The organism is Candidatus Methylacidiphilales bacterium, assembly GCA_028713655.1.
Classification (GTDB): domain Bacteria; phylum Verrucomicrobiota; class Verrucomicrobiia; order Methylacidiphilales; family JAAUTS01; genus JAQTNW01.
Genome location: JAQTNW010000001.1, coordinates 114,858 through 162,366 on the forward strand (window position 1 = coordinate 114,858; position 47,509 = coordinate 162,366).

At 54.7% G+C, this 47,509-nt stretch carries 36 protein-coding genes and 2 tRNA genes (1 of these 38 running past the window's edge); 25 read left to right on the forward strand and 13 right to left on the reverse strand.

Features of this window, described 5'->3' with window-relative positions; translation table 11 throughout:
* The 3 genes from PHD76_00565 to glf all read right to left on the reverse strand — a co-directional run.
* Positions 1-161 carry the 5' portion of a hypothetical protein gene (locus tag PHD76_00565; protein MDD5260318.1) on the reverse strand. 43 nt of this gene lie to the left of the window's left edge, so the window shows 161 of its 204 coding nt (coding positions 1-161); it begins with the start codon at positions 159-161; its stop codon lies off the left edge, out of view.
* Between the two features lie 1,113 nt (positions 162-1,274).
* Positions 1,275-1,351 (reverse strand) — tRNA-Met (locus PHD76_00570).
* Positions 1,352-1,435: 84 nt separating this feature from the next.
* Positions 1,436-2,560, reverse strand: coding sequence for a UDP-galactopyranose mutase (gene glf / locus PHD76_00575; GenBank protein ID MDD5260319.1), 1,125 nt, complete (start codon positions 2,558-2,560; stop codon positions 1,436-1,438).
* Between the two features lie 302 nt (positions 2,561-2,862).
* Here glf and PHD76_00580 point away from each other — a divergent pair, with 302 nt between their 5' ends.
* From PHD76_00580 to PHD76_00595, 4 genes are all read left to right on the forward strand, one after another.
* Entirely contained in the window at positions 2,863-4,761 is a 1,899-nt protein-coding gene (locus PHD76_00580; protein ID MDD5260320.1) for an O-antigen ligase family protein, read from the forward strand.
* Positions 4,762-4,877: 116 nt separating this feature from the next.
* The gene (locus tag PHD76_00585; GenBank protein MDD5260321.1) at positions 4,878-6,044 is read left to right on the forward strand and encodes a sulfite reductase subunit alpha; all 1,167 of its coding nucleotides are present in this window, start codon (positions 4,878-4,880) and stop codon (positions 6,042-6,044) included.
* 106 nt (positions 6,045-6,150) lie between these two features.
* Positions 6,151-6,408, forward strand: a complete 258-nt coding sequence (locus PHD76_00590; protein MDD5260322.1) for a hypothetical protein — start codon at positions 6,151-6,153, stop codon at positions 6,406-6,408.
* A 44-nt stretch (positions 6,409-6,452) separates the two neighbouring features.
* Positions 6,453-7,616 (forward strand): L,D-transpeptidase, encoded by a 1,164-nt coding sequence (locus tag PHD76_00595; protein MDD5260323.1) that lies wholly within the window; start codon positions 6,453-6,455, stop codon positions 7,614-7,616.
* A gap of 264 nt (positions 7,617-7,880) precedes the next feature.
* Here the strand turns inward: PHD76_00595 and PHD76_00600 are convergent, their stop codons facing one another.
* Complete coding sequence (locus PHD76_00600; GenBank protein MDD5260324.1) at positions 7,881-9,698, reverse strand: phosphoenolpyruvate carboxykinase (GTP); 1,818 nt, start codon at positions 9,696-9,698, stop codon at positions 7,881-7,883.
* A gap of 293 nt (positions 9,699-9,991) precedes the next feature.
* Here PHD76_00600 and PHD76_00605 point away from each other — a divergent pair, with 293 nt between their 5' ends.
* The 5 genes from PHD76_00605 (at position 9,992) to PHD76_00625 (ending at position 15,516) form a co-directional block, all read left to right on the forward strand.
* Positions 9,992-10,879: an ABC transporter ATP-binding protein gene (locus tag PHD76_00605; protein ID MDD5260325.1), complete on the forward strand. Its 888-nt coding sequence runs from the start codon at positions 9,992-9,994 to the stop codon at positions 10,877-10,879.
* Positions 10,876-11,694: a hypothetical protein gene (locus PHD76_00610; GenBank protein ID MDD5260326.1), complete on the forward strand. Its 819-nt coding sequence runs from the start codon at positions 10,876-10,878 to the stop codon at positions 11,692-11,694. The genes PHD76_00605 and PHD76_00610 overlap by 4 nt, the downstream gene beginning before the upstream one ends.
* Positions 11,695-12,044: 350 nt before the next feature.
* Positions 12,045-12,362: a hypothetical protein gene (locus PHD76_00615; protein MDD5260327.1), complete on the forward strand. Its 318-nt coding sequence runs from the start codon at positions 12,045-12,047 to the stop codon at positions 12,360-12,362.
* 109 nt (positions 12,363-12,471) lie between these two features.
* Positions 12,472-14,490, forward strand: coding sequence for an ATP-binding protein (locus PHD76_00620; GenBank protein ID MDD5260328.1), 2,019 nt, complete (start codon positions 12,472-12,474; stop codon positions 14,488-14,490).
* 132 nt (positions 14,491-14,622) lie between these two features.
* On the forward strand, positions 14,623-15,516 hold the full coding sequence (locus PHD76_00625) for a DUF2167 domain-containing protein (GenBank protein ID MDD5260329.1): 894 nt from the start codon (positions 14,623-14,625) through the stop codon (positions 15,514-15,516).
* A 64-nt stretch (positions 15,517-15,580) separates the two neighbouring features.
* Here the strand turns inward: PHD76_00625 and PHD76_00630 are convergent, their stop codons facing one another.
* The gene (locus PHD76_00630) at positions 15,581-15,964 is read right to left on the reverse strand and encodes an Hpt domain-containing protein (protein ID MDD5260330.1); all 384 of its coding nucleotides are present in this window, start codon (positions 15,962-15,964) and stop codon (positions 15,581-15,583) included.
* 601 nt (positions 15,965-16,565) lie between these two features.
* Between PHD76_00630 and PHD76_00635 the strand changes: the two genes are divergently transcribed.
* A complete protein-coding gene (locus PHD76_00635; protein MDD5260331.1) occupies positions 16,566-23,012 on the forward strand; it encodes a S8 family serine peptidase in 6,447 nt (2,148 codons plus the stop codon).
* A 96-nt stretch (positions 23,013-23,108) separates the two neighbouring features.
* Positions 23,109-23,196 (forward strand) — tRNA-Leu (locus tag PHD76_00640).
* A 289-nt stretch (positions 23,197-23,485) separates the two neighbouring features.
* Here PHD76_00640 and PHD76_00645 read toward each other — a convergent pair.
* The 5 genes from PHD76_00645 to PHD76_00665 form a co-directional block, all read right to left on the reverse strand.
* Entirely contained in the window at positions 23,486-24,499 is a 1,014-nt protein-coding gene (locus PHD76_00645) for a hypothetical protein (protein ID MDD5260332.1), read from the reverse strand.
* Between the two features lie 166 nt (positions 24,500-24,665).
* The gene (locus PHD76_00650; GenBank protein MDD5260333.1) at positions 24,666-25,112 is read right to left on the reverse strand and encodes a biopolymer transporter ExbD; all 447 of its coding nucleotides are present in this window, start codon (positions 25,110-25,112) and stop codon (positions 24,666-24,668) included.
* Between the two features lie 15 nt (positions 25,113-25,127).
* Entirely contained in the window at positions 25,128-25,550 is a 423-nt protein-coding gene (locus tag PHD76_00655; GenBank protein ID MDD5260334.1) for a biopolymer transporter ExbD, read from the reverse strand.
* 3 nt (positions 25,551-25,553) lie between these two features.
* Positions 25,554-26,369, reverse strand: coding sequence for a MotA/TolQ/ExbB proton channel family protein (locus PHD76_00660; GenBank protein ID MDD5260335.1), 816 nt, complete (start codon positions 26,367-26,369; stop codon positions 25,554-25,556).
* Between the two features lie 294 nt (positions 26,370-26,663).
* Positions 26,664-27,233 (reverse strand): ORF6N domain-containing protein, encoded by a 570-nt coding sequence (locus tag PHD76_00665; protein ID MDD5260336.1) that lies wholly within the window; start codon positions 27,231-27,233, stop codon positions 26,664-26,666.
* Between the two features lie 280 nt (positions 27,234-27,513).
* Here PHD76_00665 and PHD76_00670 point away from each other — a divergent pair, with 280 nt between their 5' ends.
* Positions 27,514-27,870 carry a hypothetical protein gene (locus tag PHD76_00670; protein ID MDD5260337.1) on the forward strand — a complete coding sequence of 119 codons (357 nt, stop codon included), beginning with the start codon at positions 27,514-27,516 and terminating at the stop codon, positions 27,868-27,870.
* A gap of 176 nt (positions 27,871-28,046) precedes the next feature.
* Entirely contained in the window at positions 28,047-28,364 is a 318-nt protein-coding gene (locus tag PHD76_00675) for a hypothetical protein (protein ID MDD5260338.1), read from the forward strand.
* A 216-nt stretch (positions 28,365-28,580) separates the two neighbouring features.
* Here PHD76_00675 and PHD76_00680 read toward each other — a convergent pair whose 3' ends face one another.
* Both PHD76_00680 and PHD76_00685 read right to left on the reverse strand, forming a co-directional pair.
* Positions 28,581-31,823, reverse strand: a complete 3,243-nt coding sequence (locus PHD76_00680) for an autotransporter domain-containing protein (GenBank protein ID MDD5260339.1) — start codon at positions 31,821-31,823, stop codon at positions 28,581-28,583.
* A gap of 194 nt (positions 31,824-32,017) precedes the next feature.
* A complete protein-coding gene (locus tag PHD76_00685; protein ID MDD5260340.1) occupies positions 32,018-32,806 on the reverse strand; it encodes an SDR family oxidoreductase in 789 nt (262 codons plus the stop codon).
* A gap of 956 nt (positions 32,807-33,762) precedes the next feature.
* Between PHD76_00685 and ispF the strand changes: the two genes are divergently transcribed.
* The 10 genes from ispF (at position 33,763) to PHD76_00735 (ending at position 43,209) form a co-directional block, all read left to right on the forward strand.
* The gene (gene ispF / locus PHD76_00690; protein MDD5260341.1) at positions 33,763-34,239 is read left to right on the forward strand and encodes a 2-C-methyl-D-erythritol 2,4-cyclodiphosphate synthase; all 477 of its coding nucleotides are present in this window, start codon (positions 33,763-33,765) and stop codon (positions 34,237-34,239) included.
* A gap of 4 nt (positions 34,240-34,243) precedes the next feature.
* Complete coding sequence (gene tmk / locus PHD76_00695) at positions 34,244-34,894, forward strand: dTMP kinase (protein MDD5260342.1); 651 nt, start codon at positions 34,244-34,246, stop codon at positions 34,892-34,894.
* Positions 34,869-35,723, forward strand: a complete 855-nt coding sequence (locus PHD76_00700) for a hypothetical protein (protein ID MDD5260343.1) — start codon at positions 34,869-34,871, stop codon at positions 35,721-35,723. Before tmk ends, PHD76_00700 begins: the two co-directional genes overlap by 26 nt.
* 76 nt (positions 35,724-35,799) lie before the next feature.
* A complete protein-coding gene (gene accB, locus PHD76_00705; protein ID MDD5260344.1) occupies positions 35,800-36,255 on the forward strand; it encodes an acetyl-CoA carboxylase biotin carboxyl carrier protein in 456 nt (151 codons plus the stop codon).
* 38 nt (positions 36,256-36,293) lie between these two features.
* The gene (accC, locus tag PHD76_00710) at positions 36,294-37,670 is read left to right on the forward strand and encodes an acetyl-CoA carboxylase biotin carboxylase subunit (protein ID MDD5260345.1); all 1,377 of its coding nucleotides are present in this window, start codon (positions 36,294-36,296) and stop codon (positions 37,668-37,670) included.
* Positions 37,657-38,298: a thiamine phosphate synthase gene (gene thiE / locus PHD76_00715; GenBank protein ID MDD5260346.1), complete on the forward strand. Its 642-nt coding sequence runs from the start codon at positions 37,657-37,659 to the stop codon at positions 38,296-38,298. The genes accC and thiE overlap by 14 nt, the downstream gene beginning before the upstream one ends.
* Positions 38,299-39,135: 837 nt before the next feature.
* Positions 39,136-40,515 carry an oxygen-independent coproporphyrinogen III oxidase gene (gene hemN, locus PHD76_00720; GenBank protein MDD5260347.1) on the forward strand — a complete coding sequence of 460 codons (1,380 nt, stop codon included), beginning with the start codon at positions 39,136-39,138 and terminating at the stop codon, positions 40,513-40,515.
* A gap of 215 nt (positions 40,516-40,730) precedes the next feature.
* Positions 40,731-41,930: a glycosyltransferase gene (locus PHD76_00725; GenBank protein ID MDD5260348.1), complete on the forward strand. Its 1,200-nt coding sequence runs from the start codon at positions 40,731-40,733 to the stop codon at positions 41,928-41,930.
* Positions 41,930-42,616 (forward strand): GNAT family acetyltransferase, encoded by a 687-nt coding sequence (locus PHD76_00730; GenBank protein MDD5260349.1) that lies wholly within the window; start codon positions 41,930-41,932, stop codon positions 42,614-42,616. Before PHD76_00725 ends, PHD76_00730 begins: the two co-directional genes overlap by 1 nt.
* A gap of 419 nt (positions 42,617-43,035) precedes the next feature.
* Positions 43,036-43,209 (forward strand): hypothetical protein, encoded by a 174-nt coding sequence (locus PHD76_00735; protein MDD5260350.1) that lies wholly within the window; start codon positions 43,036-43,038, stop codon positions 43,207-43,209.
* Between the two features lie 52 nt (positions 43,210-43,261).
* On the opposite strand, the gene PHD76_00740 is transcribed toward PHD76_00735, so the two are convergent.
* Positions 43,262-43,558 carry a hypothetical protein gene (locus PHD76_00740; protein MDD5260351.1) on the reverse strand — a complete coding sequence of 99 codons (297 nt, stop codon included), beginning with the start codon at positions 43,556-43,558 and terminating at the stop codon, positions 43,262-43,264.
* A gap of 296 nt (positions 43,559-43,854) precedes the next feature.
* Between PHD76_00740 and PHD76_00745 the strand changes: the two genes are divergently transcribed.
* Both PHD76_00745 and PHD76_00750 read left to right on the forward strand, forming a co-directional pair.
* A complete protein-coding gene (locus tag PHD76_00745; GenBank protein ID MDD5260352.1) occupies positions 43,855-44,580 on the forward strand; it encodes a polysaccharide deacetylase family protein in 726 nt (241 codons plus the stop codon).
* Complete coding sequence (locus PHD76_00750) at positions 44,567-47,020, forward strand: glycosyltransferase (GenBank protein MDD5260353.1); 2,454 nt, start codon at positions 44,567-44,569, stop codon at positions 47,018-47,020. The genes PHD76_00745 and PHD76_00750 overlap by 14 nt, the downstream gene beginning before the upstream one ends.
* The last annotated feature ends 489 nt before the right edge of the window (positions 47,021-47,509 follow it).

The following is a 47,509-nucleotide window of genomic DNA, read 5'->3' on the forward strand; positions in this document are numbered from 1 at the left end:
TTTCCGTCCAGTGCTTCCACAAAGGACATTAACTCTGTCTTGTCTTCATCCAGAACTTTTGTGGCTCTGGTTCGTGCCAATTCCAAGGCCTTCGGGGGTGGGTTAGTGATCCCGATAGCCTTGAAACGCTCCTCAAGATCAATTATATAGTTTGGGTTCATTGTGTTGTCCTTTTTGGTTTATTTATGGAAAAAATGGGTTTGCGCACCATGCGGCATACGCTTTCCTGTTATCATCATCCCAGTGGCAAACGGCATAAGTGCTATCGAATGGCCACTTCCGAAGGCACCAAACATGAAGCAAGAACTGCCCAACAAGCTGTTCGCCGCTACTCCAGTTGGGCATTCTGGAATTGATGTCGCTAGGGCTGAAGCGCTGTTTAGAAAAAACCAGATGCAACTTCGACCGGAAACAAGGGAATGTACACGCGAGGCGGTACAAATTCGCTGTCGGCGGGTCAAAGTTAACAGGTGGATGAGTTGGAGATACGGTAGATTTATAGTTCATGGGTTCTTTTTAGTTGGATTTCCGCCTCCCGCACTTCCGCTGGGAAGGCGTCTTTTTTTAAGATGCGAAATTTCAGACGGTAGGGGCGGAGGTAGTTCGCCTCTGACAAAGATCCTCTGTAATGCCCGTTCAGCAGAATCGGTCCAAATAAGCGTTTCCCGTCCGGGGCCACCAATGCGGTAAAATTCAAGCCAGCCAGTCTCAGTTTTAGAAACTCTTAGCAGCCGGTCTATTAATTTTGATTGCCCACCTGAAGCAAGTTTTAATGTGCGAACTGTGGTCACGAAGGGGCGCACTCCCTCAACAAGTAAACTTGGGAGACTGGCCCGGCTACTTATTTTACCACATGGCCGTGAAGTATAATTGTGGATCGAGTCAGGACTGACTTCGTCACAAATACCTGAGGTCCCAACCGTCACAGACGACTGAGTTGCACTGCCTAAAGTGGGTGCTTTTAGTGGCGTCTGCATGACCGCTTCAGCCCTTGCTGAAGCGGAGTGGACTGGTTACCACTCGTGCTTCCATCCGGTTCCTGCGCGGACCATAGCAGGCAATTAATGTCCTTTAGTAACCCCAACAACAGCATCTTACGCTACAATGAAATCAAAGTCAAATCGTCCAAGGTGGTAAACAATGCAAAATCTGGACAATTTTCTGGACAAAAATAACAGCTTTGCCAAACGTTGCTTAACTTTGCCAATGAAAATCTGTCAGGCAGAGAAATACCCCTAAGAATCTCAAAACAAGATACTTAGGGGTATTTAAAGTGGTTGCGGGGGCAGGATTTGAACCTGCGGCCTTCAGGTTATGAGCCTGACGAGCTACCTGGCTGCTCCACCCCGCGATTGAGGAAATGTAAGGATAGTGATTCGGCCGGTGTTGTCAACCTCTTGCTCGAAGCGAAGCACGGCTTTCGCCGGGGAGGGGCTTATTTCAGGCGGCCTCGCCCTCCCGATTTCAACTTCTCGAACTCCTCAAGCGCCATGCCCACCACCTGGTCCATATTGTAATAGCGGTACGTCGCAAGCCGGCCGACAAAACTGACCTTTTTCTCCGCCTCGGTTTGTAGCCGGTATTTTTCATACAGCGCCCGGGCATCGGGCGCAGGTACGGGGTAATACGGCTCCATGCCGGGCCCGAAATCTTCAGGATATTCCCGCACAATCGTCGTCACCGGCAGTTTCTGGCCGGTCGCGTGTTTCATTTCCACGATCCGTGTGAAATCGTAGTCGTTCGGATAATTCACCTGCAGCGCAGGTTGGTAATATTCCTGGGGCAGGGTTTCGGGTTCGAAACGCAGGGAGCGGTACGGCAAGACGCCGTGGCAGCAGTCGTAAAAGGCATCCACCGGCCCTGTATAAATCATGTGCCCGTATTCCACCTGCGGCAGGATTTCGCGATAATCCGTGTTGAGGAGAATCCGGATCTTCGGATGCGCCGTCATGCGCTCAAACATCCGGGTGTATCCTTCCTTGGGCAGCGCCTGGAATTTTTCAGATAAATAACGGTCATCCCGGTTGGTGCGGATCGGAATGCGCCCGCAGACGCCGGCATCGAGCTCCCTGGGGTCGCGGCGCCATTGTTTGCGGGTGTAATTTTTGAAAAACATCTCATACAACTTCCATCCCACCTGGGAAACAATGACCTCTTCCGAATTCGCCGGACTTGATATCGGCACGCGCCACTGCGCCAGGGTTTTTTCCATTTCCTCCGTCGTGGAAGGTTTTCCCAGCAACTGCTCGAATGTGTTCAGGTTGATAGGGAACTGCCAGTAACGGCCCTGGGTCCACGACAGGATTTTGTATTCGACCGGGTGCCAGTCCGTAAACTGGCTGAGGTATTTGACGATACGGTCCGAGTTGCTGCGGAAATAATGCGGGCCGTAGGCATGGAGCAAAACGCCTGCGCTGTCCGTGTGATCATACGCATTTCCCCCGATGTGGTTGCGCTTTTCAACGATCAGGCAGGATTTGCCTGACTGGGAAGCCAGCCGCTCGGCCAGGACAGATCCGGCAAAGCCGGCGCCCACGATCAGATAATCAAATTTATTCACGTATTCCTCAAACCGCGTTTATACCTGCCTGCCGGTTGATTCCAAGCTCCGCCTGAATGAGAATTATTTTGAATTGGAACTGCCTTATCTTGAGTCGGTTTTGCAAGAGCCTGCTTATCCCCGGCGTTTTACTTCCCGCCAACGGGTGAAAATATCTGAGGGGAAATTTTCGTGACGCGCGTGAGATAGGCAGGCTGGGGTCTTAAATTCAGTTTCACATTTGTAATCGGGCCGGTTACGCTTTCGCAACAGTTATGGAGGACGATGCTCTTATTCAGGACTCTGCCCACAAAACGTCGCTTTTGACGCGTTTTTTGTCGATTGCGACTATCATCCTGGCCGGAATCCTGGCCTCAGCCACGACACTGGTATGGGGAGGCATGTCTCATGATTTTGCCGTCTGGCTTTTTCCATTGGGCGCGCTGCTCTGGCTGCTGATTGTGGTGGCCGTTATCCGCAATATCAGGCGCAAGGCCCTAACGGGAAGCTGGCTTGAAATCGTAGTGATGGCTTGGCTGGCCTATGCCGTTTTTTCGCATTACCGGACCCCGGCGGAGTATCCGGCCCGTTTTGAACTGCTCTGGATTTTCACATATGCGGCGGTTTTTATCGCCGTGCGCAATGTGGTCCACAACCAGAAATGGTATATTGGATTGCTGGCTCTGTTGATTGTGGCGGCAACAGTATCCTGCATTTACGGCCTCGGTAACAAAGGCGATGCCCAATATCTCATCTGGGACCAACCCCGTCCGGACTATGGGCAGAGAATTTCAGGAACGTTCGGCTGTCCGAATCATTTCGGCAATCTCATGGCCATGACGGGATTTGCCATACTGGGGCTTTGTTTCTACAGCCGGGTCAACTGGCCTGCCCGCATTTTCTTTCTTTATCTTTTTGCGATGCTTACGGCAGGAATTTATTTCTCCTATTCACGCGGTTCCTATATCGGCTGGACAACCGGGCTCTTCGTGACGTTTCTGCTCGCGTCCAAGGATCCGCAAAAGCCTTTGCGATTGAAACTGGCGGCCTTTGCCGTTCTGATCCTTGTATTGGGGGGCTGCGTTTTCGCCGTGATAAAAAATGATTTTGCGCTTTCCCGCATCCATCAAACATTGAGCGGGGATGTCCGGGTGCTGCTTGCCCAGGATGCCATCCGGATATGGCTTAACAACAAACTGCTCGGCAGCGGCATGGCCACCTTTGACTTTGTCCATCAACGCATCCACCCGGTCAATTTCAGCGGGCGCGCGGTTTACACGCACGATGATTATCTCAACCTGCTGGCGGATTACGGCCTTGTGGGATTTGTCCTGGTTTTTGCCTTCATGGCCCTGCTGGCCTGGCGTCTCTGGCATAAACAAGCACAGTCCGACGGCACGGAACTCGAGCAGGTACTGGCACGCATCGGCTGCACGGTGCTGGCCATCATGGCCGTTCATTCTTTCGTTGATTTCAACTTTCACGTCCCGGCCTGCGCGCTGGCTTTTTTTATTTTGACAGCCTGCGGCGGCTTCCAGTTGCGGCGTAAAAGCATCCGTTCTTTTGCCGGCCAGATCCCCAACTTCGCCCTACTGGGCGCCGGCGCGGCTTCCGCAGCCCTCATGCTCTATCTGACGCTTAAAACCTCCAATGGAATGGGTTTTTTCAACCAGTCCGACAGCAGCATCATGGATATGAGCGTGGAAGATATCACAACCGCAGCCGATCAGCTTTATGATGCGGATCCCAATGCCACGGAATTGCTGGAAAAAGCGGGCGATGCTTTCAGGGTCAAAGCGGCAAATTTCAACCCCAGCATCAGCCAGGCCCGACAAGAGGGGGACAAGCCGGGCATCGAATCCTTCATCCGCGAGCGTGAACGGATTGGGTTGTTGGCGTTGAAATATTATGCCTTGGCAGGCGATTCCAATCCCCTCTATGACAACCTGCTCATCAAGCAGGGCATGACGCTGGATGTTTTGCAGCGCTACGATGAAGCCTATCTTTTTTACGCCAAGGCCATCCAAAACCAGCCTTATAATGTCTTTTTCAAATATCACTACGGCTTCCATCTGGTGGCGGCGCAAGAATATGACCTCGCGCGACAGCAATTTGAAGCCGCCCTTCAAGTCAGCGTTCTAAAAGATACCGACAAGCAAATCCGCGCTCTGGCCCGACAGGCCCTGCAATCTTTGCCCAAGCCGGGCGCGCCCGCGCCGTAAGCGGCTTTGTTGTTCAATCCCCCGAGCCGATCAAAAGGATTGCCAGACGGGCCGGTACCGTCATTTAATGAACCTTTGACAACAGCAAATAAAACGGCAAAACACACACCCAAAGTATGAGCGAAACAAAAGCTGCGGCCCCCGCCTATAATAAAAACAATCCATTTCTGGCAAAGATCACGGACAACTTCCTGCTAACCAAGGACGGCTCTGAAAAAGAGACCCGGCATCTTGTTGTCAATATCTCCGGCAGCAATCTCCAATATCAGCCGGGATATTCCCTCGGGGTTTTTCCGAAAAATCCTCCCAGCCTGGCTGCCGAAATTCTGGAAAGGCTCCACCTGGATCCCTCCCATCCCGTGCCGCAAAAGGACGGCAGCACGAAACCCCTCCTGCAAACTCTGATGGAAGACCACACCCTGAACCGTGCCGGCAAGAAATTTGTGCGGGCCGTGGCGGAAAAAATCCAGGCGGGAGCGGCAAAGGACGGGCTTTCGGCTCTTGTGGCCAATGAGGAGGAGCTTGAAACCTATGTCCACACGCGGGATTACATCGACATCCTGAATGAATTTCCTGAAGTGCGTTTCACCGCGGAAGAACTGCTTGAAAACATCGGGCGCCTGGTGCCGCGCCTGTATTCCATCGCCTCCAGCCAGGCCAAACATCCCGATGAAATCCATCTCACGGTCGCGATTGTCCGCTACACCACGCATCACCGGGAAAAGAAGGGCCTCTGTTCCGGTTTTCTGGCCGATCATACCGAACTCAACCTGGGCAACCTGCCGGTCTTTCTTGCCCCTAACAAGCATTTCAAGCTGCCGGACGACAAACAAACCCCGATCATCATGGTCGGACCCGGCACCGGCATCGCCCCCTTCCGGGCCTTCCTCGAGCAGCGCGAGGCCGAGGGCGCAACCGGCCGGAATTGGCTGTTTTTCGGGGACCAGCGCAAGGCCTCAGACTTTCTGTACGAGGACGAATTTAATAACTGGCTCAGGAAGGGGCTGCTCACGCGGTTTGACACCGCCTTTTCACGCGACCAGGCCCACAAGGTTTATGTCCAGGATCGCATGCGCGAAAACGGCGCCGAGCTGTGGAAATGGCTGCAGGAAGGCGCGTATCTTTATGTTTGCGGCGACGCCAAACGCATGGCCAAGGACGTGCACGAAACCCTCATTCAAATCGCATCACAGCACGGCGAACTCGCCTACGAAAAGGCGGAGGAATATATAGGCAAGACGCTGATGAAGGACGAAAAGCGTTACCTGCGGGACGTTTATTAAAAAGGTGATTGTACCCTCAAGCGCATCGCAAAAAAATCATGAGATAATCATGCAAGTTCACGGTTTGACTCGTCGGCCATTCGTGCCTTAAACTATCGCGCATTCCATGGCCCGACGTCGATTCACAAGCAGAGCATCCTCAGGCAGCCGCCCCCGCGGCAGGCAGCCGGCATTTTGGATCTTCATGACGGTGGTTTCCCTGCTCTTCGCGGGAGGCTGTTTGTATATGCTGTTCCAGGAAACAAACAAACCGTCCCGATCCACCAGTTTAAAAACCAGGGTGCAGGAACTGGCCCAGAAAAATCCGGAAGCGGAAGCGCTCCAGCCCGACAACGAAACTCCCAAGGTAAAAAAAAAGCCCTGACCCAGGCGCCGAAGCCGCCGAGTCCCAAGCCCTCCCTTCCATCTGTGCCGGATGAAAAAAAATCCGCCACCGTTTCTGCCGCAGTGACGCCGGAAACTCCAGCCGCAGCACCTGCGGTTGCGGCGCCAATCATTCCTTCCGCAGCTCCCGTAACCGCTTCAGCGGCGCCTCCGGTTCTCCCGCTGCCTCCCACTCCACCCGAGGCCCAACCTCAAACTCATGCCCCGGCCCCGGAGCCGCCACCTTCAACTTCCACTCCCGCGCCTCCTGAAAAATTCGGGATTCTGCCTGAAGCGCAGGCGCCGCAACTCTCGAACGAGCCTCCCAAACGCGCCGAACTTGTTGAAGCGCCTGAGCCCAAAACCGAAATGGACTACGCCGGGTGGCAGGTGCAACTCGAACGCAATCATTTTTGTTGCGGTACCATCGACGGCGATTTCGGCATGCGCAGCAAACGGGCTGTCACCCAATTCCAAAAAAACCGGGGCTTGCCGCCGACCGGTATCTTGGATGAGACGACACGCGCCGCGATCGGAATGCCTGGCAATCCGTTTACCACCTATGTGGTGACTGACGCGGATATTGCGATGATCCAGCCCGCCCCGGCGCTTTGGCGGGACAAGGCAAAGGCAACCTATCTCGGCTACAAAGACGCATGGGACATGCTTGCCGAAAAATTCCATTCCAGTCCGCAGTTTATCCAAACATTGAATCCCGGCGTCACGTCGGTGGTTTCCGGCGCCACCCTGACGGTTCCGAATCTGGAGCCCAATGTACCGCTGCCCAAGGCTGGAAAGATCACCATACTCCTCAGCGAAACCACCCTGCTTGTTTATGACAAGACTGGAAAGGTGATCGCCTGTTTTCCGTGCTCAATCGCCGCGGACAAAAACAAGCGGCCCAACGGGCAGCTGACGGTTGTCACCGGCGCCTTGAACCCAAATTATACTTTCAATCCCGATGTGTTGAAAGAGGCTGCCGCGAGGGAGGGGATCACGAACAGGATGATCATCCCGCCCGGTCCGAGAAATCCTGTCGGGCTGGCCTGGATCACGCTTTCGCTGCCGGGCTACGGAATCCACGGTACGCCCGATCCCATGGACATCTCGCGAACCGGCTCACACGGCTGCTTCCGCCTGGCCAACTGGAACGCGCTGAAACTTTTCAAGATCGTCAGCAAGGGCGTGCCGGTGGATGTGGAGGAATAGGCTGGGGCAAACGGCCCAGCACATTTCTCGCGCAAAGTACGCCATGGACGCAAAGGAAGAAAAAACAGGTTAGGGTTAGTTCAAGCCGTGTCTATCCCCCTGAAAAGGGGGAAGACAAGGGGGTTTGGCGGCAAGAGTGGATCGCCACGGCCCAGAAGACCACACACCCCGAAGCGGTCGCCGCGGCGACCTTTCTGCCCCTCTTGATAGAGGGGACTGGGTCTCGCGATGACGAAGCGCGCGGCCGTTCCTGCTCGTTTGGAATCACAGCCGGCTGATCAGCAACTGGCGTTCGAAGACCAGTTCCTTCGGCAGGTGTGTGTCGAGTTTGAGAAACAATTCCTCGTGCTGGAGCGTGAGCAGTTTCCAGCGGGCGCGGTCAATCGTCATGACTTCGTCCCACTTTTCCCGGGAATAATCCAGCCCGGTCCAGTCGATGTCCTCATAGTTCGGAATCCAACCGATGGGGCATTCCTTGGAAACAGCCCGGCCGTGAACGCGGTCCACAATCCATTTGAGGACCCGCATGTTCTCGCCGTAGCCCGGCCAAAGAAACTTGCCGTCCTTGTTTTTCCGAAACCAGTTGACGTGGAAAATTCGCGGCGTTTCGGACAAATATTTGCCCATCGTGATCCAGTGGCGGAAATAATCGCCCATGTGATATCCGCAGAACGGCAGCATCGCAAACGGATCACTGCGCAACTGCCCGATGGCGCCCGCAGCCGCGGCCGTCATTTCCGAACCCATGGTCGCACCGATATAGACGCCGTTGCTCCAATTGTACGCCTGGAAGACCAGCGGCACGTCGGACATGCGGCGGCCGCCGAAAACTATCGCGCTCAGCGGCACACCATTGGGATCTTCCCAAGCGGAGTCGATCGTCGGGCATTGGCTCGCGGGTGCCGTAAACCGCGCATTGGGGTGGGCGGCCTTGCGCCCGCAATCCGGAGTCCAATCCTGGCCGGTCCAGTCCTTGAGTTTCGCCGGCGCCTGTTCCGTCATCTCCTCCCACCAGACATCACCATCCGGGGTCAGGGCGCAATTGGTGAAAATCGTATTCCGGGACGCCGAGAGCATGGCGTTGGGATTTGACTTCATCGAAGTGCCGGGCGCAACTCCGAAATAGCCGTACTCCGGATTGATGGCATGGAGGCGGCCATCGGGTCCGGGTTTGATCCAGGCAATGTCATCCCCCACGGTCCAGACTTTCCAACCCTTGTCCAGAAACGGTTTCGGCGGGATGATCATGGCAAAATTGGTCTTGCCGCAGGCGGAGGGGAATGCGGCGGCCACATAGGTCTTTTCCCCCTTGGGATCTTCCACGCCGAGGATGAGCATGTGCTCGGCCATCCAGCCTTCATCCCTCGCCATGTTGGAGGCGATGCGAAGCGCAAAACATTTCTTGCCTAACAAAGCGTTACCGCCGTATCCGCTGCCGTACGACCAGATCTCGCGGGTCTCGGGAAAGTGGACGATGTATTTCGTTTCCTTGTTGCAGGGCCAGGATACGTCTTTCCGGCCTTTTTCCAGCGGCATGCCCACGGAATGCAGGCAGGGCACGATGAATTTTTCCGTCGTGTCCATGAAATCGAACACGCTCTGGCCCATGCGGGTCATGATGCGCATGTTCACCACGACATAGGGCGAGTCGCTCAGTTCCACGCCCACATGGCTGATTGGAGAGCCCAGCGGGCCCATGCTGAAGGGAATGACATACATCGTGCGCCCGTGCATGCAGCCTTTGAACACGCCCTTCAACAGGGTTCGCATTTCATGCGGCTCCATCCAGTTGTTGGTCGGCCCGGCGTCTTCCTTGCTCCTGCTGCAGATAAAGGTGCGGTCTTCCACTCGGGCGACATCGCTTGGGTCTGAAAAAGCGGCAAAACTGTTCGGGCGTTTCTCTGCGTTCAATTTGGTAAAGGTCCCGCTTTTGACCATCATCGCGCAAAGCTGATCGTATTCCGCCTGCGAGCCGTCGCAGAAATGAACCTGTTCCGGTTCGCATAATTCCGCCATTTTGCCGATCCATTTGAGGAGGATTTCGTTCCTGGTTTTTCCGTTGCCGACTGCTTTATAGTTCATGGGATATCTCGTTGGAGCTTGAAGCGTGTTTTATCAATAATTGTCTTGTGCCGGATGCTGCGTCCCGGTTGATTCCGAAACAGAAGCCCTCGGCGGACGAAGATTAAATATGAAGGCAGCCCGGCGATCAACTCTTTTATTAGTTTTTTTAATAATTAACTTTGATATTGGGTCTCATATTTATAAACTCATGTCTTACAGTGTATTAACCCATCAGAGATGATCTCGGTTATCCATGCCAAATTCCTGCGCAAAAGGCTTGATCGTTTTGCATCCTTCCACACTGTTTCCTGATGCCCGTTCTCTCTGTAACAAACCTGGCCAAGAACTATGGCTCGTTGGCAGCGCTCGATGGCTTGGATCTTAGCGTTGAAGCCGGACAGGTGTTCGGCTTGCTGGGCCCCAATGGCAGCGGCAAAACCACCCTGTTGGCCATCCTCCTCGATGTCATTCATTCCTCCCGCGGCAGCTTTGCGTGGTTTGACGGCCAGGAAGGACAAAATGCCCGAAAGCGCATCGGGGGACTGTTGGAAACACCGAACTTTTACCCCTACCTCAATGCCGACCAGAACCTTTCCATTGTTGCTTCGATCAAACGAGCGCCGAATCCTCAGATCGATTCGTTGCTGGAGCTGGTGCAGTTGAAGGAGCGCCGCGGTTCCGCCTACAAAACCTATTCTCTTGGAATGAAACAGCGCCTGGCGCTGGCGGCCTGTTTGGTCGGCGACCCGGATGTGTTGATACTCGACGAACCCACCAACGGCCTGGACCCCGAAGGCATGATCGAAGTGCGGCACATCATCCAAAAAATAGCCGCGCAGGGCAAAACCATCATCCTCGCCAGCCATATCCTGGATGAAGTCGAAAAAATCTGTTCCCATGTGGCCATCATCAAAAAAGGGAAACTTCTGGCGTCGGGCGCCGTCGGCTCGATCCTCAGCGACCAACCCACGGTCGAGGCCGGCGCGTCAGACATTGAAAAACTTTTCCAGCTCCTTTCCAAGACCCCCTTTGTCAAAAAAATCACCCGCAAGGACCAGCGCCTGTATCTGGAGTTGGAACCGGGGCGGCAGCCCGGCGAATTGAACCGGCTGGCCTTTGAACAGGGCATTGTCCTCGACCACCTGGTCTCGAAGCGCCAAAGCCTGGAAGTTGAATTTCTGGAGATCACACGAAAATGAACCCGCTGCACTTGTTAGAGCTCGAGTGGAAAAAATATTTTCCAAACGGAACGTTCCGCGTCATCGCCGCCCTCTATGCCGGTTCTTTTGTCCTGGTCTTGTGTTTGGCGCGTCTCATTGGCCGCAGCATGACGTTCACTTCAAACGGCGCCAGCTATAATCCCACCGCCGATCTTTTTGTTTATCCGCACAATTGGGAACTGGTGGCATGGATCGGGAGTTGGATGAATGTCTTTCTGCTCGGATTTCTGGGGGTTTTCATGATTACCCTGGAGTTCGGCAACCGGACCCTGCGGCAGAGCGTTATTTTCGGCATGACCCGGCTGGAAGTGGCCGCGTCGAAACTGGTCTGGGCCGTTGCGCTGGCTTTGGCGGCGACCGGATTCTATGTCCTCCTGGTTTTTGCCGGGGAAGTTCTGGACGGTGGGGGACTGGGTCTGCCGCAGGCGGGCTGTGTCCTGCGTTATTTCCTGCAGGCGCTGGGCTATCTTTTCCTGGGAACTTTGCTGGGTTTTTTAATCCGTCAGACGGCCCTGGCCGCATTGGCTTATCTGGCCTATGTGCTCGTTTTGGAATCGGCCTGCCGTTGGATCTTTTATTTTGCCGTGGCCAAGACCCGGCTGCTTTTGCTGCTTCCCGGCCAGGTGCTGGGCGCTTTGGCGCCGCTGCCCGTTCCGGAGTCGGTCAATCACATGGTCAACTCGAATGCAGCAACCCAGCCGCTTTCCTCCGCTGCAGTTGTGCTGGCCGCATTGCTTTACCTCGGCCTGTTTGCGGCAGTGTTTTGCCGGAGAATCGTCAAATCCGACCTCTGACCCGGATGCGTCACACGGTTCTGAAAACCCCTGCAAAGTGTCCTGCTCCAAAGTGTGGCAGGAGCAGGGGTGCGGCAACATCCGGGTTATAAGCAAAACCGCCTGAATGGGATTTTTTTGAAATGGAGCCGCCTTATTTTGAGGAGGTTCTGCAGCAGTCTTCCTGCCGGGTTTGCGCCTACGGCTTTACTTCAAGCCCGGTGCGCCGTGCAAATTTCGATTGCTGGCTGTCAAAAGTCAAAAACACGTGGATACCCAAAATCTGGACGCTTGCCACATGAAGCAAAACATCAGCGCTCGTTTTCCCGTTGTTTCAAAATAGATGCGACTGGGTTGAAAACCTTTTTGCCATGCGCTGCCTGGAGGCGCTTTTTGATGTCTGGCCAGCGGGCGCGCCTTTTGTGCGCATTGCCAGGGATCAGGATTTTTTACCGCCGGGGACAGGCTTGGGCTTGTCTTGTTTTGGTTTTTTGACTTCTTTTCGACGACTGTTGTTGCCTTTGCCCATAAACACTCCTATTTTTTCTTTTCCGCGTTCTGTCTGCTGGCAATCGCGTTTTGCTTTTGCTGGTTTGCGCCGGCCTTTTTGGCTGCCTGCTGGGATTTCTGCTTCTGATTCGATTTCGGGGATCTGTCGCCCATATGGATTTCCTTTCCTTCGGATTTAAGTTGACCCGCGGAAAAATGAAAATTCCGAAGGAAAGGACAATCTGCGCTTCTTTGCGGGGAATAGCAATCGGGATATGCCTGTGCCAGCGAGAATGGCACATTTCATGCGTGCGACTCCGCCGCCAAGTGTTCGGGATGCTCGACAATAACCTGGCGGGCGGTATTCTTAATTACGGGCAAATCATGCAGACTTGGCCTATAGAACAAACCCCGTTTCTCATCTTTGCCGCGATATGCGCCGCCGCTTTGGCGGTCCAGTATGCGTGGCTTCGGAATGTAAAATACGCGCGGTTGCCCTGGCTGGTCTGGGTTTTGGCAATCCTGTTGCTGTGCCTGGGTTGGAATATGTCGGAACAGGCCGGCCAGAGGGAACTCAATCGTATTCAAAGTCTCACGCTGGATTTTGCGCAACTCTACGCCGACGAGATGGAGAAGCGTGGACACTGGAAATTATCAAGCACTGCCGCGGCAAATGATCCGCTTTACCTGAACCTGATTCAAACCGAGATCAACTGGGAAAAATTGAACCCGGATGTCAGCGATATTTATACGCTTCGCAAACTGCCCAATGGGAAAAATGTTTTCATCGTTGATTCTGAAACGGACTACAACCACAACGGCGTGTATGACGGGGAGCGCGAGGAACGCACGCCCATCGGTGAAGTTTACGACAAGGCGGACGAAGGATTGGAACGCGCTTTTCGCGGGGAGGCCAACTTCGCCCTCGTTCCGATTACTGATCGTTGGGGCACCTGGGTCAGCGCGTATGTGCCGCTGCACGATCCTTGGGGACGGGTGGAGGGCGCACTGGGCGTGGATTTTGACGCCCACGAATTCATGAGCGCCATTCTCAACGCGAAATTACGTGTCATCAGTTTGGTGGCGTTGTTACAGCTTGTGCTGCTGGGTGCGAGCACGTTGAATTCGGTGCTGCGGGCGCAGATCGTTGAGCGCAAAAGAAATGAGGCCCAGTTATTGCAATCCCAGAAACTCGAAACCGTCGGCAAACTGGCGGGCGGTGTGGCCCACGAATTTAACAGCATCCTGACCGCCATCATCTGCCGCAGCGAATTGCTGCACGGCGATCTTCCGGCTGGGAGCCCCCTGTCCGAAAGCACGGCCGAAATCAAAAAAGCCGCCGCGCGCGCCGCGACGCTGACCCGGCAACTCCTGGCCTATGGGCGCAGACAATTCCTGCAACCGGAAGCCCTTGATCTGAACGCCGTCCTGGCCGGGATGGAAAACACCCTGCGCCATTTGATGGGCGAGGGCACGGACCTGCGCATTGTTCCGACTGCCGGACTCAAGGCGGTGAATGCGGACCTCGGACAGATAGAAGAGGTCATCATCAACCTCGCAATGAACGCTGCGGATGCCATGCCCAACGGCGGCAAACTCACGCTCGAAACCGCCAACATAACGTTCGGCGAGGAAAGCATGGGCCGTGATGCGGAATTGAAGCCGGGTGGCTATGTGATGCTGGCGATCACCGACACCGGTACAGGCATGAGCGAGGAGCTAAGGTCGCGCGTGTTCGAGCCGTTCTTTACGACCAAGGACATCGGCCAGGGCACGGGTTTGGGATTATCCAGTTGTTATGGCATCATCAAGCAAAGCGGCGGGCATATCAGCGTCTATAGCGAGCCCGGCCGGGGCACGACCTTCAAAATTTATCTACCACAAGTTGAACCGCAGACGAAGACCCCGATCCAAAGTCCCGCTCCGCCTGATTTGCCGGGCGGGACGGAAGCCGTTCTGGTGGTTGAGGACGATTCCGCCCTGCGCGAGATGGCCGCAGTCTTGTTGGCGCGACTGGGTTACACTGTATTTACAGCAGCCGATGGCAATGAAGCCCTAAAGCTGATGCAAAGGCGGGACATTAAGCGCATTGACTTGCTGTTCACCGATGTGGTCATGCCCCACATGACAGGCCAGGAATTGTCCGAACGTGTCGTTGCGTTATATCCTGGAGTGAAGATTCTCTTCACCTCCGCCTACACGGAGAATGCCATTGTGCATCAGGGCGTGCTAGACAAGGGCGCGGTGCTTCTGCAAAAACCGTTCACGCCATCCGATCTGGCCCGCAAACTGAGGGAAGTGCTGGATCAGCCGGGTGCCCCAAGTTGACATGGGCGGGTCCGCATTTTTTCTGGAATCTGGGCTTCAGCAACTTGACATTTAAGGCCGTTTGCAGGCAGAATCCGGCGTGGTGGCGGATCCTGCCGAAGTGATAAATTAACAATTCAAAAAAGAATGCCCATGAACCTCGTCATTAAAAACCTGCTGGCCCTGTCATTCATTGCAACCGCTGGAACCTGTTTCGGCCAGGACAAGCCTGAGAGCCGTGAAGATTTGGAAAAAATAGCGAAGGGCCTGAAATACCAGCAGGGGGAAATTAATCTGCAATCCGGTCTGGCGAAGCTCAACGTCCCGTCCGGGTTTCGTTATTTGGGACCCGAGGACGCGGAGACAGTCCTTGTGAAACTGTGGCGCAATCCTCCCGGCGGGAAGTCCCTGGGCATGCTGCTCCCTGAGAACACAGGACCTCTGCAGGAGGATTGCTGGGCCGTTACCATTTCCTACAACGATGACGGCTACGTCAAGGACAACGATGCCAGCAAGATCAATTACACGGATTTGCTCAAAAAGATGCAGGAAGGCGCCCGTGAAGACAACAAAGAGAGAGTCAAGGCCGGTTATCCGGAAATTGAGCTGATCGGGTGGGCGGCACCACCTCGTTATGATTCGGCCACGCACAAGCTCTACTGGGCCAAGGAAATACAATTCGGTGGGGAAAAGGCCAGGACCCTCAATTACAACATCCGGATCCTGGGCAGGCGCGGTGTGTTGGTATTGAATGTCATATCAGGCATGAACCAGCTCGCCGAGATTGAGGGCAAGACGCCTGAAATCCTGGCCATGGTCGATTTCAACGAGGGCAACCGTTATGCGGATTTCGATCCCAAGGTAGACCGGATTGCCACGTACGGGCTTGCGGCCTTGGTTGCGGGCGGGGTTGCGGCCAAGCTTGGCCTTTTCAAAATGCTTTGGGTTTTTATCCTGGCTGCAAAAAAGTTCATCATTCTGGGCGCCATTGCGGTCGTGGTCTGGGTTAAAAAGCTGTTTGGCAAAGGCACGCAAAACAACGCCTGAAATTGAGCGCCTGAATTGTTGAAATCCGCCAGGCGTTTGTAAATTCAGGCTGCCTCAGGCTGCCTCAGGCTGCAATAGGCAGCCTGATGTTCAGGATTCTGCTCAGATTATTTTCAACCCTGCGGTATTCCTTTGACAGCTCTCCAAGAATCTGGCGGCAGGGGGGTATTTCACCGTCACAGGCGTATTGTTCCATCGCCCAGGCCAGCCACAACAGCCGGGTGGCGCCGATATAAGCGCTGCTGCCCTTGATTTCATGCGCAGTCTCTCGAATCCTTTCATTTTCCTCCAGCACGACACCCGTGGCCAGTTCCTTGAGGAGCGTTGGCATTTGTTCCAGGAAAATACCCAGAAACGACAGCATGGAGTCTTCGTCCAAATCTTCCACAAGCTGGGCCACGTTGACTGTGCCGGGTTCCATTTGTTCAGGTTCAAATAATGGGTTCATATCATGATCCTTCCGTAGAGTTGATTTCCGAATAGGTACTGTTCCTGTGGAAGAGTGGCATGGGCTGTGCCACAAATCCGCCAAAGACGATTTCCCTCTGTAACGGGAAGCAGACAGGCATTTAAAGCGCGCCTGGGGCCTTGAAATCTTGAAAATCTTTTTCCAATCTGAAATTTTGTTTTCAAGTCGCTGGGTGAGAAAAATCAGGAGTAGGGGCAAGTGGCAGGCGGGCTATTTGTTTTTCTAATGACTATATCAGTATATAAATAATGCCCTTAGGGTAAGGATATTCTCTTTACCTGTGTGAACCTATTCCATAATTTGGGTTGTCTCTTGCATTGGGAGAACAGCCATGAAACTCAAATGGGTAGCTGCTGCAGTTGTTTTAGCTTCCATGCTCATTGGCTGGGAAATTTGGCATTTCCCACATACATCTGCCGATAAGGCCGCAGTAGATCCCCGTATTGCGGCTCGCGCCCATTTAAGCCATGCCAGTTTTCCGGGTTTAACCGGAGCGGGCCAGCCGGCTGCAAGCAGCTTGGCTCAAGCGCTAGGGCAGATTAATTCCTTTCGAGTTGTTCCAGCGAAACAGAACCTCAAGATGGCTGACATGGGGAGCCAGGATTTCCTGAAGAACGCGCAAAGACTGGCTTATCGTGATGATCTACCCAACGCAGCGGGCGAATTCCGCCGCGTGAGTTTGTATCGGACCGACATGAAATATCCGCTGGTTCGAGTTGAAGAAACCCGGATTCAAGAGCCCAATGGCAACTCAGTCCTTCTGGCGCAAGATGCTGCCGTTGCGGATCATGTGGTGGTGGAGCTTCAACCCGGGGCCACGGTGGCTGATGTTAGCCAAATTGCGGCACAAAATGGAGCGACAGTACTCAAGCCGATGCATACTCCGGGTTTTTATCTTTTGCAGTTACCCAATCCGAACCTCGACAGTCTTCCGCTTGCGATTCAAACCTTTGGCAAATCGGCGAAGGTGCTGAAGTACGTTGAAGCTGATTCGATCCTGCATGCGACCCTTGTGCCGAATGATCCGAATTTTTCGGGTGAATGGGGTCTGAATAACACAGGCCAAACTTCCGGCAAACCGCATGCGGACATTGATGCGACCGATGCGTGGGGCATCATTAACAGCAGTCCCAATGTAGTCGTGGCCGTACTCGATACGGGCATTGATTTTAATCACCCGGATCTGGCCGCAAATATCTGGACCAATCCTAATCCGGGCAGCGACCCGGGCTACATCAATGACACGCACGGCTGGAATTTTTATGCGGACAATAACAATCCGCAGGACGATCACTTCCACGGCACCCATGTTTCCGGCACGATTGGAGCCCTTGGCAACAACGGCCAGGGTGTCGCAGGCGTCACCTGGCATGTCAAAATCATGCCGCTGAAGTTTCTTTCCTCGAATGGCAGCGGTTATACGAGCGACGCGGTGGACGGCATTAATTACGCAACCTACATGGGTGCGAAGATCATCTCCAACTCATGGGGCGGTGGCGCTTACTCGCAGGCGCTGAAGAATGCCATTGATGCGGCCAATACGGCGGGCGTTTTATTCGTGGTGGCTGCCGGCAATAATGGCGCCAATACAGATCTCACGCCGTCTTATCCCTCCTGTTACGCGAGTCCAAACATTCTTTCGGTTGCGGCTACGGATGCCAACGATCAATTGGCGAGTTTCTCCAATTACGGCACGAAGACAGTCGCCCTGGCCGCGCCGGGTGTGGGGGTTTTGAGCACATTTCCGACAGTTGCAACCGCGGCTATGAGCAGCTACGGATTGCCGACCAGTTATGGCCAGATCAGCGGAACGTCGATGGCCACGCCCCATGTCAGCGGCGCGGCGGCGCTGGCTTTGGCCGAAAACCCCTCTTTAACGGTTGCGCAACTCAAAAGCCTGCTGATTCAGCGGACGGATCAACTTTCGCAGCTTGCGGGATTGATTCAAACCTCGGGCCGTTTGAACCTTTATAACGTGGTTAATCTCAATTGGCAGCCCAAGACCGCCCAGCTTCAGATGAGCAGCATTTCCCTTAACGATAGTGAGGGCAACAATGACGGTTATGCCAATCCAGGCGAGCTTATCCGCCTGATTCCGACACTTTTAAATGTTGGCGGCCAAGCTGCGGGTAACGTCACCGTGCAGATTGTTTCCAATCAGGCGACCGCCACGGTGCTTACAAGCACTGTCACAGTGGGTTCCTTGCAGCCCTATCAACCCTATGTGGTGGGCACCCCATTCCGCATCCAACTAAGTGGAGCCTTGCAGGACAATGCTGTTCTTACGTTCGATGTTGTGATTCGCGCCACAGGCCTTCCGGATGTGCATGCCCCAGCCACTGTAGTTGTGTCGAAACCAAAAGGCTTCGTGGAAGCCACGGTGAATTTCTCATGCGGTGAAATGAAAGCCGATACTGCGCGCAATTTGGTCTATGTAATCGACAGAACCGATCACCGGGTTCTGGAGATTGATACCGCCTTGGGGCAGCTCACCGCTTATGCGTCGCTTGATGATGGCGCGGTGGGAGGAAACTCACCCAGCGTGACCGGCCAGCTTGCTGTTTCACTGGATGGGACTCGCCTTTACGTCGCGCTTACCGCCGCTCAGAAAATCCAGGTGTTTTCGTTGCCAGATTTATCGCCTCTGGTCAGCTTACCTCTGGATTTCTCGCCCTACGGTCTGGCTTGCGGGGTGAATGGCCGTCTTTATGCGTCTTCCACCGATTACTGGGGTAAAATCCGCGAAGTCAACACGTCCAATGGGCTCGACATACAGTCCTTTGACAAAGGCGGTAATCAGCAATTCTACAAGCAAGCGCTTCTCCGTACGAGCCAGTATGGTACAAACCTCTATGTTGGTGAAACCGGACTCTACACGGTGGGCGGCCCAGGTTACATCTATCAGTACAATATTTCAGGCGGAACCGCCTCTCTCCTGCAAACCTTCCCGTTTGTCCAGGTTTATCTGAATGATTTCGCTGTTGATGAACAACAGAATCGCATGTACACGCTCAATGGCGGAATTTACGGCGTCGAAGTCACCGATATGCTCACGGGTGATTACGGCAATGTTTATCCATTTGGCAGTGCTTATGGAGAGGCCGTCGCCTTTCTTCCGAACGACTCTGTTATTTATGGAGCTTCGGGTGATCCTTACAGCGGAAATATCCGGAAATTCAATCGTGCCGATGGAACGACTCTTGGCGACTATGTTGTTGGCACGAATGGCAAGCCTGTTTCACCGCGGGGAATCGCGATTACTCCAAACGGCAATATTCTTTATATCAAGGCGGGGTCTGGCGGTGGATCGATCCTTGGTTTGATCGGTGGAAACTCGCTGGCCATTAATAATCCGCCTCCTCCGCCAACCGGATCGGCCATCAATCTTTCGACAGTGGCTTTTTCCGATGTGGAAGGCAATGGCGATTCTGTTCCGAACAGCGGGGAGATTGTCAGTCTCACGCCAACCTTGCTCAATACGGGCGGCCAGTCTGCGACCAATGTGTCCATCAGCCTTGCTGCTGGCACGGGAGCCTCCCTCCTTTCCCCCTCTTCGCAAACGTTAGGTACTGTGGCGGCGGGAGCCTCTTCGGTTGCCGGCGCTTACCGGATTCAACTGGCATCCGGTTTGGCTGATGGAACGGCCATAACTTTCACCTTCACCGCGAATTGGGATACGGGCCAATCGAAACAGTTTATCTATGCCATCGTGGTCCGTGCCACACCGTCGAGAGGGGAGCTTGCCTCTACTTTGCAGTTCGGGGAAATCCTGGCCGACCAGCAACGCAACATCGTTTATGTCGTTGATAAGCGCTACCTCCGGGTACTTCTTTTCGATACGGATGCCGGGCATATTAATTCCGCAGTGCCCATTGGGGGCTTGGCGACGGTTAACGGTGCTCCGCCTGCGCCCGGGATGATGGCCGAATCGGTCGATGGCTCGCGCCTCTATCTTGCGTTGCCGCAATCACAGATCATCCAGGTTTTTTCACTTCCTGATATGACATCGCTTGCGCAATGGTCTTACAGTTTCCAACCGGAAAGCCTGGCCTGTGATGCATTGGGGAGAATCTATTGTACAACAAACGATGCCACACAAAAGCTGGTTCAAATCAATGCCACAACCGGGGCGGTGCTTAGCCAAACGGGCCCGGGATTTGTTGTGTCCGGTATTCTTCGGCGCAACGCGGCTGGGACTGAACTTTATGGCAGCCTGAGCAACCAGATTTACCGCTTTTCAACTGCAGGAGCAGGTGCGCCCACGCAGCTTTCCATTTTGACAGCCGGTTCTTCCAGTTTATACATACGGGACTTTGCCGTCGATGAACAGGCTGATGTATTTTATGCCATATTGAGCGATGGCAAACTGACTCTTGTGCCGCTTAACGGCGGATCCGTGACGAGTTGGAATCTAAACCAGTCATGGGGCTCGGCGGTTTCTTACGTCCCCGGCCGCAGCGATGTTCTTGGCGCTTCCGATTACTGGTATGGCGGCGGCATCCGGCGTTTTTCCAGAGCAAACGGCAGCACCCTTCAGGATTATGTTATCACCAATAATGCTGATTCCATTACATATCGTGGATTGGCGACAACTCAAAACGGCCGGACAGTCTATGTGAAAGCCCGTTGGGACGGATCCAGCACCGCCAATACAGTTGATGGTTATGATTACTCGCTGGGTATGATTGGGGGCGCGGTCGATCTTGATGTTCCGCCTGGGGTGCCGATTGGCCTTAAGGGCGTTGTTGTCACGGATCCCGCTCCCGGCAGTGCCGATGGCTATGTGCATCCCGGACAGACGGTTCAACTCAGCCCCACTTTTAAAAATTTCAGCAATTTTCAGATTTCAAATGTTTCGGTGGATCTGCTTTGTTCGGATCCTTTGGCCACCCTGCAAACGCCAATGACTGATGTTGTTGGGAATGTCAGCAGTTATGTGAGTTTTACCCCGTCGCCGAATTTCAAGGTTGCCATAAGTCCATCTGCAACCGATGGCCACGAAATTAAACTGACTTTCCGGGTTAACTACAACAATGGTACCCAGCAATTGATTTCCTATTCGCTCTTTGTCGCGGCTTCATTGACGGCTGAGACCCAGGTTAATTTTCAAATTGGATCAGTGATTGCGGACCGCACACGTGATCTGGCTTATGTCGTGGACAATACGAACCTTCGTCTGCTGGCGATTGATACGGATGCCGGTGTGACCAGCAAAACTGCCAAGTTGGTGGCTGCCCCGGGGTCAGGTGGGATGGCCATTTCCCCAGATGGAACTCAACTTTACATTGCCCTCACAGGGGCCCGGCAAGTCCAGGTCTTTCAACTGCCCGGGCTGACCCAGTCGGATATTATCAATCTCAATTTTCAGCCGGTCAGCCTCGCTGTCGCATCGGATGGCAGGCTCTATGCCTCTTCCACTGCCGGGTGGGGTTATCTTTATCAGATTGATCCCGCGACGGGGCAAACCCTGGGACAATTTGGGCAGAGGACATATTATAGCGGCCCGACTATTAAAACCAATGGCGACTCAAGTTCTTTGTTTGTCGTTGAACTGGGACTGAGTGGCTCTAGCTCTGTTGATCAATATATTGTTAGTAGTTCGAGCGTTCCCAATTTTACCCATGCCTATCCCTTTGTTCTTGAAAATACCATAGACATTGCCATTGACGACGATTACGCGCGCATTTATTCGGCCAGCGGCGGGGTTTATGGAGTGGGCGTCACAGAAATGAATACCGGAGTGGGGAATATTGTCTGGCCTTACGGGCAGCCCTACTCCAGTGCCGTCTGTTTCCTGCAGGGATCAAATTTTGTTTACGGAGCCGCTCCTTACAATCTGATTCGCCGGTTCAATCGTGCCAATGGTGCTCCCTTGGCTGATTTTCCGGTTGTTAACTCGCAAATCATGAATCGAGGTGTAGTCATAACAGCGAATGGCCATCTTCTCTATGTCAAATCAACATCTCTCGGACTTATTGGCAATTCATCTTTGAACATCAATTCAACCAGTGCCGCGCCGACGATTTATCTCGGCGGAGACCAGACCATCCGGCTTTCCCAGGCCGCCACACTCTCGGCCAGCGTCACCGGTTCTTCGAGCAGCCTTCCCATCGCATGGAAAATGCTCAATGGTCCGCAAAAAGCCACATTCAGTTCGGTGAATTCAGTTTCCTCGTCCGGCATTAATCCCAGTGTGAGCTTTTCGGCGCCGGGAACCTATCGTGTGAGCGGTACGGTGACCGATGGCAGTTTGACTGGGAGCGACGCGATTAACATCACGGTCTTGCCCGATCCTCCCGCCGTTTCCGTCACCGCCACGAATCCGGTCGCGATTAATAATGTGGCCAACGGCCAATTGACCTTCACACGAACAGGTGCATCGGCGGGGAGTCTGGCTGTTTCGTATGCGGTAGCGGGTACGGCGCATAGCGGCGTTGATTACGTGGCCTTGTTGGGAACGGCCACCATTCCAGATGGAGCTGCTTCCATTACCATCCCCGTTGTCGCCAATGCCGGTGCTGCGCCAAATAGCACCGTCGTGGCCACTGTCGCTTCATCGGCCAATTATCAGCTTGGCGTATCCCAGCAGGCGTCGGTCACAATCGCAAATCTCTCCTTCAACAATTGGGCAGCTGCCACTTTGGCCAATTATTCGACGGGACAGCAAGCTGCCACCGTCAGTCCCGCCGGTGATGGCATTTCCAATCTGATGAAATATGCCTTGGGCCTTAACCCCTTGCTCTATTACAGCCCCGGTTCTCCTGCAATGCCTGCGACGCAACTCCAGTCGTTTTCTTCCGCCAATTATCTGACGCTCTCGTACACACAACTGCAGAACGCCAGCGACATTCATTACATTGTCCAGGTTTCCTCCGACTTGGTAAACTGGCATTCTGGCCCCACTTATACCACCCAGGTTTCCTCAACTCCGAACGGCGATTCCACAGCGACAGTGGTTGTACGGGATCTGACACCCGTGAGTTCTGCAGCCGCGCGATTCATACGCCTTCAGGTAACACAACCTTGATTTTGTTCCTTGGGGCTCCGTTGACAGCGGGGGGGTCTTGCCTCTAATTTCAATGCGCGCCTGGTATTGCCAACCCAGGCGTCCAATACGGAAATGGCCCGAGTGGTGGAATGGCAGACACACAGGACTTAAAATCCTGTGCTCAGAAATGGGCGTGCGGGTTCGAGTCCCGCCTCGGGCACCACTTTGGGAAACAAGATTTAACGCCAAGCCGCCATGCGCTTGCAGCGCACGCGAAGGCGCAGGAAATTTTTTTTAACCACGAAAGATACGAACAAAGGATTGGCCGCAAACTCCGACATTCGTCGCGAGCGGGAAGGCGCAAAAAGCGCAAAAGAGGTTTAACGCGGATAGCACAAATTCCCGCAGATATTGGAAAGCTTAAAACTTGATATGACAGGAAGATCGCGGAAGAAAGGATGATTGATGAAGTAAGATTGCTGAGCGCTGACAGCCGAGAGCCGAAGGCATTTTCATTTTATCTCCAGCATCTCTCCGCGGTACCGATGGGCGATTTTCCGGATGTCCTTCTCATGCTCGGGCTTGATCTGAAACACAACAAAATGAATGGATGCCGGCACCGGCCTCGCTGCCTGCAGTTTTTCAATCGCCTTTTCCAATCGCTCCAGCGGCACTTGCTCGCTTTCCCCGTCCGCGCCAGTCAGCTGAAAATCACAGTCGGACAAAATATAAATCACATCGGGATTCATCCGGAAAGCCGCCTCGATTACAAACTCGATGCCGTTGGGCCGGGCCGAAACCACCCCGCGCCCGCCCAAGGTGCCGGTGCTGCGGAATTCCTTTTCCAGCCATTCAAGGGCGGCCCGCTTGTTCTCGTCCGTTGGCGCCACGGGCTGGTTTCTGAACGGAAGATAGTTCCGCGTGAACTGGACCAGTCCAAACGCCGTATCGATCCCGATGCTGTTGATGAGTTTTCCCGTCTCGTCCTTGATCCGGCTCAAGGGAATCCCGGAATGCCCGGCCTTGGTCAGCACGCTCTTTGACACATCAAACAGGACGACAACGCAGCGCCCGGCGGATTCGATTCCAAAAAACTTGAATCCCGCGCCCAGACCCGGCCCAATGCCTCCGCCTCCGTTGCCTGCTCCAGAACCGTTGCCCGATCCCATTCCGGCCATTCCAGAGATGGATTGGGACAGCGCTTGAGAGGGGTTGAAATCCGCCAGTTGATCGGTTTGCACCTGCGGCAAATCGGGCAGCGCAAATGCCGTCTCGCGCGTGCTCATGAGTTTCTGCTCCAAAGCCGGACGGGGTGAGGCGCCTTCCAATTCCGCACCGGCGATTTTGGGATCGATCATTTGCGGTGGAATAACGACGGCCTTTTTTGCTTCAAAAACCGCCTGGGGCGGTGCGAGATATCGCGCCACGATCCAGACCCCCGCAGCCAGCCCGGCAACCGCATGAATCCCGAGACTGAACATCAAGAGCCCGGCGATAATCCGGCGTCGGCGCGACTTAGCCTGCATGTCTCAATCCTTTCTGGAAATCCGCTGCTTGCCTTTTTGCATTTCCTGCCTGTGGTATGAATCAATGTGCTGGGAACATGCAGGCTATTAACCCGGATGCCTGTTCTGCCCGGTCTTTTGACAAGACGCTCTGCAGGTTTTTTTAGAAGTGGGAGAGGCATCCGGGTTACTCCTCTTCATCCGCCACGGCGAAACTCACTCCGTGGATTCCGGCGAGTGCGCAGGCGTTCATCACATCGGCAATCCGCTGGTGCCGCGCCTCGTCATCCACCGCCAGCGTAATGAGTGCCTCCGCACGATAGGCTGCACACGCTTCCTTGAATCTGCGCAGCGTCACCACCAGTTGCGGCATTTCGGCTTGTGTGGAGCTGTCCACCGGCATGTCGTTCAGGAACACGCTGCCGTCCTTCCGGATTTCAATGCGTTGTTCATCAGGCAATTCCAGCGCCTGTTCCTGCGCAACCGTTCCGGGCAGTGTCATGCTCAAATCCGCTTCCGGTTTGATGGGCTTGGACGTGATGATGTAAAAAAAGAGCAGCAGAAAACAAACATCGATCATGGGGGCAATCTGCAGTTCCACCTGCGGATGATGGATGCGTCTGGGAGCGCTCATGAGGGTGCCTGGTTTCTATTTTTGATAGGCCCCGAAAGCCACCTCGATGGCGCCCGCCTCGGCGGCGCTCCTCATGATTTGCTTGATTTGAACCGCCGGGGTATGGGCATCCGCCCTAACATAAATCTTCAACGGCGGGCATTCCTTGAGCCTCTTTTTCAGATAGGACTTTAGCTCTTTAGGCGTTACAAGCTGGTCGCCGGCGTAAATCTTGCCGGTCCCGTCAATATTCACCACGTCCCGCCCGCTGATGTCCTTGGGAATCCCCGCAGAAGCCGCCAGTGGCAAAGCGATTGTCTTCAATTTTTGGCCCTGCATCAATTTGCCAGTCAGCATGAAAAAGAACAGGAGCAACATGGTGACATCGATCATCGGCGCGATCTGCAAGCCGACTTCCTCCAAATGCGGGCGCCTGAGCCTGCGTCGCGCGCTGTTCATGGGCTATTGCCGGGCTGCCGTGGCGGCGGGGATATAAGCCGTCAGGCCGGTTGGTTTTTGAAGGCTTTCTGAAGAAACCTCGCCGGTGAAAAGATCCAGCATGGTGGAGAGGGTTTTGTGCAGATCGGCCATTTGGGCCTGCGCCTGGCCGCGAAAATAAAAATACAAAAACATCGAGGGGATTGCCAAAAAGAGGCCGCCGGCCGTGGCCACCAGCGCTTCGCCAATTCCACCCGCGAGCTCGGTTGCTTCCGCCTTGCCCGCCGTCAAGGCGGAGAAACTGCTGATCATCCCGATCACGGTTCCGAGCAGTCCGATCATCGGTGCCATGACCGCCAGGGTGTTCAGATAATTGATCACGACCATCATTTTTGTCTCCTCGCGGAAACATTCATCGGCCACGGCATTTTCCATGGCGGTTTTATTGAACATATCGCGCTCGAAATTGGCTTTAACCAGGGCCGACATAAGGGCTGCGCTCAGCGGGCCGGGATATTGTCTGCAAAGTTGGAAAGCGCCCGCCACATCGCGTTGGCTCATGAGTTCGTTCAAGGCATTGACGAGGGTGTCGGGCATCAGCCGACTTTTGCGGTAGCTCAAACCGCAGAACCCGCTCAAGGCGATCATGCCGACGGAGCAAAGCGCGATCAAGTGCATGACGGGACCGCCGTCGCGATAGATGTCCAGCAGGCTTTTGTCGCGGGCTTTATTTGTCGCACCGGCTTTTTCCGGAACAGCCGGGAGGCTTTGGGCGGAAACGCAGGGGAGGGGAAGCAATGCCAGAGCGAGGCAAAGGGCAATGTATCGGAGTCTTTTCATTTTGGCCTTCTTCGAACCAGCGATTTCTGGACGTGTTGGCCATTGAAGATTAAGAATGGCCAAAAGAGCAATCAAAATTTGACCTACTGACAAGATATTAACTCAATCGACGTCGGATTGCAATAAATCTAGCATATCGTTGACACAATCCAGTCATATAGAATAAGAATGGAAGAATATCGAATGCATAATTCAGGGCCTATATCCGCTTAAAACTTACAAATCCGCCGCCGGACGGATTCGCGGGGTGCGAGCTGAATTTTTAAATGGAGTCCAACCACAATCGAGGCAAGGTCATGGCTCGAAACCGATCATGGGTTTGGGCGACACCGGTGATGGTGCGAGCAGAGGAAGCAGCTTCTGATAAATATCACGCAGTGCCTTGTCGTGGACGAGGAGGGTTTTGTCAATCTGTGCCAAGCATTTCAAAATCCCGGCGTTGGCCGCAATCTGCTCCCGCATTTGGATAAAGGCCCGCACCACATAGACACTCATGGCAACTGCCTGTGGGCTATTCAGTACAGTGGCAGCCATGATGGCACCATGCTCGGTGAGGACGTAGGGCAGGTAACGAGGATCACGATGTCGCTGCGAACCGGTCACAATTTGTGACCGGTTCAGCGCAACAGCTTCATCACGAGACATTTCCGATTTTGAACTTGCAGTATGCGATCTCAACTTGAGCCATTCCTCGGGTGTAAGTTGGAATCGGAAATCAATGGGAAATCGCTCTTCGTTGCGTTTCACGGCTTGGTTAAAGACCTTTGTCGGTACGCCATAAAGCTCGGCCAGATTGGCATCCAGAATCGCCTTCTGACCGCGCAGATTCAGAATCAAGGTTTCAATGGGCCGGCCGGTTTTCATAAAATAAAGGATTCCGAAGGGATTATTCTGGGAGCCTGAGTAAAAACCCAAGCTTGAGCAGGACAGGTTTTGCCAGACCGTTCATTGTGTATTTACATGTCAGATAACCCTGATATTCCATATGTTATGTGACAAAAATGTCGTGTATCCCGTGAATTTTACGAAAAACCGACAATGGACAACGCCCAATTTTATTATTATCCGACATTTTTGTCGGCCATAGAGCTATTAATCTACACAAGATTTGTTCGATAAACCCCATGTTAGGCGAAAAAAGATTATGAAGAAATATCCTTTGATTGGGATTCTTATCCTTCTCACTATTTTTCCCGCTCATGGTGGTGGTAGTGTTGAGTGGGATTTTCATGCGTTACCTATTCTGAAAAAGCATCCGGAATTATTGGCGGTTATCGAGAAATCATTAGAAGTATCTCAAACTGGAAATGGAATTCGTTTAGGGAAGGATGCGGGAAAGGAAGTGGGAAAAAGAATTTCACCATACGAGTTTCCTGCAAGAATAAAGGGTTCGACTGGTCCCTATGATTTGATTTTGATTATTCATGACGCTTCAGGCGCACATGATATGGGTGATATGGAGACTTGGATTGAAATTAGAACTAAGAAAAAAGACGACTAACAATGGCATGGAGCCGAGACGCTACAGCGGGTGGGGCGTTCAATCACGGAAAATGCTGGGGAGGCATTTTCCGTGCCTTCACTGTGATTGCTTGACGTGCCAATGTCGTCCAATATCCTATGGTGTCGCCAGATCGTGAAGCGTGCAGCTCATGCCTGACGTTCAGTCATAATAATATGAGCCTCCTCAATGAAATTGACTATAGGCGGACTTTCCTTGAGCCGATGATTCGCATTGAGGGAGGCGAGAATCCTTCTTTTGATTTTTGGCCGTACGTTGAAGGAATACCCAAAGAGGATTATGGAGGATACGATTGTTCTGACGGTTCTGTTAACTTTGTCTGGCGATCATCGGATGCTCGCTACGAACACGTCCTAATTAATACAAAAGAAGATAAGGATGTTTTCATGGTTATTATTCTCGATAGATCAAAGAAGACGGTAGTTGGTCATCGCCTTTTAGACTTGAAAATGGAATATGGACTTAGAGACTAAAACAAGACCGAATCGGGTCGCCCTGACTGACCTGATAGGCCAGTCAAGGCTCCCACACCACCCGCCGGTTCCAGAGAGCCGTGGGTGAGCTTGATGTTGCATGGGCAAATCTTGTGATACGCTCTTTTAACGATCAACTTGTTAGTGCGGGTGAAGCGGTGTCGCGCCTCGCGCTTGCTGCGGCTTGCCACCGCACTCCAAATAAACCCGTGCGCGTCAAAAAGCCACGTTGACGCCGCCGTTGATGCTCTGGCTTTGGTAATCGGCGTTGAGTTCCGCGTCATAGCCGAGGAAGACAGAAATGGTATTGCTGATGGCGGCATTGATCTGCAGGCCCATCGCCGCGTTGTCGCGTCCCACGGTATCATCAAGGGAGGTGCCAAAGGAACCGCCCGCGCCGTCCGCAAATTGCGAACTGACGCTTTTGCCATTGTCCAAAAACTCATGCTGCCACATTGCGTATGTTTTCCAACTCCACTGGATGCCCCAGGCCGGCGCTGTCCAGGCCAGTTTGACCCCCAAACTTGACTTCAGACTCTCCGCATCAAACGGATTGACCTTCAAATTGAGTGAATCCGCGCCCGTTTCGGTATAACCGTTCACAAAGAGCTTGTTGTACTGGAGCCTACCCGTCGGACCCAGGGTAAAAATGCCGGTATGGTAATCATACCCGCCACCGAGAAACGTGTTGAATTCCATGCCATCAGGGGTTCCTAGCGCATTCCGGTTCAATCCGCCGAAGTTAATGTTTCGCTTCACCTCATAGCTGTTCCAGGCCCCGCCCACATAGCTGTCGGCATACCAACCCGTTTTGAGGTCCTTCAATTTGGGGTCGAAATAACTTGCGTAGAAGCCGAATTTGGCCGAATTCACATCCACTTTGCTCCCGTGCTGGTCCACGTTGGCTTCGCTTCCTGCATAGCCGGTTGCAAAACCCAGTACGAAATTTTTTGCGATTCGGTAATCGGCGCCCAGGGTCAGTCCGCCCGTGGTGAAGTCATAACCGGGCCCGTTTAATCCGCCTTCCACATTGCCGAACTGGCCGGTGCCGCTGGCAAAAAAGCCCCAGGGATTATCCGAAGACATGGTAAATGGGGATGACGCAGGATGCAGTGCGGAACCTGGCCCGCCGGAGCCCGCATCCGCCCATAGGGGAGCATCCATCCGCAAGCTGCCATCCATATTATAAAATGCCAGATTGTTGACGCTCAACCCCGTTGAGCCGCCGCGAATCTCGGCCAGGCGGCTTTCAAGGTTGTGAAATTGCGTGTTGTTATAGGAAAAACAAATTCTGGAAAGCGCCGCCAGTTGCTCCGGAGTCAGTTGGTCCAGGACGGCCGCCAAATCCCCCGGAGGCAGATTGTTCAAAAGAGGCAGGATGGTCTGGTCCAAATCGGGAGGCAGGTTTGGAGATGTAAACAAGGGCGTCAGCATGTCCGCAATATTCTTCTGGTTCACGGTCAGATTGAGAGCGCCAAAATTCGGCGCCCCACCCGCTATGAGGAGCAAATCGGCCGGGTCATAGCGCAGGGTGAAGGCGCCCAAAACCAGATTCGTGAACGATCCTGTCACTGTGCTTGCCGTGGCAATCGTCAATTCCGTGCCGCGCGGCGTGGTCGTGCTCAGGTCATGCACCGTCAAGGTGCCGCCATTGATAATAATGTTTCCGGTGACATTGAGCAGGTCCGCGTTGAGTCCATCCACATTGACGGACCAGTTGCTTCCCGATTCCGTGGTAAAGTCGCCGCCCACCGAATGGGTCCCCGTCGTGATGGTCCTGCGGTAGAAGGAGCCAAAATTGTCGATGCTTCCGTTATAATTGCCTTTGCCGGACAAGATGGCGCCGGCCTCAACCGTCACCAGCGCGCTTGAAAGTGTTGCCCTGTTGATGAGGTGGCCGCCCTGAACATCGGTATTGCCGGTGTAGGTATTGCTTTTGTTAAACACCAGTGTGCCGCTCCCCGTCTTGTTGATTCCATAACTGCCACCGCTCTCATCAATCACGCCATTCCATCGCAAGGTGGCACCGCTATCCACGGTAATGGTGCTGTTTGCCTTGAGTTTGGCGGCGTGGGTGGAAGTGACGCTAGCCACCGCTTCCAGTCCGCCGCCATTGAAAATCACTGTGCCGCCGTTGCCCAGGCTGTTGTCGTTGTTGATGACGACGTTGCCCTTGTTGATTTTCGTATTGCCGGTGTAGGTGTTGCTTCCGAACAAATCCAGATTACCGCTGCCTGTCTTGATCAGGTCGCCGCCGCCGCTGATTGTGCCGCTCCATGTGAGGGTCGAACCGCCATCGACATTGATCGTGCCATCGCTATTGAGCTTCGCATTGTGGTTGGATGTCACATTCGCCACCGCTTCCAGAGAGCCTCCGCTGAAGATCACTTTACCGGCTGTCCCGAGTGTGTTGTCGCCCAGGCTGTTGTCGTTGTTGATTGCGACATTGCCATTATTAAGTTTTGTGTCGCCGGTGTAGCTGTTGGTTCCAGACAAATTCAGTTCACCGTTGCCTTTCTTGATGACGCCATTGCTGCTGCTGCCGTCCGCTATCGTACCGCTCCAGGTCAAAGTTGTGCCACCGGCCACATCGAATGTGGCATTGGCTTCCAACGTTGTGGCGCGGTTTGTGGTGATGTCCGCCGTTGTTTTCAGGGTGCCGCCGGAAAACGTCACCGTTCCGCCGGCATTGCCCAGATTTGTGTCCGAACTGATCGAGACAACACCTCCCTGAAAATTGGTTCCACCGGTGTAGGTGTTGGTTCCTGTAACCGTGGTAAGGCCGCCCGTATGGTTGTAAACCACGCTCACAGGAGTTGTCGGGAGAAGGCCCTGGTCTTGAATCTTGATGTTCAAAGCCAGACTGCCCGTACCGGCCCCTGCGATGGTAATAGTCGGGGAGGCTGTGTTCGAAACAGTCAAAAATGCGTCGGCCAACAACCCGCCCGTCGCGCCATTGAAGGTCACATTGCCACTGCCATTGACATCGATCTCATTTGTCCGGATCGAACTGGGCAAAAGCGTATTTTGCGGCACGGTGATGGTGTATGATTCGGTGCTGTTGTTGAATACGATTTTTTGAATATTCGCTTGATAGGCCGTGTCGGCCGTAATGGTGACGCCGAACACCTTGAATTTGGTGCGGGTTTGAACCTGCACATTGGTTTGGGACGATGTGTCATCAAACACAACGGTGTCGCTGCTCCCCGGAAAGGATGATCCTCCCCAGTTTGCCCTGTTATTATAGACATTCCCTGAAACGCTCGACGTGGAATTCCATCGGTTGTCTTTCGATCCGGTCCATGTGATGGTGGCCGCCTTCAATTGGGCCGGGCAGATTGCAAATAACGTACAAGCGCTCAAAACCAGAACGCTTGCAGGTCGGATGGCAACCGCTTGAAAACGCAGCGACTTAAATCCCGTCCAATTCCAACCAAACTCCTTGTGAGTGAATAACATAACCAGATCCTTTCGCAGCCTTACAACCTTGAATTTCGATTCCTAAAACCAGCTAGATAAAAGCTTTTTCAGAAAAGCGCAACTATTTTAAACTTACTTAATATTTTTAATATCTTATGGCTTCATAAGCCTGAATTACATGCAAATGGAGGCCTCAAAACCAGCAACCAAGAACCAGGAACGACTTTCCTCCACTACTCCGCCCCGCTCCATTTCATGAGGCCGGCGGCAATCCGGCGGCGGGCACCACGGGGCGTCGCTTCCGAAACTGCGGAAAAAATCCGCTGAAACCAGGAGGTCCAGGCAATCGCGCCTCTTCCGGCCAGCAGCCGCATCGCGGCCCGCACCACGTCGTCCACCGACTGGCTGCGCGCAAAAAAGCGCGGGCTCATTCCGGCAACCTGCTGGAACTCGGTCGCCACCGGTCCGGGACACAGGCAGCAGACCTGCACCCCTTCGCGGCGCAATTCCTCATGCAGGGCTTCGCTGAATGAAACGACGAATGCCTTGCTCGCGGCATAAACCGAAAAATAGGGCACCGGCTGGAATGCGGCCGTGGAGGCCAGGTTCAGCACAAATCCATTTCCCGAACGCCGGATCTGAGGCAGGAACAGGCGGGTCAACTCCACCAGGGCCGACATGTTCACCTGCATCATGCGTCCGATTTCATTGGCTGACAACTTGCTGAAACTTTTATTGAAACCCAACCCCGCATTGTTCGCCAGGCCCATGACCCGCCATTTCTTTTTCTTGCAGGCTGCCGCAAGGCGGCCCGGCCCTGATGGGTCGTTCAAATCCGCCGCCACCCATTCCACGCGTGTCTGTGAGGATAGCTCCCGGGCCAGAGCTTTCAGCCGGTCCCGCCGCCGGGCGGTCAGGATCAGAGGCTGGCCGCGCCGCGCAAACTCGCGCGCAAGGCCCTCTCCAATTCCGCTGCTGGCGCCTGTGATCAAGACATAACATTTCGGGTCGGGCTGAAACATCCCTGATCTTTATCAGACGCCGCCGTAATGGACACAAAAAACAGGCCAATCCCCTCTATCAAGAGGGGCGGAAAGTGAGCTCAGCGAACGCTTCGGAGTGTGTGCGTGTTTTTTCTGGATTGCCGCGTCGTCGGGCGTTGCCCTCCTCCTCGTCCGCCGCGGCGGAACGCGGTTCACTCGCGATGTTTATCGGAGTTGCGTGGGGCATTGTGTCGACGAAGCATGTTGGCCCGGGCTATTCGTCATCGCGAGAATCCAAACCTTCAAAGAAGGTGTTTTGAGCGGAAATGAACGTGGGTTCGTGAGAGAAGCACCGAAGGTGCGGCCCATACCAGCCTGGGGCATCGCCCCAGGAATATGAATAGTGTAAAACCTCAAGCCCTGTAGGGGCGCGCTAACGCATGCCGGAGTTTGTGCCCGCTGGGCTTGCCCAAGAGGCGGACGGAACCCATTCAGGGTTCCGGGTGATTTTTTGATTTTACCCAGGGTAGCTCGTTCCTCGCAACCCTGGGCTGAAAGACGAAACGCCGTTGGCGTTTTAGCTAACATTTTATATTTCAACATCCTGCCCGATATGTTCATTAGGAGGCCCATCTGGAACACTCGCGACGCATGTCGGAGTTGGGCCGTGGCGATCCAGTACTTGTGTATAACGGCAAGCTTGTCAGGGGGATATTCGAGTTTTCAGTCTTCCGCCTTCGCCAAGTCTATGGCGGACAGGTAAGTGTAAAGTCTTAAGCACAAGCATTCCTTCGTGGCTTCGTGTGAGAAATATGCGTTTTTCCAGCCTGCGTCTTGGCTCACCACGGCGAGTCCGTTCTGTGGCGGACGCGCGCCGCAGGCGCATGGTTCGCACACGGGACGAATCCGTCCTTTGGCGGACGTCTCTGCGTTAAAAATCCGCGGCTCACAAAAAAATTCATTGGCCTATCGGCAACAGGTACTATGCTCTCCGCATGAATCGCGTCGGAATCGGCTATGATGTCCACCGTTTGGTGGAAGGCAGAAAATTAATCCTCGGAGGGGTGGAGATCCCGCATCATCTGGGTCTGGACGGACATTCCGACGCCGATGTGCTGATTCATGCCATCGCCGACGCCTTGCTCGGCGCCATCGGCTCCTCCGATATCGGCCATCATTTTCCCAACTCCGATCCCAAATGGAAAAACGTTTCCAGCCTGGTCTTTCTCCATGAAATCCGGGTCATGCTGCAAAAAAAAGGCGCCATGATCAATAATATCGATGCCACGCTCATTGCCGAAGCGCCGAAAATTGTGCCCCACATTCCCGCCATGAAAAAGGCTTTGGCTGAAGCGCTGATTGTCACGATGGATCGCATCGGCATCAAGGCCACCACGAATGAAACGATGGGATTTGTGGGGCGGAAGGAAGGAATCTCAGCTTTCGCGGTCGCAAGCGTTGAATTGCCATAAGCCCATGGCGAAATCCAAGTTTATCACTTTTGAAGGTTCGGAGGGTTGCGGTAAAACCACCCAAATCCAACTCCTGACGGATTGGCTGGTACAGCGCGGCGCTTCCGTCCTGTGTTGCCGCGAACCGGGAGGGACTCCCTTGGGCGAAGCCGTGCGCCATTTGTTGAAGCATGATCCTGCGGGGGAGGGAATGGCAGCCGAGACGGAGCTTTTGCTTTTTGCCGCCAGCCGGGCCGAGCTTGTGCGCAAAGTCATCTTCCCCGCCCTGCAAAAAGGGGCTTGGATCATCTGTGACCGGTTTCACGACTCCACGTCCGTTTACCAGGGCATTGCCCGCGGGTTGAATGCGCAGGCCGTCAATGCCATCAATGCCTTTGCCATCAATGGCGCCCGGCCTTCGCTCACTCTCGTCCTGGACCTGGACGCCTCGGAAGCGCGCAACCGCATGTTGCGCCGTCCGCGTCCGGTGGGGGAAAGCGACCGCATGGAAAACGAGCCGATCGGGTTCTATGAAAAAGTCACGGAAGGTTACCGGGTCCTTGCGCGGAACGAACCGGAGCGCGTCAAATTGATTCCGGCTTCGGGTTCCCGGGACGAAGTATTTCAAAAAATCATCAAGGAGCTGAAAGATGCCTTTCCCGGCGGACTGGATTGAAGAACGGCTGCTGGCCGCCTCGTCGGAAAACCGGCTGGCCCATGCCTATCTTTTTACTGGGTCTAATATAGACGATCTGCTGGCCCTCTTCCACCGGGTTGCCGCGCGGTTGTTGAAATCCCGCGGCCCCTCCCATCCCGACCTCCACATCATCCAGCCGGAGTCCAAGTCCCGGCGCCTGACCATCGAGCAGGTGCGGCAGTTGGAACACCAGCTTCAGCTCAGGGCCCGCGACGGCGAACTCAAGGTTGCGGGGATCGTGGCCGCCGACCGCATGTGCATCGGGTCCGCCGAGGCGGCCAACGCTTTCCTGAAAACGTTGGAAGAGCCCCCGGCGCATACGGTGATTTTTTTGCTTTCAGACCGCCCGGAACAACTATTGCCCACCATTCGCTCCCGCTGCCTTGTCCTGCCGCTCGAATCCGAGGCCGCCGTGAAGCCTGAAGCCGGAGACGCCGGGTGGATGAAAAATTGGTGGAAGCTGGACGGCCATGCGGCGGACCAAGCCTACCGTCGGGCGGGGCTTTTGGCTGCGCACTGGAAAACGTTACGTGAAGCTGCCGAGCTAAAATTCAAGGATCAGGATGAAGATGACAGCCGGAATGCCATGCTGGAGGCCGAGTTTTTGCTGGCGCGGGACAACAGCCTGCGTGCGCTGATTCATTACTGCTGGGAACAGGGCAAGGGCGGGGAGGGGCGCTTGAAAGCGGTGGGCATCGTGGAAGGGCTGGAGGAATTGCGTTATGCTTTAAGCCGAAATCTGGAGCAAAATTTGGCCTTGGAACGCACTTTTCTAATGGTTGGCGGCCTAATTCATGAGGATATTTAGCTATAACGCTATAGTTAAATTCCGTTGACCTTCGTCCCAATTGATTTAATTTCATACCCTGAAGGAGATACTCAGGGTGGAACTCAAAGAAATCAAAGCTGTCATCGATCTCATGTCCCGCAACGGACTGACTGAATTCGAACTCGAACGGGACAATTTTAAAATCCGGATCTGCAAATCCTCTGCGGGTGGAAGCCCGCAGTTCACCGTCCATGCGCCCGTACCGCAGGCTTTGCCCGGATCATCCCCACAACCTTTTTCTCCGGCGCCCGCCGCTCCTGCCAAACAAAATCTTCCCACCATCAACTCGCCCATGGTCGGCACCTTTTACCGCTCCCCGTCGCCCGACTCCGCCGCCTATGTCGAGCCCGGCGCCGAGGTAAATGAAGAAACCGTGGTCTGTATCATCGAAGCCATGAAAGTCATGAACGAAATCAAGGCCGAGATGAAAGGGGTGATTACCGAAATTTTGGTGGAAGGCGGAAAACCCGTCGAATTCGGCCAGCCCCTGTTCTCAATTAAACCTCTCTAGTTCCACTTTTACTTCCTTTCTACCGGGCTAAAGTCGTCATGTTTGATAAAGTTTTGATCGCCAATCGGGGTGAAATCGCGCTCCGCATCATCCGGGCCTGCAAGGAGCTGGGCGTCCACACCGTGGCCGTTTACTCCGAGGCGGATGCCGACTCCATCCATGTCCATGTCGCCGATGAGGCCATTTGCATCGGCAAAGGCGCCGGCACCGAAAGTTACCTCAAGATCGACCGGATCATCAGCGCGGCGGAAATCTCCGATGTCGATGCCATCCATCCCGGTTATGGATTTCTTTCCGAACGGGCCCACTTCGCCGAAGTCTGCCAGAGTTGCAACATCACTTTCATCGGCCCCTCCGCCAATGCCATTAAACGAATGGGCGACAAAGCTTCCGCGCGCGAAACAGCGCGAAAAGCGGGCGTGCCCATCACACCCGGCAGCGATGGACCGGTCGATACCGAGCAGGAAGCTGTTAAAGTCGCAAAAAAAATCGGTTACCCGGTCATGATCAAGGCCGTGGCCGGCGGCGGCGGCAAGGGGATGCGGCCGGCGCACAACGATGTCAGTCTCATCCAGGGATTCCATGCCGCGCGGCTCGAAGCGGAAAAAGCCTTTGGCAACCCGTCCATTTACATCGAAAAACTCATCGAAAATCCGCACCACATCGAGTTCCAGATCATGGGCGACAAAAAAGGGAAAATCGTCCATGTCGGGGAACGCGACTGCTCCATCCAGCGCCGCAACCAAAAGCTGCTGGAAGAGTCACCCTCGCCGCTCATGACGGCCGAACTGCGCAAGAAAATGGGGCGCGCCGCCATCAAGCTGGCGCAGGAAGTCGAGTATGAGAATGCCGGCACGATTGAATTTCTGGTTGATGACGACGGAAATTATTATTTCATGGAAATGAACACCCGCATCCAGGTTGAGCATCCCGTCACGGAGGAGGTTTACGGCGTGGATCTGGTGAAGGAACAAATCCGCATCGCAGCGGGTGAACCGCTGGGCAAGGACTTCGACGATTTGAAACCCCTGCGCCATGCCATTGAATTCCGCATTAATGCCGAGGATCCCTTCAACGATTTCCGCCCGTCGCCCGGCAAAATCGACCTCTATTACCCGCCGGGCGGCCATGGCATCCGCATGGATTCGCATGTCTATGGCGGCTACTCCATTCCGCCGTATTACGACTCCATGATCGGCAAACTCATCGCCTACGGGCATGACCGGAAAACAGCGCTCAGCAGGCTCAGCCGCGCCCTGGACGAAATTGTCATCCGGGGAATTGCCACCACCATTCCGTTAGGTCAGATCATCCTTCGCGACGTCGAATTCCGCCGCGGAAAGTATTCCACTCATTTTGTGCAGGACCTCCTTGAACAAAAGGGCCAGTTGATGCCCAAGTATGACCAGAAATGAGCTTTTGGAGCGGCTCGCGGCCGCCCGGCTGTATGCCATTCTGGACGCGGCCTATTCCGATCCGGCCCGATGGCCCGATCTTGCGGCAAAAATAATCCGGGGCGGCGCGGGTGTCATCCAGGTCCGGGCCAAGAAAGCCTCCGCCTCCCAGGTACTGGAATGGGCGCAATCCATCCGGAACATCACGCGTGAAAACAAAGTCCCCCTCATCATTAATGATCATCCGGGGATTGTCCGAATCTGCGATGCGGATGGCTGTCATGTGGGCCAGGACGATCTGCCGCTGGAGCAGGTGCGCGCGCTCATCGGACCGGAGAAAGTGGCCGGAAAATCCACCCATTCGCTGGAGCAAGCCCTGGCGGCCCGGGAGGATGGGGCCGATTACATCGGGTTCGGCCCGATTTTTGCGACACCGACCAAGCCGGACTACGCGCCCATCGGCGCCGAAATCATCCGGGCCATGAGCGGTCAAATTTCAGTTCCGGCTTTTTGCATCGGCGGGATCAAAAAGGAAAACGTGGCGCAATTGAAGGAGCTTGGCGCGCAACGAGTTGTTATTGTCTCGGGCCTGCTCCAGGCCGGAGATCCCGAATCCTATGCCCGGGACGTGCTGGAGCGGTTGAAATAGCAGCACCTCCATTTCTTACTCTTAATCTTAATCCTGCTCTATCTCCAACTCCAACTCTCAGAAAATGATGATTGCTGAGGGGGGATTGCTGAAGGCTGAGAGCTGACAGCCGATAGCTGAGAGCCGCAGGATTAGGATTAGAGCATATTGTATTTATTCTGCCGCACGTTCATACATTCCGCCGCGGCGGACGAGGAGCGCAGCGACGTGGCAATCCAGAAACCAACTTATGGGTATGGAGTGGATCGCCACGGCCCAACTCCGACATGCGTCGCGAGTGTTCCAGATGGGCCTCCTAATGAACAGTTGTGACAACATGTTGAAAGATGGGATGTTAGCTAAAACGCCAACGGCGTTTCGTCCTTCAGCCCAGGGTTGTCCGGCTCCGACGGACTACCCTGGGTAAAATAAAAAAATCACCCCGAACCCTGAAAGCGGTTCCGTCCGCCTCTTGGGCAAGCCCAGCGGGCACAAACTCCGGCATGCGTTAGCGCGCCCCTACAGGGCTTGAGGTTTTACACTATTCATATTCCTGGGGCGATGCCCCAGGCTGGTATGGGCCGCACCTTCGGTGCTTCTCTCACGAACCCACGTTCATTCCTGCTCAAAACACCTTCTTTGAAGGTTTGGTTTCTCGCGATGACGCGACAATATAAACGCAATTTGCTCTAAGATTAAGAGTAAGCGTACGAGGTAGAGATAACCTTCAGCAATCTGACTTCTGCATTCAGCATTCTGCCTTCCGCCTAATCATCAATCTTACTTCATCAATCCTCAATCCTCCTTTCCCCATCGAATCAGTTGCCGCCTTCCGGTTTCTCCTGTAGGATTCCCATCGTGTTTTTGGTTCCTGATTTGAATTTCGATTTGCTGGCCCGGTACAATGTTTCCGGACCGCGCTACACCAGCTATCCCACGGCCCCCCAGTTTACGGAAAAATTCACAGGGCCCGATCTTTTGGAGGAAATCCGCCGGACCCATTTGGAGAAAAATCCGCCGCCCCTTTCGCTCTATTATCACCTGCCGTTTTGCAAGTCGGTCTGTTTTTATTGCGGTTGCAACGTGACTTTCACCCGGGACCGCTCGCGCGGGAACGCGTACATCGAGGCCCTGAGGCAGGAGATGGATTTGGTGATGCCGTATCTCAAGCCGCGGCGTCCGGTGGTTCAATTGCATTGGGGAGGGGGCACGCCGACCTTTTGCACGCCGGAACAATTGAGCCGGCTTTTTGGATCGATCCGGGAGCGCTTTGAATTCGCCCCGGACGCGGAGATCGGCGTCGAGGTCGATCCGCGCGAAACGTCCCCCGAACACCTGCAGGTCCTTGGAAGCGTTGGTTTCAATCGTTTGTCAGTCGGCATCCAGGATTTTGACCCGAAAGTCCAGGAAGCGGTCAACCGGCTGCAGTCCGAGGAGGCGACGCGCGCCACGATTGACGAAGCCCGGAAAAACGGATTTCAAAGCGTGTCGGTCGATCTCATGTATGGGCTGCCCCTGCAAACGGCCTCAACCTTCGCCACCACGCTGGATCGGGTGCTGGCGCTGGATCCGGACCGCCTTGCGCTGTTTAATTTCGCCTATCTTCCCGCCCAGATCCGGCACCAGAAGGCCATCCGCGAGGCCGATTTGCCGTCCCCGCGCGAAAAGCTGGCGATCTTCAAGCTTGCGGTCGAACGGTTGTTAGGGGCGGGGTATGCCTACATCGGGATGGATCATTTTGCCAAACCCGGGGATGATCTGCGCCTCGCGCAGGCTGCCGGAAAACTGCACCGTAATTTCCAGGGCTACACCACCCATGCCGAGGCCGACCTCTATGCGTTCGGCGTTTCCTCCATCAGCAGCCTGGGCCGGGTTTATGCGCAGAACCGCAAAAAAGTGGGGGAATACATGGCGGAAGTGGAGGCGGGACGCCTGCCCGTGATGCGCGGGCTTCGGTTGACCGACGAGGACCTGCTCCGGCGCCATGTCATCATGCGGTTGATGTGCGATTTTGAACTGGACATGGAACGGGTGGAACGCGAATTCGGCATCGACTTTCACGAACATTTTTCCCCCGCGCTGGAAACGCTCAAGCCGATGGAAGAGGCGGGCCTCCTCGAGATCCTGCCGTCCAAAATCACGGTGCGGCCGACCGGAAGGTTCCTGATCCGGAACATCGCGATGTGTTTCGACGCCTATCTTCAGGGGTCGGCAGTCCAATATTCGAGGACAGTTTAAAGTCTTAAGTTCGCCCCGGCGAATCCGTCCTGTGGCGGATTTTAAGCAGGAGCATCCTGTAAATCCTGTTCATCCTGTCCGCCTTTCGTGCTTTCGTGTGTTTAGCGGGCAATCCTGTGCTTGTCCCTGCCCTCGGCCTGCTTCTGAATTCTGCATTCCGAATTCTTCATTTTTCTCGCCTCGAATCGCAGAGGCCTGCATTCTCATTTCCTTTCATGAAAATTTGCGACGCCACCCAGTTTTATTCCGAAGTCGGGGGCGGGGTCCGGCGTTATCTGACCGAAAAACGGAATTACATCCTCAAGCACACCACGCATGAGCATGTCTTGGTCATTCCGGGAGACCGCACCGAGGTGATCCGGGAGGGAAGGCTGACGACCTGCAAGGTGCGCTCGCCCAAGGTCAACCGGACCTCGCGTTACCGCATTTTGTTGAACACGCCGCGGGCGGAGGAACTCATCGCCCGGGAAAAGCCGGATTTGATTGAATCAGGCGACCCGTATCATCTGGGCTGGCGGATGATCGATGCCGGGCGCCGGCTGGGCATTCCGGTGGTTGGGTTTTATCATTCGCATTTTCCGGAGGCGTATCTGCGCACGGTTTTGAAATATTGCGGCGGCTGGCTGCGGGACGTGGGGATGGCGTATGCCCGGGATTACATCTGCCGGCTTTACAACAACTTTGACAATACGCTGGTGCCATCCCAGTTTTTGTCGGACCTGCTGCGCGAATGGGGCATCCGGCATACCGTGCCGGTGCATCTGGGGGTGGACACGGACGTGTTCCATCCCGATCCGGGCAACGCGGCCGCGCGTTCGGAGCTGGGGTTCCGGGACGACTCCATCCTGCTCCTGTATGTCGGCCGCCTGGCGGGAGAAAAAAACACCCGCGTCCTGCTCGACACGTTCAAAATCCTCGCGCGGGACCGGGAAAACCGCTTTGAATTTCTCATCATGGGCGATGGCGGATTGCGCCAGGCGCTGCTGGACACGCAGGCGAAATTGCCCCAATTAAAATGGATTTCGTATTGCGGCGACCCCGCCGAACTGGCCCGGTATTACCGCATGGCGGACCTGTTTGTGCATCCCGGCGTGTGCGAGACGTTCGGGTTGGTGACAATGGAAAGTCAGGCATGCGGCTGTCCCGTCGTCGGCATCCGGGGCAGTTACATGGACACCAATATTTTCGCGGGCCTGGAATATTGGGCGGATGAAAACAAGGCCGCGGCGCTCGCGCGGGCGATCCGGCGCTATACCGGGCTCGACCGCAGGAAGCTGGGTTCCATTGCAAGCGGCGTGGTGCGGGAGCGCTATGGCTGGACCCGTGTGTTCGAGAAGATTATTTCGATTTATGTGGATGAGATACGGCGCAAGCGCGCCAGCCTGCAGCATGGCGCCCTGTTCCAGGAGGACTGATGGAAGAACCCAATTTCAAAATCCGGCATTATGAACCGCGCGACCGCGAGGCTGTGCGGCGCATTTGTTGCGAGACGGGCTTTCTGGGGAACCCGGTCGATCCGGTGTTCGAGGACCGTGAATTGTTCGCGAATTTTCTGACGGCGTATTATACCGATGCCGAGCCGGAATCCAGCGTGGTGCTGGAAAGCGGCGGCGAGGTGAGGGGTTACATCATGGGGTGCCGGCATCCTGACCGGCAGTCGCGCTACAATCTGCGGGTTTTTGCGGCCGGTCTTGGGAAACTGCTGTTCCGGTTTTTATTCCGCTATCAGGGCAACACGCGGCGTTATATCTGGTGGCTGCTGACGCGCGGGAGAAAGGAAGTGCCGTTCACGCCCAAAGGCATGGCGCATTTCCATATCAACCTGCTGCCGGATGTGCGGAGCGTGCCGCAGACGCGCGCGGTGATCGATTTTTTCCTGGATTATCTCGTGCGCTCGGGCGAGAAGGCGGTTTACGGGCAGGTCGTGACATTTGAAAAGCGCCGCGGGGAGCGGATGTTCGCCCGCTACGGGTTTGTCGTCCGGGACTCGGTCGAGGTCACGAAATACCGGAAGTATGTGGAGACGCCGGTTTATCTGTTTACGGTCGTGAAGGATTTGTCAGCCGGGGCAAAGCTGTACGACCAGGATTTGAGGAAATAAAATGCAGAAGTCGGAATGCAGGAGTTGGAATTCAGAAGTCAGAATGTAGAATTCAGAATTAAGGTGCCAGGCACAGTCAGAACATAGGCTTAAGACTTTAAACTGGCGCAAGCTGTATCAATCCCCCTGATAAGGGGGAAGACAAGGGGGTTGTCTGTTGCCTGAAATCGAAAGCGGCGTCGCACCCTTCCTTCTTGCCACCGCACTCCATATTAATTCCAGCTCTCAGTTTTTAGACTTTTGCTTTTGTGCTGCTTCTGAATCCTGGCTACTGAATTCTCGCTTCCTGATCTTTGCGCTCTTCCTGTAATATCAAGTTTTAAGTCTTAAGTTTTAAGCCGGATTCTGGCTTCTGGCTTCTTCATTTCCTCAGCCTTCTTCATTCATCGGCGCGCACGGAGGAATCGTCTTACAGCATTGTGATTGCCAGCCATGTGAATCACAAGGGCACGGCCCCTTCTGGTAAAAACAAACCGAAGATCGAGATCCCAACGAAATTCGTAATGGCCGCCGCCCAGGTCCCGAATGCCCAAACCCGCATGGCGGTGGGGAAAACCGAAGCATGCCGACAGTTGGCGCAATTGCCCGTTTAGCTGATCCAATCTGTCATCCGGCCAATCGGAAAGGGCCTTGAGCGCCTTGCGGTCAAACTCGATCTCGAACGAGTCTTTTGACGCTTCCGGTCCAGCGGACGGTTTTTCCGCCGGCCATCTTTTCTTTGGTTTCATCATCCAATCTTGCGGTGATGCGCTTCATCTCATCTGGAGTAATCCCGTATTCCTTGAAAACATAATCGGGAATGACCTTTGTGGGGCGCAGAACAAACACCTCATTTTTGAAAACGATTCCCAGGTTTGCTCCTTTGGATACGCGGCCAAGCACACGGCTCAGATTCTTGCGCGCTTCGGTGGGAGTTAATAATTCAACCGTGGCGAGGCTCATCACTCAATGACTAGCAGAGACGCAATTGCGGCGCAATCTTTATCCCGGTTTTTCAGTTCTCAGTTCTCGGGCTTAAATTCAAGTTTTAAGTTCGCCCCGGCGAATCCGTCCGGTGGCGGATTTGTAAGTTTAAAGTTTTAAGCTTCTGCTTCTATCTGCGTGTATCTGTGTTATCTGCGGTTAAACCTTCTTATCCTCTTTTTGTGTCTTTTGCGCCTTTTCGCGGCCAATCCTTTGTTCGTGTCTTTCGTGCTTTTCGTGGTTAACTCCTTTCCCGTAGAATATTTTGATTCCTGATGAAACATCTGATCGTATCCCTGCATGACCTCCATCCCGGCTCGCTTGACGCGGTCCGCGGGCAGATCGATTGCCTGAAAACGCTGGGCATTTCCAATTTTTCCATTCTCGCCGTGCCGCATTTTCATCATCAGAAGCGACTGAAAGATCATGCCGGAATGCTCAAATTCCTGGACGAGCGCAGCCAGGCCGGGGACGACCTGGTGATCCACGGCTTTTATCATGACCGGAGCGACCGCGGCGGCGGCCCGCTTTTTTGGACAAAATTTTACACAGCCAACGAAGCGGAATTTTTGGATTTGAGCGACGGGGAAGCCCGGCATCGGGTCGAGACCGCCCTCGAAATTTGGAGGGAGCATGGCTGGCCCGCCAACGGATTTATCGCCCCGGCCTGGCTCCTGCCGCGCGCGCAGGATGTCTTGTTGAAGCGGATGGGATTTTCCTACACCACGCGTTTGGGCGGGATTCATCTGCTGAGGAAGGGCATGGAGATGGCGTCGCAATCCCTGTGCTACAGCACGCGGGCGGAATGGCGCCGGAAAATCTCGCTGCTCTGGAACCCTTTCCTGTTTAAACGCCTGGTCGGCCGCCAGGTGGTGCGGCTCAGCCTCCATCCGGACGACCTGAACCATCCGCCCATCCGGGAGCAAATCCTGGAAATCGCGGGAATGGCCTTGGCGGCGGGATACGAACCCGTAACGTACTCCGCGTATGCTGAAATGTGACCTCCAGGCGCACTCCTGCCATTCCGACAGGCCCACCCAGTGGGTGCTGCGAAAGTTGGGTGTTCCGGAAAGCTACACAAAGCCCGCCGACCTCTACGACATCCTGAAGCGGAAGGGCTTTGATTTCGTCACCATCACCGATCACAACCGGCTGGAAGGGTGCCTCGAAATCGCCGGGCGTCCGGGCGTGTTCCTGAGCGAGACCGTCACAACGTACTTTCCCGAAGACGGCTGCAAGATCCATATTTTGGTCTGGAACCTGACGGAACAGGACCACCGGGACATCCAGGGCGTCCGTGAAAACATTTACGAACTCGCGCCCTTTTTGCGCGGACGGGGCCTGGCGCACGGCGTGGCGCATCCCCTGTTGAACATCAACAACCGCCTGGCGCCGGAGCATGTCGAGAAGCTCGTGCTGCTGTTCCGCGTCTTTGAAACCGCGAACGCGAGCCGCGACCCGCTCGCGCAGCAGGTCCTGCGTCTCTGCCTGGATTCGCTGACACCTGAAAAGATCCAACAATTGGCGGACAGGCACAAAATCGAGCCGGCGCATGCCGAGCCGTGGAGGAAAAGTTTTTTTGGAAGCTCGGACGACTATGGCGGCCTGTATCTGGGCGACGCATGGACCGAGGCGGAAGGCGGGCCGGACATTGCCGATTGGCTCAAGCGTGTGGAGAACGGCGGGGCCGTTGCCGGCGGTTGCGCGGGGGATGTGCAGCGCCTGGCCAACAGCATCTACCGGGTTGTCTTTGCCTATGCCCGGGACAGGCTTGGCTCCACAGCGCCGCGCGGCATGCAGTTGCTGAACAAGGTGGCCCAGCGCTTCCTCGAGGGAAAAAACCCGACGGACTTTTCCTTCGGCGAACTCGTCGGGCACGTCACCGAGGCCGTGCGCACGGGCAAGGCGTTCGACTTCATCAACCCCAACGAGACCTCGCTCAACCGCGAGGTTGTGAAATATTTTTTGGACCCCGCGATCAAAAAGGAACTGGATGTCATCATCCGCGAGGAAAAAATCCCGGAGCGCCGCACCTTCCGGATGGCCTCCAAGATCGCCAACGACCTGTTCTACCGCCTGTTTGCGCAGGTGGTCAGCCGGATCAACCGCGGGGAGGTGCTCGACAGCCTGCAGCCCGCCACCGGCATGCTGCCGCTGGCCGCCAGTGTTGCGCCCTATATTTTTTCCTATCACAACCTTCACAGCCAACGGCCCCTCTTGCGGAGCACGGCCCGGGCGTTTCTTGGAAAAACGCCGCCGCTGTTGCGGAATACAAAGCGCGCCTGGTTCACCGACACGCTCGACGACGTGAACGGCGTCGCCCGGACCATCCGGACCATGAGCGAGGCGGCGTTCAGGCAGGGGGAGGATTTGACGGTGATCGCCTGCCGCACGAACCTCAACCTCAGCGGGATTAAAATCAAAAATTTCGCGCCGGTGGGTGAGTTCGAGCTGCCCGAATACAAGCTCCAAAAACTCACCTTCCCGCCCGTGCTGGACATCATTGATTACATCGAGCGGGAGGGCTTTACCGAGTGCATCATCAGCACGCCCGGGCCTGTCGGTCTGACGGCACTGGCGGCTTCAAAGTTGTTAGGACTCAGGACCACCGGCATCTATCACACGGATTTCCCCCAGTATGTGCGCTTTTTGACCGAGGACGATTTCATGGAAACCCTCATGTGGAAGTTCATGCAGTGGTTTTATGTCCAGTTCGACACGGTCTATGTCAACTCGGAGTTCTACAGGCAGTGCTGGATCGACCGAGGGCTGGAACCGCGAAAGCTCGCCATTCTGCCACGCGGACTGGATACGGAACTGTTCCATCACCGGCGGCGGCAGAAGGATTATTGGAAAAAACGGGGCGCCAAGGGCAGGGTGATGCTGTATGTCGGACGCATTTCGAAGGAAAAGGAGCTCCGCTTCCTGGCCGATGTGTTCCGGGAACTGCTCCGGCGCGGCGCGGCGGTGGACCTGGCGGTTGTGGGCGAGGGGCCTTACCGCGAGGAAATGCAGGCCCTGGCGCCGAAGGCGATTTTTACGGGCACCCTGACCGGCGAGGAGCTGGGGGCGGCGTATGCCTCGGCGGACCTTTTTGTTTTTCCCAGCACCACCGACACGTTTGGCAATGTGGTGATCGAGGCCATGTCGAGCGCGCTGCCGGCTTTTGTATCCGACGTGGGTGGGCCGAAGGAACTGGTTTCAGCGGAAACGGGGGGCCGGGTGCTGCCGGCTGGGGACATGGACGCGTGGGTTGCCGCGATTGAAGAGTTTTTGAAAAATCCGGTCCCGGCCGGGGTGTTGGAATCGGCCGCGCGTCGCATTCATGAGGATCGGAATTGGGACCGCGCTTTCCGCGAATTTTGGGCCAACGGGTTGAAAGAGGAGGAAATGATGAATTCAGAAGTCAGAATTAAGAATTCAGAAAGCGGGAAAAGCTGAAATAGGTGCTTTCGGCTGTCAGCCACGGCCGACTTCTGGCTCCTGACTCCTGACTTCTTCATTTTCTCCACCCTCTGCCTTTGCTCCAGGTCCTGCCACCGCGTTCTCATTACCCATACAAAACATCATGCAACGCGTTGCGCAAAAAATGTTTACTTGTTTACTTAAGCATCCATTGTTACAATCAAAACCATGAAGAACTCGCAAATCACTCAGGGGTTGCCTCACACAACTTCATATCCCTCTGTACACCTTATCGTACAGCATGCGCTTCGACGTGCGTTTCGAGCTTGTATCGCCTTTGCGATTATTGCAATGACACTCGCGTGCGGAGCTGTGCCCTCGGCTTTTGCGGCCTCCGCAACTTGGAGCGCGACCCCCACCGACGGCGACTGGGTGACCGTCCCGGATGGCGACAACAACTGGAGCACCGGGGTGAGCACCTTCCCCGGTACCACATCGGCCACGGTGATAAATAACGGCGACACA

What these genes read in the sequence shown, in the direction of transcription:
- PHD76_00650 (MDD5260333.1), bottom strand. Translation starts at nt 25,112, where the DNA reads ATGAGCGCTCCCAGACGCATCCATCATCCGCAGGTGGAACTGCAGATT.
- PHD76_00630 (MDD5260330.1), bottom strand. Translation starts at nt 15,964, where the DNA reads ATGAACCCATTATTTGAACCTGAACAAATGGAACCCGGCACAGTCAAC.
- PHD76_00660 (MDD5260335.1), bottom strand. Translation starts at nt 26,369, where the DNA reads ATGAAAAGACTCCGATACATTGCCCTTTGCCTCGCTCTGGCATTGCTT.
- PHD76_00585 (MDD5260321.1), top strand. Translation starts at nt 4,878, where the DNA reads ATGAGCGAAACAAAAGCTGCGGCCCCCGCCTATAATAAAAACAATCCA.
- PHD76_00645 (MDD5260332.1), bottom strand. Translation starts at nt 24,499, where the DNA reads ATGCAGGCTAAGTCGCGCCGACGCCGGATTATCGCCGGGCTCTTGATG.
- PHD76_00600 (MDD5260324.1), bottom strand. Translation starts at nt 9,698, where the DNA reads ATGAACTATAAAGCAGTCGGCAACGGAAAAACCAGGAACGAAATCCTC.
- PHD76_00670 (MDD5260337.1), top strand. Translation starts at nt 27,514, where the DNA reads ATGAAGAAATATCCTTTGATTGGGATTCTTATCCTTCTCACTATTTTT.
- PHD76_00700 (MDD5260343.1), top strand. Translation starts at nt 34,869, where the DNA reads ATGCCTTTCCCGGCGGACTGGATTGAAGAACGGCTGCTGGCCGCCTCG.
- accC (MDD5260345.1), top strand. Translation starts at nt 36,294, where the DNA reads ATGTTTGATAAAGTTTTGATCGCCAATCGGGGTGAAATCGCGCTCCGC.
- PHD76_00680 (MDD5260339.1), bottom strand. Translation starts at nt 31,823, where the DNA reads ATGTTATTCACTCACAAGGAGTTTGGTTGGAATTGGACGGGATTTAAG.
- PHD76_00685 (MDD5260340.1), bottom strand. Translation starts at nt 32,806, where the DNA reads ATGTTTCAGCCCGACCCGAAATGTTATGTCTTGATCACAGGCGCCAGC.
- PHD76_00610 (MDD5260326.1), top strand. Translation starts at nt 10,876, where the DNA reads ATGAACCCGCTGCACTTGTTAGAGCTCGAGTGGAAAAAATATTTTCCA.
- PHD76_00605 (MDD5260325.1), top strand. Translation starts at nt 9,992, where the DNA reads ATGCCCGTTCTCTCTGTAACAAACCTGGCCAAGAACTATGGCTCGTTG.
- PHD76_00675 (MDD5260338.1), top strand. Translation starts at nt 28,047, where the DNA reads ATGAGCCTCCTCAATGAAATTGACTATAGGCGGACTTTCCTTGAGCCG.
- PHD76_00665 (MDD5260336.1), bottom strand. Translation starts at nt 27,233, where the DNA reads ATGAAAACCGGCCGGCCCATTGAAACCTTGATTCTGAATCTGCGCGGT.
- PHD76_00635 (MDD5260331.1), top strand. Translation starts at nt 16,566, where the DNA reads ATGGCTGACATGGGGAGCCAGGATTTCCTGAAGAACGCGCAAAGACTG.
- thiE (MDD5260346.1), top strand. Translation starts at nt 37,657, where the DNA reads ATGACCAGAAATGAGCTTTTGGAGCGGCTCGCGGCCGCCCGGCTGTAT.
- ispF (MDD5260341.1), top strand. Translation starts at nt 33,763, where the DNA reads ATGAATCGCGTCGGAATCGGCTATGATGTCCACCGTTTGGTGGAAGGC.
- PHD76_00590 (MDD5260322.1), top strand. Translation starts at nt 6,151, where the DNA reads ATGGCCCGACGTCGATTCACAAGCAGAGCATCCTCAGGCAGCCGCCCC.
- PHD76_00745 (MDD5260352.1), top strand. Translation starts at nt 43,855, where the DNA reads ATGAAACATCTGATCGTATCCCTGCATGACCTCCATCCCGGCTCGCTT.
- PHD76_00750 (MDD5260353.1), top strand. Translation starts at nt 44,567, where the DNA reads ATGCTGAAATGTGACCTCCAGGCGCACTCCTGCCATTCCGACAGGCCC.
- PHD76_00730 (MDD5260349.1), top strand. Translation starts at nt 41,930, where the DNA reads ATGGAAGAACCCAATTTCAAAATCCGGCATTATGAACCGCGCGACCGC.
- PHD76_00625 (MDD5260329.1), top strand. Translation starts at nt 14,623, where the DNA reads ATGAACCTCGTCATTAAAAACCTGCTGGCCCTGTCATTCATTGCAACC.
- PHD76_00655 (MDD5260334.1), bottom strand. Translation starts at nt 25,550, where the DNA reads ATGAACAGCGCGCGACGCAGGCTCAGGCGCCCGCATTTGGAGGAAGTC.
- tmk (MDD5260342.1), top strand. Translation starts at nt 34,244, where the DNA reads ATGGCGAAATCCAAGTTTATCACTTTTGAAGGTTCGGAGGGTTGCGGT.
- PHD76_00740 (MDD5260351.1), bottom strand. Translation starts at nt 43,558, where the DNA reads ATGAGCCTCGCCACGGTTGAATTATTAACTCCCACCGAAGCGCGCAAG.
- PHD76_00725 (MDD5260348.1), top strand. Translation starts at nt 40,731, where the DNA reads ATGAAAATTTGCGACGCCACCCAGTTTTATTCCGAAGTCGGGGGCGGG.
- PHD76_00615 (MDD5260327.1), top strand. Translation starts at nt 12,045, where the DNA reads ATGCGCTGCCTGGAGGCGCTTTTTGATGTCTGGCCAGCGGGCGCGCCT.